Source organism: Sulfitobacter sp. (assembly GCF_036961165.1).
Lineage (GTDB): Bacteria > Pseudomonadota > Alphaproteobacteria > Rhodobacterales > Rhodobacteraceae > Sulfitobacter.
In genome coordinates, this window is record NZ_JBALVJ010000011.1 from 1 (window position 1) to 57,671 (window position 57,671).

The window sequence follows — 57,671 nt, forward strand, 5'->3', positions numbered from 1 at the left end:
GTTCGGGTTGGATACATCTTAGCACGCTGTCCAATTTTGCCGGACCACTTCACCTCATAGATAGGAAGACTACTTAAAGGGAGGGGAAGAATAAGCTGGTGTTCGTTAGCTTATACTCCGCAGAACAATATTGCAGGGGTCCACAATCGGGTTCGTAAATTCTATTTTCATTCCCTCAACGCATTGATGAAAATCAACTATACCAATACAAGCGGATCTATCCTGGGCACCAATATTCCCCAAAAATAAATGATAGATTGCAGTTAGAAAAATCTAACGCTGTCGCTCCACCCTCCAAAATACAGTACTCGATGATCAAGGAACGCCAGCATCAATGGCTCCAGGATTTGGCTTGATCTGTCAGCACGCCCAGCCCGCCGCCACTTACCAACCCGACGTAGCGTTTTGAAACACAACGATGGATTTTCGTGCCTGCTCCCCTCCATAGTTTGCGCAATCAACTGCAACCAATCGGGAGGAACGGCGCCATGGCCGAATTCGACATCATCATTTACGGCGCAACAGGTTTTACAGGCCGGCTTGTCGCGGAATACATGCACGCGAACTATCCAGACCGCCGGTGGGCCATGGCGGGTCGCAGCGCGTCCAAGCTCACCGCCGTGCGCGACAAAATGGGCCTGCCTGCGGACACACCTTTGATTGAGGCCGACGCCTCTGACCCCGCGTCTCTCGACGCAATGGTTGCCCGCGCCCGCCTTATCATCACCACCGTCGGACCCTACTTGTTGTATGGTGAACCACTGGTTGCGGCCTGCGCGAAATCCGGAACCGATTACGTTGATTTGTCGGGCGAGCCGCCGTTCATGTGGGACATGATCGAGAAATACAACGACACCGCCAAAGCAAGTGGTGCGCGGATTGTGCATTCATGTGGCTTTGACAGCATCCCTTTCGATATGGGCGTCTATTTCTTGCAGCAAGAGGCGCAGAAACGCTTTGGCGCGCCGCTGAAAGACGTCAAGGGCCGTGTGCGCAGCATGAAGGGCACATTCTCGGGAGGTACGGCGGCTTCCGGCAAGGAAACCATGAAGCTGGCGATGGGCGATCCGGATACGATGAAACGGCTCGTTTCCTCTTTTGCACTGACACCGGGGTTCGAGGGGCCGAAGCAGCCCTATGGCAACAAGGCCTATGAGGATGCGGATTTTGGCATGTGGGTCGCGCCTTTCGTGATGGCCTCCATCAACACCAAGAACGTACACCGCTCTAACATGCTGATGGGTCACCCTTACGGCACCGATTTCACCTATGAGGAAATGATGTTTACCGGAAGAGGCGAAAAAGGCGAAGCCATCGCCAATAGCATCGCCAAGTCCAATCCGATGGGCGACGACGACATCAAACTGGGTGAAGGCCCCTCGAAAGAGGAGCGCGATAACGGCAGCTATGATCTGATGTTCACTGGCACCTCAGCGGACGGAGAGCGCCTGACGGTGGGCGTGAAAGGCGATCGCGACCCCGGATATGGCTCAACATCGAAAATGCTGACCGAAGCCGCGATCTGCCTGATCGAAGAAGCCGCCAACGCACCCGGCGGTGTCCTTACTGCGGCCCCCGTCTTTGGCGCCGCCATCATAGATCGCCTAACCGCAAACGCCGGCCTGACATTCGAAGTCGAAGGGTAAAAAAAACAGCCCCGCAACGCAGAATCCACCGTTGCGGGGCTGTTAGAGAGTGTCGCACTCGAAACTTAGGGGATTATTTCCCAATCTACTCCGAGCCGATAGACATATCATCTAGCCGTTGCGCACCGTATCAATCATCAGCTGAACATTCTCAGGATCTGCTTCCGGCGTGATCCCGTGTCCAAGGTTGAAGATATGCGGACCTTTTGAGAAGGCCTGGACGATACGGCGCGTCTCTGAAACCAGAGCATCGCCACCGGTGACCATATGGGAAGATTTAAGGTTCCCTTGCACGCAGCCATCTGGCTGCACATGTTCGGCAGCCCATTCGGCAGTCACACCATCATCGATAGCGATGCAATCAGCGCCTATGGCAGCATGGGCACCGACATACCTCTCACCTGCGCCGCGCGGAAAGGCTATAACGGGCACTCCAGGGTGCATCTCTTTGAGCGCCGCCGTGATCCGCGCCATTGGTTTGATCGAATAATTCATGAAATCATCGCCCTGAAGCGAGACGGCCCAGCTATCGAAGATCTTTACGACTTCGGCGCCAGCTTCGATCTGTTTGGACATATAATGGATCGTGGCTTCGGTGATGCGGTCCATCAAACCGTCAAACACAGCTCGGTTCTCGGCTTTGAGCTTATGCGCCGGGCCTTGATCAGGTGTGCCCTGACCGGCAATCATATAAGTAGCGACGGTCCACGGAGCGCCAGCAAAGCCGATAAGCGTCGTTTCAGAAGGCAGGTCATTTGAGAGGATTTTCACCGTCTCATAGACCGGCGCGAGGTGATCATGGATGGCATCAGCCGGCACCAGCTTGTCCAGCTCTGCTTGGGTTGTGATGGTAGACAGGCGCGGCCCCTCACCAGTAACGAACCACAGATCAGCGCCAAGCGCTTGAGGAACAAGCAGAATATCAGCGAACAAAATTGCTGCGTCAAAGCCGTAGCGGCGGATTGGCTGCAAGGTAACCTCTGCCGCGAGATCGGGGTTGTAACATAGCTTCAGGAAATCACCGGCCTGCGCGCGGGTCGCACGGTATTCGGGTAGATACCGGCCGGCCTGACGCATCATCCAGATCGGCGGCGTGGGAAGAGTCTCTCCGGCAAGCGCGCGAAGTATTTTTTTCTGGGGGGCCATATGCTGCCTCTACGATTGAATTTTTGTTGCGGCCATCATGCGTTAAAGCGCGCAGGGGATACAAGAGTTGTCAGGTTTTGCTTACACCGATAGAGAGGGTTCATGACATTAAAATTGCCCACCCCCGCACAACCGCTGATGATCGGCACACGTGGATCGCCCCTTGCCTTGGCGCAAGCGCATGAAACGCGGGAGCGTTTGGCGAAAGCGTTTGATCTGCCGTTTGAGGCGTTCACAATTGTTGTGATCAAAACCACCGGTGACAAGATCATCGACCGTCCGCTCAAGGAGATCGGCGGAAAGGGGCTTTTTACCCGTGAAATTGAGGCAGACATGCTTTCGGGCAAGATCGACATCGCAGTGCATTCGATGAAGGACATGCCCACGCTCCAGCCCGAAGGGTTGATCCTTGACACCTACCTGCCGCGTGAGGACGTGCGCGATGCGTTCATTTCTACGACCGCGAAAAGGCTGGCAGATCTACCAGCAGGAACGGTCGTTGGCACCTCCAGCCTGCGGCGCCGCGCGCAATTAATGCTCAAACGGCCCGATCTTGAAGTGGTTGAGTTCAGGGGCAACCTGCAAACCCGCCTGATGAAGCTTAATCAGGGCGTTGCAGCGGCTACCTTCCTCGCGATGGCCGGCCTTAATCGCCTACGCATGGACGAGGTACCGGCGACTGCTATTGAAACGGACGTGATGCTGCCTGCTGTCGCACAAGGTGCCATCGGGATTGAGCGGCGCGTCGAAGACAGCAACGTCGCCGAAATGCTCGCTGCCATCCACGACACGCCAACTGGCCAGCGTCTGGCAGCTGAACGCGCGTTCCTGCTAGAGCTTGACGGCTCTTGCGAGACACCGATCGCAGGTTTGGCAGAACTGGACGGCGGCACCTTGCATCTGCGTGGAGAAGTCTTGCGACCTGATGGCTCAGAAGCGATTTCCGACGCCATGAACTGCCCCATCGAGGATGGTGCGCTGGCTGGTAAACAGATGGCGCAAAAGCTCCTGTCGCAAGCCGGCCCAAACTTTTTCGATTGGCGATAATCAACACCACCGGAGCTGGCGTTAGTAACCGGTCGGCATATGTGCCGCCTGATGCGGTGGTCCTTTTTGCTGTACCGGTAGTACCGGCACGGGAATCTCATGGAAGAAATAAAAATGGCGGCCCCGCTAAGGGCCGCCATTTTCAAAATTAGCGGGCCAAAAGGTTAGCCTTCTGGCTTCACCTCGGGGCCAACAGACACAAGATAGGTCCAGACGTCAGCCGCGTCGTCCGCTTTTTTCAGCTTGAACGACATCTTGGATTTCGCGCGCGCATCGTCATTGTACTCGGCAAGGAACCCCTTCGGGTCGGCAACATAGCTGATGAAAGCTTCTTCATCCCACGCCAATCCTGCTTCGCCAGCCTGTACGATAGAGTCGCCGTATTTGAAGTCTGCGGAACCGGCAACGCGGTTATAGATGCCGTAAAGGTTTGGACCTGTGCGGCCGCCTTTGGCGATGTCATTGCCGTCGGCATCCTGAATCATGTGGCACGCTTTGCACTTGTTGAATACCTTTTCGCCGGCCTCTGCATCACCTGATGCATGGCCGTCTGCAAAAACGGGCGCGCTGAACAGCGCCATACCCATTGCTGTTACTGCGAGTAATTTCACGGTAGTCCTCCTAGACGTTCAAGTTAGAACCTAGGCCGTACGCCTGTGACGTAAAGGTCTGGTGCCGAAAACTTCGCATAGTTTCAAAGTAAGGCCAAGGTATCGCACGGTCCCTGCGTCAAACTGAGCCAACCCGCCTACTGCAACGCGCAGATCGGCAAAATTTGCCTCGTCAGTGGTTCGAGCAGCTAACGCAACGATGTGCGGCCCTTGGCTCCTCCCAGATTTATCGCTAAGAATCCTGCACACCTGACGGAGCATGTCGCTGAGCCGTGAGATCGATCCATGCGTGACGGAGAGACGATGACCACTATCATGATTCCAGCATGGATTAACGGAACGCTACAGCCTGTCGAAAAGCTGGACGCGCATCTGCGCGGGCTGCGTCACAAGGCTGTCTCGGTCTTTGTGATGGCCAACGACGCGCTGTTGATCCAGCGTCGTGCATTGGGGAAATACCATACGCCGGGCCTTTGGGCGAACACCTGCTGCACCCATCCTGATTGGGAAGAACAGGACGCCGCATGCGCCGTGCGCCGTCTGGCCGAGGAATTGGGCATCACCGGTATCCATGTGCAGCACCGCGGCCAAGTCGAATACCGCGCTGATGTGGGCAACAGTTTGGTCGAACATGAACTGGTTGAGGTTTTCGTGGTGCAGACCACTACCAATCTGCCGGTCCACCCGAACCCGAGTGAGGTGATGGATACCCGCTGGATCACGCTGGAAGATCTGCGCATGGAGATCGCTGCCACGCCTGAAATTTTCACTCCATGGCTGCGAATCTACATGGAGCAACACAGCACGCTTATCTTCGGCGCGGAAACCTAGAGATACCAGCAGATAGAAGTGGGTGCGAAACCGCAGATATCCATTTACAGCGTCATGTCATGCTTATCGTATCAGGCCTATTCTACGCGGCGAGGCAACGTGCTTGACGGGCGCGGAGAAGCGGCCGGACAGCCATTTTCGCTGATAACTGCTGCAACTCAAATTCGGTCAGTCGTGATCTCAGGTCCTGACGTGCCTGCAACGAAACCGCGAGCATGGACTGATCACCCAAGAAAAGACTCTCTGACAGTAAGCCGCTGGTCTCGACGATATGGTGGCCGTCCAGAAGCAGATGAAAATAGGAAATCCCTTGGCTTGCGGTTTCCTGATATATTGTGACCCCATTCATCAACGCCTTTACGGGCAAAAGGACTTCTGGTTCGCCGAAATGAAGCTCGGCTCGCGCCCCAGAGATCAAGACCCTGTGGTTTGGTGATAAAACCACATCCTTTGCCGGCCGACCCGGCCCGAAGGCACCGCGTTTGACGCGCACAGGCCTTGTGTCAGCACAGCTTTGCAATTCCGAAGGGTCAACATCCGTACGGCCAAGCCATCTCAACGGCACGAAACCCGCGTCGATTGTGCGGATCAGATCGCCGACGCGCAAGGTTTCGATTGCCCGAACACCGTCGCTTGTTTCGATCTCGGTACCCTTGGCGAAGCAGATAACGATTGGCGGCGGATCGGCGGTGAAGTCCTTTTCGCCCCCGTCTTTGGCATAGACGGTTGCTGAATAAGTCTGACCGTCGGCGCCGATATAATCAAAGGTGAACTCATCCGGGTTATCCGGATCGACATACCGGTTGAAGGACCCTTGCAGGTTGATGATATCTGAAGGGTCGTAGTGGTGGATATCGATGCGAAGACCGTCCTCGCTAAAGGTCGATAGATCGATAGTTAGCTTGTCTGAATGGCTATCGTTGCGGAAAAATATCTTAATCTTACTCACGCCATCGGCAGGATCAGCCGCGATCGTAACCTCGCCACCGTTTGGGATGTCGATGAATATGTTGTCGTTCTCTACGACAACAGCGGTGGTCCCGCTTTCGGTAATTCCGACTTTTGCCATTTGCCTGCCATCATTTGCCTGCATCTCCGGCAGACTTTAACGGAAGCTTAACGTGCAGGCAGGCACAGGGCAAGACAACACGTCACCCGCCTGTCATGATGGGCGCTCAGTGGCGCGATCAAACCACAGGTAGAGTTTGTCACTCTTTTTCGGCAATGGCCGCAGGGCTAACCATGCAACCTCAAAAACGTCAAATCTTGGCCGCGCTAAATTGTGCCTGCCTGGCACTCAATGGGTGCTCAATGATCATGTCATCGCCCGTCACAGCTTCCATCAACGATGAAGCATCGAGCAGGCCAGCCACCAAGGCCTTCGTCAGGGGCCGCTGTTCTAAGGAAATCCTACTGAGGGCCAAGGGTTCAGCGCCCTGCTGCTGTGAAACGTAACGCCCAGCAAGCCACATATTAACATCGGTCGAACACGCCTTAGGCGCAGCGGGTGCCTTACGCTGCTCAAGCAGCCAAGCTGTCTGGTCCCCCTGATCCGCCGCCGAGTATTGGCGTAGGGCCTTCTTAGTCCCTTTGCCGAGGGGCGCTCCATTTGCGGGAAAGCGGATTCCAAAGCGCACGACCGATTTGCTGAACTCAATGAATAGCACTGACCGATCGGCCCAATCTATTTGCTCTCCGCCAAGGTCTATTTCCAACCAAAAGCGTTGGGGGGTTTTGCGCACCCGTGTGGCAGGAGTGATCATCGGGAGTGCGCGGTACTCTGCTGCACCATCCAACGCCAAGCGCTGAATCAGCGCACCTCCGACCCGATCCAGAGCTGAAGCCGCCCTTCTAATTGCGAGGTGGTCGGTAGACCGTAGAGCATCGCTGCCGCAATCTTCATCCGGCCAGAGATCGTAGATCATGCCTAGATCGGTATCGCATCCGACATCCCGAAATCTTGCGATAATCTGCTCTCCAGTCTGCATCGGTTCTCACGCTCATGATGATTTCAATAATATGAACAGGAGGGTGCACCGTGAATTTGACGTGAATTGGAACCAATAAAGACCTTTTGAAGAAGCCACCCTTCTACCGTGATGCTCAATTCGTGCAGCAAAGAATGGGTGTATGCGTTCAGCCCGTTGCTTGTCACAGCAACCCATTGTCCGAGAGTACGGAGCAGGTTCCAAGTTTTTGTCCAACCGCCTTCCGGCGAGTGTGCTTCCAACTACTGAAGCAGACTTTCCACAGGCAGCGGCGCAACATCAAGCACGCCTAGAGCGTCCAACCCCCCGATCACTGAATCGACCGCAATCGTGGCGAGGACAATTCCCATCACCCTGCTTATGACGCTGGCTCCGGTATTACCGATGACCCGATGGACATAGCTCGCAACCAAGAGCAGGCCCAAAGTCAGCAAAAGGACGATCAACAATAGACCTGCCGTGATAGCCTGATCTACGATGGATTCAGTGTGATTGTCAGTCAGGATAACAATGGCCAACATCGCACCGGGCGATGCGATGGACGGCATGGCAAGCGGGAACACAGCGCCTGCCAGATGGTCTCGCTCTGCCTCCTCAATCTCGCGCGAAGGCTTGGAGTCGCCGAAAATCATTGTCATAGCAAAAATAAACAGGATGACCCCACCCGCGATTTGGAATGATCCCAACCGCAGACCCAATGTTTCCAACAAGAACTGCCCACCAACAAGGAAGGCAAGCAGCACAACCGCTGATATGGCGACGGCATTGAACGCAAATCGACGGTGCAGCCGCTCAGGCACCGTTTGCACCGCAAACAGAAACACAGGGATCGTGCCGACCGGGTCGATCACAACCACGAGGATGATTAGCTCCTTCAAGAGGGCAGCCAGATCCATAATGCGCAGACTTTCTCGTTGATAGTTTAGCGGCAGCCACACCGGTTATTCCCGACGGCCCTCTGAAGAACGAATACTTAGTGAGTGGCTACCTTATAGAGTAGTCACATTTCGTTCAAAACCATCAATCACTGCTTAAACTTAGGTGTGGGCATCCAAATTGCCAATTTTTTTGATCCGACGCTCTAGGTGTCTTCGACCAGCCAAGATTACCTCGATACCACCCCAAAGGCATGCCTCAGGCCAGCCACCGTGCGTAGTCGCTGACCAAAAGATGAGTCGGCGCAACATCCTCTTCGATGTTTGCAAAACGACCGATAGGTTCGCGGAAGATGTTATCGGTCTCGTCATCATTCACCGTCGAGACTTCGCCAATCAGCACATCACCGCCTTCCCCCCAAAACGCGTGCCAGTCGCCGGGCATCAAGGTTACACTTTCACCGGGGAGGAGGCGCAGCTTTTCACTGGGGGAAAAATCGCGCTGGATACCGTCACAGAAAACTGTCCCGCCTTGGTCAGCGGCAAAGTTGCCGTGATTGTCCGAGCCATAAAGCTCAACCACCAAGGTCGCACCACCGCGGTTGATAATATCCTCGGCCTTGATCACATGGGTGTGCATCGGGCTAAGCTTCTCCTACCGCGAGATGAGAAGCTTTTCGGCATAACACATGCCCCCGCCGCGTTGCAGTTCCGCCAGACGGCCATTGCGTAGGGTGAACAGAAAAAGACCCATTGCGTCATAATCGTCGGCCCCGTAATCCGTGATGTCCCAACCGCAACGCGCGTTGATCACGTTGCGCGCCACATCCTTCCGCGAAGCGAACTCATCCGGCGTCCAATACGCGAACGGGGGTAGGACGAATCCGTGTTTGCGGATCAGATCATCAGCCTCGGCCATGATTGCGTTGATGGTTGAACGTTTAATGCGGCGATCTCCTGCGTACTGAGGGCTTTGATGGCTCGAGAAGCGATCCATGCAACAGGATCATGACCACAGTCGCGCCTAAGAAATTTTGAACTTCGCGCAACCAGACAAGGCTGCCAGATCATCCTGAATTATCCAGATTGGGGCATCATTTACAGTTTGAATGCTGAATGGCTGGCGAAGGACATCGATGCATACAGACGGCGCCATGGTCATAATCGCCCGCGCAACACTGCCTGCAAAATAGATGCCCGCTGACGGCATATAGGCCAGCGTCAAATCCCTAAGCAGATGACCCAACAGGTCCGCGTACTGATCGACCGCGGCTGTAAGCGCGGCCTCGGCCGGCGTTCCGTACGCAGAGACGATGGCTGCGCCCTCCAACGCCCGATCATGCGTTAGGCTGCTACAAAACGACACAAACCCGCGACCGGAAAAGAGAGCCTCAACCGTGCAAAACTGATCAGGCGCAAATCCGAGAGCCTGCAGCATGCCGGAAATACTGGTCGGCATGGACAGGTGTCCCGCTTCGACCGCAGGGCAAATCACAGTGCCTGCGTGCTCAAGAACCGGACTGACATTGAAACCGGTACCGATCCCGACGACCAGTGATTGCGAAGACCCGCCGGTCTTCGGTTTGCCCGCGCTCAGAACCCGCAGCTGATCTGACGAAAGATGCGGCACCGCGTGGCCCAGCGCCGAAAGGTCATTCAACAGATTGGCCGAAGCGACCCCGAAAGTATCGATTAGCCGTTCAGTCTCCACCTCCCAAGCGCGATTCGTCAGAGCTGCGCGAGTACCCTGAACGGGTCCCGCTACCGCGATGACCATTGCGTTCGGCCCGACAATCCAGTCGCGCGACAGATAGTCAGCAATGATCTCATAGAGACTACCCCACTCCGAGTTTGGGTAGGTGTGTATTGTGTTCGTTTGAATCACGCCTGACAGGCTAAGTGCCAAGCGTGAATTCGTTCCACCAATATCTGCTACCAGCCGCATATCTTAGTTCAACCTGAGGCCCGTTTCCGGAGAGAAATAGGACACTTTCCCAAGGTCAAAGGTTAGCTTTTGCGCAACGCCGGCCGTCGCGGTGGTTTCCGATGACAGGCGCGCGGTGACATGCTTACCACCAAGCTGCATCACCGCATACGTGTCTGCGCCCGCAGGCTCTACGATTTCGATAAGGCAATCGGCGGCCTGCATCTCGCCGTTTTGAGGACTTGCGTCAGCGATGTGTTCTGGACGCACACCGATGATGACGTCCTGTGGCAGATCACGGTTATTGGCGTCGGTCAGAATGATCGGCTCACCGTTCTGGCGGGTGATCTCGATGTGGACCTCTCCGCCCTTCGCACGCGTCTTGGCGGGGATCAGGTTCATCGCCGGACTTCCCATGAAATCGGCAACAAACAAGTTGGCAGGGCGGTTATAGATTTCTGCCGGAGTACCCATTTGCTGGATCACGCCGCCTTTCATAACCACGATCTTGGTCGCCAGTGTCATCGCTTCGATCTGGTCATGGGTAACATAAACCATCGACGCACCAAGCCGCTGGTGCAGTGCCTTAAGCTCGGTGCGCATTTCAACACGCAGCTTGGCGTCAAGGTTGGACAGCGGTTCGTCAAAAAGGAAAAGCTTGGGATCACGCACCAAAGCGCGCCCCATCGCCACACGTTGACGTTGACCACCCGATAGCTGACCCGGCTTACGCTTGAGCAGCGGCTCGATCTGCAATTGCTGCGCGACATAGGCCAGTTTCTCATCCTGCGTCGCCTGATCGACGCCGCGCACTTTCATGCCGAAGGTGATGTTCTTTGCCACCGTCATCGTCGGGTAAAGCGCGTAAGACTGGAAAACCATCGCAATGTCGCGGTCTTTCGGGCTGACGTTTGTCATGTTGCGCCCGTCGATGTGCAGATCACCACCTGTGATCGGCTCAAGCCCAGCGATACAGTTCAACAGCGTGGATTTGCCACATCCTGACGGCCCTACGAGCACAAGAAAATCACCCTGTTCAATCGAGATATTCACGTCTTTGAGGATCTCCGTAGAGCCGTAGCTTTTGTAGAGATTGTTTATTTCAAGGATCGGAGACATTTGAGTTATCCTTTCACGGAGCCGGCGGTCAGACCCCGGACGAAGTATTTACCAGCAACGACATAGACAAACAGTGTCGGAAGCGCTGCGATGATCGCTGCGGCCATATCGACGTTGTATTCCTTAACGCCTGTGGTCGAGTTGACGATGTTATTCAGGGCCACTGTGACAGGCTGTGTGCCCGCCTGGCTGAAGGACACACCAAACAGGAAGTCATTCCAGATTTGTGTGAACTGCCAGATGACCGTGACAACAATAATCGGAATAGAAAGCGGCAGGAAAATGGACCAGAAGATGCGGAAGAAACCGGCACCATCCACCTTGGCGGCTTTAGTCAATTCAGACGGAATCGTGACATAGTAGTTGCGGAAGAACAGCGTCGTGAAACCTAGCCCGTAGATCACGTGCACAAAGATCAGACCGGGGATCGTGCCCGCAATGCCCATCATGCCAAGGACCCGCGCCATCGGCAGCAAGACAACCTGAAACGGGATGAAGCAACCGAACAGCATCAGGGAGAAAATGATATTCGACCCCCGAAAGTTCCACTGTGAGATCACGTAGCCGTTCATCGCCCCCAGCAGGGTCGAGATCAGAACCCCGGGAATAGCGATCAGAACGGAGTTCCAGAAATAGGGTCGCATCCCCTCGCACTGGATACCGGTACAGGCACCGGACCATGCCGTGCGCCACGCATCAAAAGTAACTTCACGCGGCAGTGAAATCAGGTCACCTGTGCGGATTTCGTCAAGGCTCTTGAGTGAGGTCATGACCATCACGAAAAGCGGCATCAGGTAGAAGATCGCAAACACACCCAGCATAAGGTACAGCCCACAGCGGAGTGCACGCTTGCCAGCCTGACTTTGACCATTGCCTGTTGGTACTGAAAAATCAGCCATCGTTAGACCTCAATTCTGAATAGAGGTAGGGAACAACAATTGTGAAAACCACCATCATCATCACCATTGCAGAGCTTGCCGCCTGACCAATATCACCGCGCGAGAACGCCATCGCGTACATGTAGGTTGCAGGCAAATCAGTCGCATAACCCGGCCCACCGCCTGTCAGTGCAATCACCAGATCAAAGCTCTTGATCGCAAGGTGCGACAGCACGATGAACGCGGACAAGAATATCGGGGCCATCGAAGGGATGATAATCGCCGTATAGACGCGCCATGTGGGGATGCCGTCGACTTGGGCCGCTTTGATGATCTCTCCATCAACGGACCGCAAACCGGCGAGGAACAACGCCATCACAAAACCACTGCTTTGCCAGATCGCCGCGATAACAATCGCGTAGATCGCCATGTCGGGATTGATCAGCCAATCAAAGGTGAAGTTTTCGAAACCCCAGCCGCGGACCGTTGCTTCCAATCCCAGACCCGGGTTCAGAATCCACTTCCATGCGGTACCAGTGACGATCATCGAAAGCGCCATGGGATAAAGGTAAATCGTGCGCAGCGCGCCTTCGGTTCTGATGTTCTGGTCCAGCAGAATGGCAAGAACCAGCCCAAGGATCATCGCGATTACGATAAACAGGGTGCCGAATATAAAGAGGTTTCCGAACGCTGTGTCCCAGCGCGGCGATGCAAACAGGCGTTCATACTGGATGAAGCCTTCGATTTCGTATTTTGGCAGCAGGCGCGAACGCGTCAAAGAAACCCATGCTGTCCACGCGATGAAGCCATAGACGAAGATCAGAATTGCGATGAACGAAGGCGCCAGAACCATTTTGGGCATATTATCTTCAAGCCACTTGGTCATGGTATTAGTCCCTAATAGGAGGTTCTGCCCCCGTCACACAGACGGGAGCAGAGGTTAGCATTTACATGCTGTTGGCGACTGCTGTTGCCAACTGCTGAACTGCATCCTCGGAGGACATGTCAGAGTTAAAGTGTGCCGTCACAACATCTGTGATCGCACCGGCCTGCGCACCGCGCAGCGCCATGCCATGTGCATAGCTTGGCAGCAGTGATCCACTGGCAGAGCTTGCCGCCATGTCTTCTGACGACAGGGTCGCGCAGCTATCAAACTTATCAAGCGCAACGTCCGTACGGGCCGGAATAGAGCCTTTGTTCAGGTTGAAAACCTCTTGGAAGTTCTTACCAACAACAAGCTTCGCCAAAAGGTGCTGACCCTGCTTTTTGTCGTCACCATCCACGGCGAACATCGCAAAGCTGTCTACGTTGTAAAGAAAGCCTTCACCCGGTGTGGACATGCACAAAAAGTCTTCGCCTGGCACTTTACCCGCTGCCATAAACTCGCCCTTGGCCCAGTCACCCATGATCTGAAAGGCTGCTTCGCCGTTCATGACCATCGCTGTTGCAAGGTTCCAGTCACGACCGGAGAAGTTGGGATCAACATAGCCGCGCATCAAACGCATCTGGTCGAACACCTTAACCATCCCATCGGAAGTCAGCGTCTCTTTGTCGAGATCAACAAAAGCTTTGCGGAACCCGTCTGGGCCAAGAATGCCCAGCGCCACAGCTTCGAACACTGTTGCGTCCTGCCAAGACTGACCACCATGCGCGAGCGGGATGATCCCTGCCGCAGACAGCTTCTCGGCGGCTGCGTTGAACTCGTCCCAAGTTGTCGGCATTTCGATGCCATTGGCGTTCAGAACTTCGGCGTTTGCCCAGATCCAATCAACGCGGTGTACGTTTACAGGGGCAGCGCACCACGTGCCTTCGCACTTCATGTGGTTGGCAATCGATTCCGGCAGCACGTCCGCCCAACCGTTCGCTTCTGCTACAGCAGAGATGTCTGCCAATACGCCTTCGTCATACCACTCCTGAATGGCCGGACCTTTGAGCTGAACCGCTGTCGGCGCGTTGCCAGACAGAACACGTGCGCGCAGGGCTGTCATTGCGGCATCACCGCCGCCACCGGCTACGGGCATGTCTGTCCATGTACCGCCATTTTCTGCGAATTCTTTTTGCAGAACAGCTACAGACTTGGCTTCACCGCCGGATGTCCAATAGTGCAGAACTTCTACCTGTGGCTCTGCTTGAACTGCGCCGGCAACCAACAATGCGATGCCAGACACCGCGCCAGTTATATAAGATTTCATTTCGAATTCCTCCCAGAAAATGCCACTTTAGCGGCTTCGATCCGCAGAGATTGTAGAAGCTTTCACGACTAGGCAATCCGTCTTGGGCGGCTAGACCCGCGCCATAACGAATTAAATGACGTGACCGTTACAGGTTGTTACAAAGGCATCGAATTTGTTGCCTGTTGTTACGTAAGAAGCGTGAAGCGCGCCGCATCGGGAGATTTACAGGGAGGTATCTAGGTGGCGATTCCCAGAATACTTATTGTTGATGACGACAAAGACGTCCGCCAGATGATGACCCGGTTCTTCCAGCAAAATGGGGCCATCGCGCTGCCTGCAGCAACCGAAAGCGCGGTACGCGCGCATCTGGAGAACGGACGCGTCGATCTGATCTTGCTAGACGTCATGCTGGGGGACGAAAACGGTTTGGAAATTTGCAGCCGTCTGCGCAAAGAGCAGGACATACCGATCATCATGGTGTCCGCCCTATCCGCCGACCATCAGCGCATGGAAGGATACCTTGTTGGTGCAGACGACTATGTTGCCAAACCCTTCAACCCCGATCTGCTTTTAGCCAGAGTGAAGGCTGTTCTAGCCCGCGCACGCCGCTCGTCGTCGCTGATCCACCGCCGGAACACAAAGGTGTTCCACTTTGCAGGCTGGACCTATGACGCAAAACGCGAAGAGGTGATCTCCCCCGATCAAGTGCAAGTGGTCCTGTCGCGGCGTGAGACCGCCCTGCTTCAGGTCTTGGTCGCGAACCCGCATATTCCGCTGACCCGTGAAGAAATCGCTTCCGCTTTGGATGTGACGGGTGAAACCCCTCAAACCAGCGAGGCCGTCGGTAGGTCCATTGACGTCCTGATAGGACGACTGCGTGGAAAGATCGAAACAAACCCCAAAGATCCAAAACTTCTCAAGACCGAACGCGGCGTCGGTTATGTCCTCGCCACGGATGTCGAGGCATTAGAATCTTGACCAATCCTTTGCGGAGTTTGCGAGGTCTAACCAGTGTTTTGACTATCAGCGCCTTCATCGCTGGCGGCATTGTCGTCTGGCTATGGGTGCAGTCAAATTTTGACTGGCGCGAATACCAGAGCAGAGCCTACGTAACAGGAATTGGTGTTCATGGTGCGTTGAAGGACAATGCTATCCCGCCCAGAGGGGTCCGGTTCGAAGTTCTATCAGAGCAGGATCAGACTTTGGCCACAACCGGGGATTTTCAGCAGATCACTGGCGCGCCCCATGCCGCACAAGAGACCAACATTCCAATTTCCGCCGATACTGCAAATCCTCAAACAGACGCGCCTCTTACTCTGGTGATCTTGTCACCCGATCTGGTGTATCGCGTTGCCGATCTGTCTGTTGAGGAGGGCCAAACTGCCGCGATCAAGACTGGAAATGTCTTTCGCCTCCTCGCCTCCTATTGCAGTGATCCTCTCGTCCTCGCGCGCTTTGGCGAGGCGCCGTGGATGCGGATAGATGGCGCAAGCGTTTGGGGATGTGATGCGGCACCTTACGACAGACGGCTGCTAGCCGCGCTTTTAGCCGCTATCGTGATTGCAATATTGATGACTATCTCACTAAACCTGTCATCGGACTTCACCCTGTTCGCCACACAGTTGCGCAACCGGCGGCGGGTTGGCGGGCCTGCAAGCTATGACATTAAAGGTCCGCAAGAACTGCAAGACATCGTCGCTTCCGTTAACGCCTATCTAGAAACCGAGCGCGCGCAGCTTGAGGGGCGTGCCGCTGTACTGTCAGGCGTCAGCCACGATCTGGGCACACCGGCAACACGCCTCCGGCTGCGGGCAGCACTGATCAAAGACCAAGTTTTGCGCGGGAAACTGGAGGCTGACATCGACAGCATGACCGACATGATCGAAAGCGTTCTTACGTACACGCGCGCAGAAATGAACGTCGAAAATCCCCGCAAAATTTCTCTCACAGCGCTTTTAGGTGCGGTTGTTTCAAACTACGAAGACATGGGACATGCCGTATCCCTCCAGCCCGCAAAAGATGTGATCGTGAAAGGGGGGAGTTCCGTCTTTATGTCCCGTCAGGGCCAGACCGTGATGGTGGGCGAACGCGAGGTAACCATCATGGGACGCCCGATCTCGCTTGAGCGCGCTCTAACCAACCTGATCGACAACGCGCTCAAATACGGGCGCCGCGCGACGGTATCGCTGGAAACAGATGCCGAAACAGCAACCATTGTAGTCGAAGACGAAGGGGCCGATAATCTTGCTGTGGATATTGAAGCTCTGATGGCGCCCTTTCAACGTGGCGACAACACCAAGACAATCAAAGGCTATGGGTTAGGCTTGACAATCGTCGCCACCATCGCAAGCCTGCACGGAGGCTCGCTCATTTTCGAAGATACAACCAAGGGCGTAGCGGCCCGTCTACAAATCCGGCGTGGCTGACAGATCGTCACCGCCCCCGGATCGGAGGCGGTGATGGATAGACGCATAGCCCGATGAAAACATTATTCAGTGTTAACCTAGCACTTCTTCCACAGCAGCTTTTGCCACGCCAACCACTTCATCGGCTTGTTCCCGTGTCAGAGGGAAAGGCGGCGCGAACCCGATAATGTCGCCCTGCGGCATGGAACGGGCGATCACACCGCGGTCGAACATCGCAGCGACAATGCGAGGGCCGACCTTTTCTGCCCCATCAAAGAAAACACGGTCATCGCGGTCGCGCACCAATTCGACAGCGCAAAGCATGCCTTCGCCCCGCACGTCGCCGACGTGCACGTGATCGCCCAGCGCTTCTTTCATTGCTGCATTCAGATAGCCTCCAACAGCACCAGCGTTGCGCACCAGATCAAGACTATCGAGCAGCTTTAGGTTGGCCACGCCCGCAGCCGCCCCGATGGGATGTGCAGAGTAAGTCCATCCGTGGCCAATCGGGCCGAATTCGTCTGTCCCCCGTTCAAGAACCTCCCACATCCGGTCCGACACAATCGAGCCAGACAGCGGCGCATAAGCCGATGTCAGGCCTTTGGCGATGGTGATCAAGTCGGGTTTCATTCCGTAGTGCTCTGACCCCATCATAGTGCCCAAACGACCGAAGCCGGTCACGACTTCATCAGCGATCAACAGGATGTCATACTTGTCGAGCACCGCCTGGATCGCGGCCCAATATCCCTCGGGTGGAGGGACGATCCCGCCAGTGCCCAGAACAGGTTCTCCGATGAATGCGGCGATGGTATCCGGTCCCTCGCTCTGGATCAGCGCCTCCAGTTTAGCGGCGCAATCGGCGCTGAACGCGGCCTCAGTCATGTCACGGTCTTCGCGGCGGAAATAGTATGGCGCTTCGGTATGAACAACATGGCTGAGAGGTAGATCAAACTTTTTGTGAAACAGCTCCAACCCTGTGAGCGACCCTGTGACAAGACCCGAACCGTGATAACCACGCCAGCGCGATATGATCTTTTTCTTCTGCGGACGGCCAAGCACGTTGTTGTAGTACCACACTAGCTTAACGTTAGTCTCGTTCGCGTCCGATCCGCTCATCCCGTAGTAAACGTGGTTCAGCCCTTCCGGCGCGCGCTCTGCGATCATCCGCGACAGTGTAATCGAGGCCTCGGTCCCGTGACCTACGTAGGAATGATAATACGCCAGTTCATGCGCCTGCGCGGCGATGGCCTCGGCGATCTCGGTCTGGCCGTAGCCAACGTTCACGCAATAAAGGCCTGCAAAAGCGTCCAGATGGCTGCGCCCTTCACGGTCGGTGATGTGCACACCTTTGGCCGTCTGCATGATCCGATTTCCCATTTCGCAGCGGGCAAATTGCCCGAGATGGGTAGAGGGGTGAAAGAAATGATCGTGGTCCCATTGGCTTAGCACATCATTGGTCAGCGGCGTAGTCATCGCATTCTCCTCTTAGAGTCCTGCATCAGTGGTATGGGGTCTATGACCAAACTGCTACCCCGCTACACGACTTTTTATGTCGGAAAACGTCATGAGATGCCGCTCCCGTTGCTTGCCAAATGCGACAAAGCAAACCAGCCTTTCTACATCGCACAGCCCAGGTCGGAGACCGCCCATGCACGCCCCAGCGCCAAACTTCGTCACCGCCGAATACCACAACCGCATCGCCAAAACCCGCGGAGCGATGGCTGCCGCTGGGCTTGATGCGATCTTTGTGACCGACCCGTCGAACATGTCGTGGCTTACGGGCTATGATGGCTGGTCCTTTTACGTACATCAGGGTGTCCTGCTAACGCAGGAGGGTGATCCCGTCTGGTGGGGCCGCGCAATGGATGCCATCGGTGCGGGCCTGACCGTATTCATGGAGGATGCCGACAGCATTCTCGGATATGATGACACCTTTGTGCAAAATCCCGAAAAACACCCGATGCGAGAACTGGCAAAGCTGATGGCCGCGCACGGGTTGGAATGCGCCCGCATCGGGGTTGAGCTGGACAACTATTACTACACCGCCGCTGCCCATATGAGCCTAACAGCCGCCCTGCATCGCGCAACGCTCACGGATGCCACCGGCCTTGTGAACTGGCAGCGCGCCATCAAGTCAAAGCAAGAGATCGAATACATGCGCCGCGCAGCAAGGATCGTAGAGGCGATGCACGCGCGCATTCTTGACGTGGCCGAGGTGGGCATGCGCAAGAACGATTTGGTGGCAGAAATCTATGCCACGGGCATTCGCGGCGCTGATGGTCACTGGGGTGATTACCCCGCGATTGTGCCGATGGCGCCCTCTGGCATGGATGCCACCGCGCCGCACCTCACTTGGGACGACAAGCCGATGAAGACCGGCGAGGCGACTTTCTTTGAAATCGCGGGTGCGCATAACCGTTATCAATGCCCGCAATCGCGCACGCTGTTCTTGGGCAAAGCCCCGCAAAAATATCTGGATGCCGAGACCGCTGTACTGGACGCAATGGAGGCTGGATTGGAGCAGGCCAAGCCCGGCAATCAGGCCCAAGACATCGCCAACGCCTTTAACAAAACCCTCAATGATGCAGGCTTCGAAAAGGAAGGGCGCTGTGGCTATGCCATAGGGATCAGCTATCCGCCCGATTGGGGCGAGCGGACAATTTCCTTCCGTCGTGGTGATACGACCATTTTGAAACCGGGCATGACCTTCCACTTTATGCCCGCGCTTTGGCTTGATGACGGAGGGCTCGAAATAACCGAGCCGATCCTGATCACCGAGACAGGCCATGAATGCCTTTGCGCGACGCCCCGCAAGCTTTCGGTGAAGGCATGAGCAGCAGCCCCGTCAGCCCGACAATCCCGCTGGACGTTGACGGCGTTCATCACGGTTTTCTTAAGCTGCCGCACAGCCGCGACGACAGTGCTTGGGGGTCAGTGATGGTCCCGATCACCGTCATCGCAAACGGCGCTGGGCCGACTGCCCTACTGACGGGTGCGAACCATGGCGACGAATATGAGGGGCCGATTGCGCTGCAAGAGCTCGCGCTGACGCTCAAACCTGAAGACATCACTGGGCGCGTCATCATCCTACCCGAGATGAACCTGCCCGCTTTTGCTGCAGGCCTACGCTGCTCTCCCATTGATGGCGCGAATATGAACCGCAGTTTCCCCGGCCGCCCCGACGGTACGGTAACGCAAAAGCTGTGCCATTTCATCGCCACCCGTTTGGTGCCGCAAGCAGATATTGTGCTCGACTTCCACTCGGGAGGGCGCACGTTGGATTTTCTGCCTTTCGCCGCCGCACATATCTTAGAGGACAAGACGCAAGAAACGGCCTGTATGGCCGCCATGCAGGCATTTAATGCGCCCTACTCCGTCAGGATGCTGGAAATTGACAACGTAGGCATGTTCGACACCGAAGTGGAAAGTCAGGGCAAGGTCTTTGTCACGACCGAACTGGGCGGCGCGGGCAGCTCCACCCCCCGCACGGTTGCCATCGCCCGCAAGGGTATCCGCAATCTGCTGATCCACACAGGGATTATGACGGGCGAAATGTCGTTGGCCGCTACCCGTCAGCTCGACATGCCGGATGAGAGTTGTTTTCTATTTTCCGATCAGGCGGGGCTGATCGAATATCTGATTGAGTTGGGGGATCCGGTGGCGACAGGTCAACCTGTTGCGCGCATTTGGCCTGCCGACAGGACCGGCGTGGCGCCCGCTGAATGCTGCGCCTTGCGGGCCGGTATCCTCACCGCGCGGCATGTGCCCGGCCTTGTGAAAATGGGTGATTTTATCAGCCTGATCGCGGCAAAAGTTACCTAAGCACTCATTCACATTCGGTTGCACATCGCACACCCGTTCGTGAGATGGGAGCATGAGCACAAATACCTCCTTCCTTGATGAAACGAGCCTTCCCACTGCAAACGATCATCATACGATCTCGTCCTGTTCTGGTGATGCACTCCCGCACTTGCCAAGCTATCCGGTCTAGTGACTGGCAGACTGGCGTCGGGACCTCATACCGCTATAGTAAGCCTAATGAGACCTAACGGATCACCCTGATGCCCGCAGACGCCTTTGATCAAACCAAAGCAGCTCTTTTGACGCTGGGCGGACAGCGTGTCTGGTCGTTAATGGTCACATTGTTTGGCGATCTCGCGCAAGCGGAGGGCAGCTCAATCGACGGGCCTGTTCTGTCGGCTGTGATGACAGAGATGGATGTGCGCCCAGAAGCTGTGCGTGTGGCCCTTCACCGACTGCGCAATGACGGCTGGATCGTTTCACAAAAGCAGGGCCGGACACGGCGTCACGCGCTGACGCCGACCAGTCGGCAGGAAACCTTGCATGCCAGCGCGCGCATCTATGCCAGCCCAACCGCGCAGGAACTCGGCTGGCAGTTACTCATGCTCGAAGACACCGCCACGGCACACCGCGAGGAAATGGCAGAGCAAGGATTCGTACCTCTGCTACCGCGCGTTTATCTGGGTAGCAGCCTTTCGAAACCGCCAAAGAACGCACTGGTTCTTACCGGTGGAAATGCGCCCGGTTGGCTGCGCGAGCAAATCGGCGCCCAGATGCTGGAAGCCGAATACAGCGCTATGCTGCCTGTGCTGCAGCTTGCCAAAAGCTCTCTGAACAGCGGCGTTCTGGACGCACTGCAGACTACAGTTTTGCGGTGTCTCATTGTCCATAATTGGCGGCGGATCGTGCTGCGTCACCCGACATTACCCCGCACCCTTTTGCCGAATGACTGGCCTGGCCATAGCTGCCACATACTGGTCGACACACTCTTGAATCGCTTCCTGCAGCCGTTACCCGACGAGATCCTGCCAAGCTAAAAGCGGCGCGCTTTCCCCTTCTTCTTACTCCCTGTATAGATCGAGCCATGACAAACAAAGTTTACCAAAATGATCTTCCGGACGGGCTCGAGCTTGGACCGGTCGTAGCTATCGATTGTGAAACCATGGGCCTGCATCCGCACCGCGATAGGCTGTGTGTTGTCCAGCTGTCCGGTGGCGATGGTCATGCGCATCTGATCCAGATCGCTCGTGGTCAAACAGAAGCTCCCAATCTGTGTCGGCTGCTTGCTGATCCGGACGTGCTCAAGCTGTTCCACTTTGGTCGCTTCGATATTGCTGCGATGCTTAATGCCTTTGGCACGGTCGCAGCGCCTGTGTATTGCACCAAAATCGCGAGCCGATTGGTCCGCACCTATACGGACCGCCACGGGCTGGCCAAACTGCTACAAGAGCTTCTGAGCGTCGATATCTCTAAGCAACAGCAATCCAGCGACTGGGGTGCGCCCACTTTGACGAAGGCACAGATCGATTACGCCGCTTCCGATGTGCTCTATCTGCATAGGCTGCGCGACGTCCTGAACGGGATGCTGGAACGCGAGGGGCGTATGGAAATGGCACAGGCATGCTATGATTTCCTGCCAATGCGTGCGCAACTTGATCTGGCTGGCTGGCCGGACACGGATATTTTCGCGCATGCCTGATGTCTCAGCGCCAAGAATTAGACGCGACCGCTATTCGCGCATGGTGGCGTTGCTGAAGGTAGCGTTCCCGCTGGCTGCGCTTGCCTTGCTATCTACCTTGTTCTTGTTGTCCCGCGCGCTGGATACGGAAACGCCCATCCCCTTCGCCGACGTAGAAATTCAGGAGCGTCTGCGTGATCAGCAGATCACCGGACCCTTCTTTTCAGGCACCACCACCGACGGTGACCAAATGTCATTCTATGCCGAAAAATTGGTTACGCTTCCAGGCAGTGTCGGCGGCAACCGCGCAGAAGACGTGCTGGCCAAGATAGAAACCGACAAAGGTACCACATTTCAGTTACAGGGCGATGTGGCCGAACTGGATATCGGAGAAAACACCGCCGTGCTTACAGGTGACGTCTCCATGGTGAGCTCTTCAGGTTACCGGATAAACACTGCGCGCCTCACCGCACTGATATCCGAGCTTGATGTCACAGCCGATGGCGAGGTTCTGGCGTCAGGTCCGTTGGGTCAACTGACGGCGGGGAAAATGCGGGTGTTCAAGCCAAATCAGACCGATTCAACGCAAATGCTTTTCAGTGACGGGGTGAAGCTGGTATATACCCCCAACTGAGCAAGAAAGTGTTTCTATTTATGGGCCTTCGTTTACTGTTGATCGCGCTGTTTTCAGCTCTTTTTTCCATTCAGGCAGCAGCGCAGGGCGCCAGCGTCGCCTTTGGCACTATCGCACAAGACACCAGCCTGCCGGTTGAAGTGAGCTCGGACGAGCTGTCTGTTGACCAAGAAACGGGCACAGCGATCTTCACCGGAAACGTGGTGATTGGTCAGGGCGATATGCGCCTGACTGCACAGAGGGTGCTGGTTATTTATCGCGCCACACAGGATGGTATCGCCAAAATGGAAGCGACCGGCGGCGTTACGCTGGTTTCGGGCCCCGATGCCGCCGAAGCACAGCGCGCGGATTACAGCATTGACGAAGGCACCATCGTGATGCGCGGCAATGTGTTGCTTGCCCAAGGCGCCAGCGCGCTAAGCGCGGATACGATGACCATCCGACTCAAGGATGGCACGGCCAAGATGTCTGGCAATGTTCGGACACGGCTCCAAACAGGTGGCAACAATTGATGATCACACCTGACCTTTCGGTACAAGAGGGCAGCGCGGGCCTGCGGATTTCGCAGCTGCGCAAGTCCTATCGCAAGAAAATCGTCATCCGCGATTTTTCTATGGAACTCATGCGCGGTGAGGTCGTAGCCCTTTTGGGCCCAAACGGGTCCGGCAAAACCACCACATTCTATTCCATCGCTGGCCTTGTGACGGCTGAAGGCGGGTCAGTCACCATCGACGGTAAAGACGTGACCACCTTGCCGATGTATCGCCGCGCCCAGCTTGGCATTGGATACCTGCCACAGGAAATGAGCATTTTTCGCGGCCTATCGGTGCAGGACAACATCCTTGCTGTTCTCGACATCGTGGAGCGGAACCGACGCAAGAAAATGCGGCGTCTGGATGAATTGCTTAGCGAATTCTCCATCGAACACCTGCGTCGCGCCCCTGCGTTGGCCCTTTCGGGCGGTGAACGTCGCCGTGTAGAAATTGCCCGTTGCCTGGCAGCGAATCCAAAGTATCTGCTGCTGGATGAGCCTTTTGCAGGTGTTGATCCGATTTCGGTCGGGGATATCCGACATCTTGTTGCGGACCTGAAAAAACGCGGTATCGGCGTGCTGATTACCGACCATAACGTGCGAGAAACTCTGGAAATTGTGGACCGCGCCTACATCTTGCACGAAGGCCGCGTGCTGATGTCCGGAACCCCGGACGAAGTGGTAAAAGACGGCGATGTCCGCCGCGTGTACCTTGGCGACAATTTTAAGATTTCTTAAAGCACGTTAACGCCACTTCCCACCTGTTTTCATCTTAAATGATTGACTCGTAAGGGTCTCTGCCCGTCTAATCAAACTATGGCGAACTGGCTTTGCATGTATCGAAAGGCTGCGCCACCTTCGGGTGGGACGGGCTTCAACGTTCTAATGCCCGCCGCCATTCCCCGCATCTGATCACGCGAAGTAACACCCGTTTAGGGTGCGCCTTTTGGGGTCGGATTACACAATAAAGGAGACACTATGCGGTACCAAATCAGCGGAAAACAAATCGATATCGGCGACGCACTGCAGACTCATGTCAAAAATGAGCTGGGCGGGGCCGTCCAGAAATACGCCGAACGACCGACTGATGCCCTCGTTATTTTTTCCAAGTCGGCCCATGAGTTTGTTTGTGAAGCTACGGTACACCTTTCGACCGGCCTCACAGCCTCGGCCAAGGCCCATGCGACCGAGATTTACGCCGCCTTTGACGCATGCTGCGAAAAGATGGAAAAACAGCTAAGAAGGTACAAGCGACGGTTGAAAGATCATCATAAGGACCGTGCAGAGCCTGTTGAGCTTTTGGGCGCTTCCTCATATATACTTGCATCAGAGACAAACACCGAAGGGGACGAGCCCGAAAGCTTGCAACCCATGATTATCGCCGAGATGGAGACAAAAATTGCTACTTTGTCTGTTGGTGAAGCGGTCATGCAAATGGAGCTATCTGGCGCACCAGTTTTGGTGTTCAAGAAACAAGGCAAAGACGGGGTCAACGTGGTATACCGCCGCGAAGACGGCAACATAGGTTGGATTGACCCTGCATAGAGACTGAGCTATGGCGCGCGCTTAGGCGCGCGCTCACAGGGATACGCAGACAAATGAACTTTGCAAAACTTCTGACGCCGGAGGCAGTTAAAGTACTGTCATCGACCACCAGCAAAAAACGGCTCCTGACGGATCTTGCTGAGCTTGCGGAGTCCGTATATGGGCTGAATTCCCAAGCGGTTATCGAAGCTTTGCTCGCGCGCGAAGCGCTTGGCCCGACGGGTGTTGGCCACGGCATTGCTCTGCCGCACGCCCGCGTTGATGGAATAACGGATGTGACCGGTCTTTTCGTTCTGCTTGAAAAACCTGTGGATTTTGGATCGGTTGATCGCCAACCTGTCGACATTGCGTTTGCGCTGTTTGCGCCAGAGAACGCCGGTGTCGAGCATCTCAAGGCGCTTGCCCTCGTGTCGCGCACGCTGCGGGATGCAGGTATCTGTGCCAAGCTGCGGGCAAACCCCTCAGCTAACACCCTCTATACCATTTTGACCGAAGCTGAAGGCGTCAAAGCCGCCTAAGCTTTAACGCCAGCGTCCAAAACCAAACATCATGTAGTCGCGCTGATAAACATCGGCGCCCAGCGCTTCGATTTCGTCGTCATAGATGTCTTCCAGCATGTGGTTCCCGTGAAGCCCTGCAGGCTCAATCCGTTGAGCATCGCTGTAGCCCAGCGTAGCCGCCAATGTGCTTAGATCACGTGGCAACGCATCTTCACGCAGAATGATATCAGGCAGTGTGAATTCGCCGAATCCCTGAATAGCCTCGGCCTGAGTACACCACGCGGAGTCAACACGGACGGCGGTCTGACCCGCCAGATTGCCCTTGAGAAATTTTAGAAAAGCTATGAACGCGGCGCGGTGTGTGCTCGCGTCAATGCTACCCTCGTGCCCTTCTTCGGGCAGAGGCAGCTTGTACCGACGGACCAGAGTGCGGCGCAGTTGCAAATAGCTGCCCTTGTCTGAATTCATGATCCGGTGGCAGAAAACTTCATGCGCGCGCAGGATCGGATGGCGCAGCACAGTAAAGCTGCGATGGCCCTCATGCTTGCGCTTCCACTGGCGCAATTCTTCCTGGGTCATATTTGCACCCAAGGCGTTCTGCTTTTCACCATCAAGAGCAGCGAGCCAGCGGCGCACCTCTTGCTGGGGACCACCAGCGATGGGCATGAACAGTAAGGGTGCCTTCACACCTGTCACATAGCCCGGCACATTCGGGCCACGGCGCGGTTCAAAATTAGGGGTGCGGCTTAGATCGAAACGGTCCATCCGGGCCAGCGCCTGCTCCATCTGCGCATAGTTGCTAACTTTTTCGTGCAACGGGCTCGGATTTTGCTTTTTGAGGTTATTGTCCAGCTCTTCCAACATCTCCGGCACGCCGAGATAGGTCGCGATTCCGTTCATCACCTCAACGCTTTGCAGATCTTCGTAGGCGATATAAAACGCGGTCTGTCCGCTGGTTTGCAGACGATTCATTAGCAACAGTTGAAACGCCTGCAAAGCCTCAAGATGGGCCTCGAACTCGTCGAGCACAAACTCTGCCTTTGCAGTCCTGTGCGCCTTCATATCGGTCAACTTCCACTGCCCTGTGGCCTGCGCAATCTTCCAGCTCACATAGCTTTCGACCGGATTACGCGTGAGAATGATCTTCGCCACTTTGGGATCATCAAGAACAGTATCCAGAATGCGCGGGTCATGGTCGTGGAAGTAGCGAAACCCACCCATCGCAGCAGGATCATAGCGGATCGCGCGTAGCAAAGCTGTCGGTTCCGCATCGCGTGTAGCCTGATCCACGCCCATAATGTTGGTGCTGTTAGGGTAGCCGATGAAATGCGGGTTAAACGCCTCTCCGTGGCATTTTGTTCCCGCAAAAGCATTCAGGTTAGCTTCCAGAAAGTTGGAGCCAGTGCGCATTTCCGCAAATACAACGAAACTGTCGAAGCGTGAGGTCATTTATTTCACCAGATAAGGTTTACGAGGCGTTTCCGTGTTGGAAACGGGTCCACGTTCGACAGGAAAATCGCCCATCAAATAAGGGTGCATGCCTTGGTTTTTGAGGTTTTGAAGGAACTGGCCGAAGCCGTGCAAATCAACCATCTTCGGTGCTTCCGAAAGCCGCCTGATACGGGCCTGCCCGATCTCGTCCAAGATGCCCTGCAAAGGCTCCATCGGTGCCTCAATAAACTCGGCCATGGTCCAGATCCGCACACGGGCTTTGGTAAAGGGCGAACGCAATACATCCATATGCTCGCTCTCTATTTTTTGCATCGTTGCGGCAATGCGGCGGATGTCTGCGAAATCCATGTTGGATCGGAAAAGCGGCACAGACCACGCACCGGTAATCACGGAAATCTGCGCATTGGGATCTTTTGCCACGCGCCAGTTGATGTCCTGATTATCCAACGGCCCGAACTGGAAACACTGCCGCTCTCCACGAGTGTTCCAGATGAGGTTCGTCAGAAACGCCTTGGCGTTATAGTCGCGTTGCACGGCGTTGTCGCTTAGCGCGCCATTAAGCGTGGTGTGACCGTCTGCAAAATGTACACGGTCCGGGGAAAACAGATGCCCGTGCACACGCGCACCTGTCGCATTGTGCAACCATGGCTCAAAATTCTCGAAAAGCTCGGAAAACCCCTGAAACATAGAGTATTCAGCTGCCGTTACCCCGTTTTCCCAATCTTCGTTGGGGAACCGGCTTTGCATATAAAGACCCGAACGCCCGCGCGTCCTCCGTTCAACCGCTTTGGCAAAGATGCGGTCGATTTTACCCGGGTTAGGTTCTGTCTTTTTCATCGCACCTGCGGCATCCGTTAAGAACGCCTCGTATAGACGATCCGCATAAGGCCAAATTTTACGTGCAACGAAGCAATCAGACCGCCGCAGCAGTTGCAGGTGATCATCGTAGAAGATGTGCGGTTTGCCCTGAAAATCGAATTTGGACAGGGTTAGCGAGCGGCTTTCGACGTTTGTCGAATAAAGCCGCGACAGCGTCTGGAAATAGCTTTCATCCGGAATCCAGACATGGCGAAAGTACGCATCGTATTTCGCGCGCTCCGGGTCTTGTAGAATAGCAGACAACGTCTGCCGTGTGAGGCACCACCACTGAGACCCCATGTGCGGCACAACGCCATGCGGGATTCGCCGCTTAAGGTTTAATGCGCGTTGAATGTTCACTGTCTTATCGAACAGATACCGGTGCTGCTTCCAAGAAAAGGGGAAGCGCATGGTAAAGCGTTCTTCATCCAACCCGCCAACGGTCCACGGGACATCAGCTGTCGTCGCGCTCTCGATGAAATCGGTGCGCGGGCGATCGGCCAGATAATCAATCAGTTCATGGACGGGGCGCAGTGGCAGGCAAGAACCTGAGGCCAGATAGACGTGCCGCACATCCGGAAAACTGGCCAGCAGCAGCTCTGACGCAGCCTGAGACGCGGCGACGATACCCCATGTCCCCCATTCACAGCGATACCGCTTGCTGAACAGAACATTCGGCACATCAGCCAAGGCCGCTGCGAAGTTGTCATAGGTCTTCTTGGGAACATTGCGGTCTACATGGATCACGACGGGCACGTTTGCAGCCGCCCAGTGGCGGGCGATCTGCTCGGCACGGCCCAGCGCGGTATGCACCAGCATGGCAACACCCATCGACGCGCTCACGCCCAATTCCCCTTTGACATCAAGCCCAAGATCTCTAATTGGCGCCAGTTTATGTATCGTTCGCTCCACTTGCACCACAGCTGCGGGTTTTCTTTCACCCGTTCTGCATATGCCTTGTATTCGACTGAGCCTGCATAGTGCTCACCGCGTTCAAGCTCTTCAGCAGCTTTCGCGCCAAAGGTATCAATGAATTTTGCGTGCAGCAGAACACCACTGGCTTTTTCGCCGCCCCATTCGTCATAGACTTGGTTAAGGCCTCGCGGCAGCAGCATATGGGTTGAGCTGACGTAGACGTATTTCTTGTCCCACTTTACCAATGGGACCTTGTTGAGCGCAGGCGCCTTTGCAGGCTCTTCGGCAAAGAAGACACGCGCGCGTGGGCCGCCCTGTATCCACAGGTTGGTAAAGCCCGCATTGCGCGCCATTGTGTAATTGCCGCTATCGAACCACGACGCAATCTCGATCGGATCTTGACCTGATCGGTAGGGTTGTTCGTCCAATCGACCCTTTGGATACATATCCAACAACATTGCCGAGAATGACTTAATCGAGGACGCATCAAGCCAATCAGTTAGCGCCCGCAAAGGACGCGTATCGCAGAATGGATAAACCAGAAACTCATCTGGATCGACGGTAAGCACCCAATGCCCGTGGGCATACTTGCGCTGCAACCAGTTCAGCCAGTCCACGCCAAAGCGTGATCGACGGTAACTGGCGCGCGTGTGCCACACGGAGACATCAGGTTGGTTGCGTAGATAATCCAACGCGCCATCGTCGCTATCATTGTCCACAAAAATGAAATGGTTCACGCCCTGTTTGCGGTAGTAATCCAGAAAATGGGACAGGCGGATTTTTTCATTTCGCTGGGTGCAGAACAAAAGAATATCGTCGGGCCGAATCTGATCGGTCCGGTCCACAACGCTTTTCAACTCACGTCGCTTGCGAAATGCCCTAATGCGCCAACGCTTCCGCTGGAGCCTCAGGTGATATGATCGGATCGCACCCAAACACTGCCCTTTACTCTTGGTCTGTCAGACTTCCAGCACGCATATCAGGTATAACTTAATGCAATATTGAAATGCGCGGACCATGTAGGCGCTTCAAAATCACGAACCCTCAGCGTGATCCGAGCCTGTTTAGACCAGTCCACTATGCGTTCTTCCCATAATGTAGTGGCTGAATCATCTACATATTTGGCCTTATTTGCAAGGATTTCCCTAAATGTCGCCAGATTGCTGCACAAAACCGGTGTCCCAAGCGCAAGTGCCTCTACGGCAGGCAATCCGAAGCCTTCAGCATGACTTGGAAACAGCAGTGCATGCGCGCCATGAATCAACGCACTCAGCGCCCCATCTGACAGGCCCGTCACTTCATGCACCCGCGCATCCGGCCCCAACGCATCAAGCCGTCTAAAGACCGCCTCGTTGTTCCAGCCACGACTGCCACAAATCAGCAGCATCGGCGCGCCCGGCCCCAAATTTTCCCAGACATCAAGCAACAGCGCATGATTTTTGCGCGGCTCAATAGTGCCTACGGTGATGAAATAAGGTGTCGCGGGTGGGAGCCCTGAGGGCATGGCCGAGCAGTCAGGCGCCTGCGTTACTGTCCCTAAATGAGCAACAATCCCCTGAGGTACAGCGCCCCACTCCGCCATCACACGCTCTGTTCTTATCTGAGTGTCGGCCGAATTGTAGATAATCAAGTCGGCATGCCGCTGCACACGCCGCAACTTTTGGGCAAAGACTTCAACCGTACCATCGCGCTGGAACTGGGGGTAATCGATCGGGATAACATCATGCACAAACACCGCGACCTGCGCCTGCGGTACTATGCGCACAGCTGACAGAACCCGCTCAGACAGATTGCTGTGTCCAGTGTTGAGATAGGACGTCCCCGCGGGGAGATGACGCGCCAGCATCCGCGACAAGCCACGCGGCACGCATCGTGCAACAGCCAACTTGCGGACATCTGTAAGCGCACGTCGCGCAATATCCTTCATACCTCGCTGCAAGCGTGACAACAGATCAGGCGAAGAGAATTCGGCGGCACCAGTCAAACGTTGCTGAAAACCGATCAGCCCTGCATGATCAAGCAATACATACCCCAAAGGCGTCCGCGCCAAGCCCCAAACCGGAAGCGATCCCGCCGTCAGTTCTTTGAGATACGCAAGCTCTACGCGATCCACACCTGTCCAAACACGCCCGGCACGCCGCAGCAGGCGCGTTACATCCAGCAAGCGCGCTGGTGGGATCGGGTTATGCGGTGTCCTATCCAGTTTGCGGCCACCTTCGCTGGTCAATCGTCACGTTGGATGCCGCACGCGGCGTACTTATTATCGTTTCGTTTAAGCACGCCCGATACAGCTCAATCCAAGCCTGGAACGATGCTTTTGAGGTATTCTGCAAGGTCCTCACGCAGGTCGGGGCGCGCAAGACCGTATGAGACAGTAGCCTGCAAAAACCCTGACTTAGAGCCACAATCAAACCGCTGGCCAGCAAAGCGATAGCCATGAACCTTGCGTCCGTGGTCCAGATCTGCAGCAATCGCATCCGTCAACTGGATCTCGCCGCCGGCACCTTTCTTCATCTCATCAAGGTTCTTCAGAACCGTCGGAGACAGGATATAGCGACCAATCACAGCAAGATTGGAAGGCGAGTCTTCGGCCTTGGGCTTTTCGACCATACCCCTGACTTCAAGCAGATTACCTTCTTCGTTCACAACATCCAAAATCCCGTAGGACGATGTCTTATCCGGGTGAACCTCCATTGCAGCGACCATGTTTCCACCGGTCTCTTCATAAGCTTCAACCATCTGCTGCAAGCAGGGCTTTTCCGCCGCAATGACGTCATCCGGAAGAATTACCGCAAACGGCTGATCTCCAACCAGACGACGCGCGCACCAGACGGCATGACCAAGGCCCAGCGCCTTATGCTGCCGGATATAGGCAATCGCACCGCTGTCCATATTCGTCTGTTGCAGAACTTCCAAAAGGTCGTCCTTGCCCTTCCTGCGCAATTCCTCTTCGAGGTTCGGGGCCAAGTCGAAATAGTCCTCCAGCGCGCCTTTGCCGCGCGAGGTCACGAAGATAAACTCGGTAATGCCAGCAGCACGTGCTTCGTCGATCGCGTATTGGATCAACGGCCGGTCAACCAGCGTCATGATCTCTTTCGGGACCGATTTCGTTGCCGGGAGAAACCGTGTGCCCATGCCCGCAACCGGAAAAATTGCTGTGGTGACTTTGTTACCCATGAATTTTTAACTGCCTCATCTATTTTTTCACGCTGTTTAATGTACGAATGACGAGAGTTTCACGCAGCGCTGGATGCACAAAAAACCCGGAATTTTAACATTTGTTGCCAATTAGCGTCCAATCTAGACCTTAATATGACAGTTCCCTCAAATTACCAGCTAAGGGGTTAAAAATTGCAGGGGAATTAGGGTTCGCCCAGCCCACGCACGGCTGAAATCCGCGCACGTTCGCGATAACTCCGTCGCTGAAAGGTTGTGACGCGAAAAAGTGGCTCATCTCGGTTGGCGCGGCCAAACAGGCCGCCCCGCTGCACCCAGACCCCATTACGCGTAAACTGCACCCTGTGAAACAGCGCCGTGCGAGATAGCACCAGAATTGTTTCAATTGTGCCGGAAGCGACGCGTTTGGCAGCAGCTTCTATTGCCGCAGTGCCGCGCATCCCTTTCACCGAAGTGAACCTCGCCTCACGGCGGCGGAACTGTACGGGGCGGAACGGCTGCACCGCATGACGCGGTAGCTGCGCAGCGCCAAAGCTTCGTTGCTGCCCCTCTGCATATCCCGCTGCAAGCCGTTTCATGAGACGGCGCACATCACGCGGCTCAAGCCGACCGGCAACCATATGGCCCAACAACCGCCGCCGTTCGGCGCTGATTTGCACACGCCAATGTGCAGAACGTTCAAGCTTGGGGATATATTTTCGCTGAAAGACTGCCCAACTTGCACCAATCTCATACAAATCACGCGGTACGCGGTCCTGACGCCGCGTGGCAGAGGGCGCAAACCCGTGATGAACCTCCGCCAGTGGCACCAGCGCCGTTGCATGACCAGCCCGTGCCAAGCGCATGTTTACGTCCGTCTCATCCAGATAAAAGCGGAAGGCTGGGTCAAACCCGCCAATAGCCACCAACACATCGCGCCTAAATGCCATATTAGTGCCTTCGGTCTTGATCGCGCGCCCTTTTGGCGGAACCAATACCGTGGCCTGACACTGATCAATATCCACGTCGTGTGGCGCCCCTTGCGCATCCAGCGTTCGCGCCTTGTATTGAAAGCTGATGCCATTGCGCGCCCGCACAAACCCGCCCATTGCCGCGACGTCCAGACGCGCCGCAGGGGCAACCAGATGATGCAACCATTGCGGCTCGGGCACCGCATCATCATCCACGAACGCAACGATGTCGCCCGCCGCGTGAACCAGACCAAGGTTACGCGCGGCGGATATATTAGCCTCATCGAAAGCAATGCATTTGATGTCGGGCAGCTCGGCAGAACACTCAGCCACGGCCATCCCCTGGGGACAAGCAACCACAACCACTTCAAAACTGCGGTATTGCAACTGGGCAATAGCCATCAGGCACCGCCGCAACGCGTCAGGTCGTCCCCGACTGACGACAATGACACTTACCGTCTGGTCGCTCATCGCCTGCCTGCTTTCATCTGGCTGGTCTGCTCATGATTTTTTCAGATCGACACCCGGGGCGTATGCAATGAAAAACGGATTTGCATAGTCCGCCTTGCCGTAGGTCAGTGGGCTATGGTCCTCAAAGCGGATAACGTCCCCGCCTGCCCCTTTGAGCACGGCATGACCAGCAGCGGTATCCCACTCCATCGTGCGACCCACGCGCGGGTACAAATCCGCTTCGCCCGTGGCCACAAGACAGAACTTCAGAGAGGATCCCGCGCTCTTCATATCCTTAACCGCGTATTTGCCAATATAGTCATCGGTCGCCTGATCGCGGTGCGACTTGCTGGCCACCACCATCAACGCCGAATTATCTGGTTCAGAGACTCCTATCACAGTCGTCGGACCAACATTTTCTTTATCGAACGGGCCGGTTTCCTCAACCGACGTGCCAGCGGCGTCGGTAAAGAACATCCGGTTTTTGGCAGGCGCGTAAACCACTCCGCGCGTCGGGAGCCCCCCCTCGACAAGAGCGATGTTTACCGTGAAATCACCACGGCGGTGGATGAATTCCTTTGTCCCGTCCAATGGGTCCACGATCAGGAAGGTATCACCGCTGGTTTTGTGCGTGGCAGACTGCTCTTCGGTTACCAACATCACATCGGGAAATGCTGTGCGCAGCCCGTCTGAGATGATCTTGTCAGCCGCCTCATCCGCAGCCGTCACCGGGCTGTCATCTGATTTCGACTTAACATCGAAGTCATCCTGACCGTAGATTTCCATAATCTTGTCGCCAGCTTCCAGCGCAAGTGTACGCATCACACGTGTCAGTTTCTCGTAATCCATGCCCAACTCTCGCCATCCTTCGTTGATATAAAATATGAACACCTTATGATGCGCTTGTAACGGAACGGCAAGAATTCCGTGCAATCGTGGTCATATCCGCAAGGCAGTATCCAAATGTTCCAACCCGTACGCACCCACAGATCCACTCGGCATGTCGTCCTGACGATGCTGGAACTGATCTACCACTCCATCGTGCGATCTGTGCGCAAGGGTCATAACAACGCTTTCATGGCCATCGCGACGAATCTGCTACAGGCTGTGATCTTTGTGGGTGCGTTTTACGTGATGTTTTCGATACTGGGACTGCGCGGCGCAGCCCTGCGCGGGGATTTCCTGATCTACATCATGTCCGGCATTTTCCTTTACATGACCCATTCAAAGGCCCTGGGTGCTGTAGTCGGCTCTGAAGGGCCTGCCAGCCCGATGATGCAGCACGCCCCGATGAACACCATTGTTTCCATCGCTTCTGCCGCCCTTGGGGCGCTGTATATTCAGGTGCTATCGCTGGGAGTTATCTTGTTTGTTTACCACGTGGCATTCACGCCGCTAGAGATCGAACAACCGCTGGCGGCTTTTGCCATGCTGCTTTTGGCGTGGTTTACCGGAGCTGCGCTTGGTCTTGTGCTGCTTGCGGTCAAGCCTTGGTTCCCCACGGCAGTCGGCATCTTTTCGACCATATACCAGCGCGCCAACATGATCGCGTCTGGCAAAATGTTTGTCGCAAACACTCTGCCCAGTTTCATGCTGGCGATGTTTGACTGGAACCCGCTGTTTCACACGATTGATCAGGCACGCGGGTTTGCCTTCATCAACTACAACCCGCGCTACAGCGACCCCATGTATGCCTTCTGGGTGGGATTGATTTTGGTGATGGTTGGCCTGATGGGTGAGTTCTATACCCGACGGCATGCGTCAATCTCATGGAGCGCGCGACGCTAGAGCCCGCTTGGCAGTAGACGCAGAGGATGTCCCCCAGCGTCCATTAACTTTACGATATAACGTTGAACGCCGGTCCGTATGGGTAGCCCGTAATATTCTCGTTTCCGTCTTCGGTGATAACGAGGATATCATGTTCCCGATAGCCACCTGCACCAGCCTTACCTTCTGGTACGGTCAGCATCGGTTCCATCGAAATAACCATTCCGGCTTCCAGTACCGTGTCGATATCTTCACGCAGCTCCAGCCCCGCTTCGCGACCATAGTAATGGGACAAAATGCCAAACGAATGACCGTACCCGAAGGTGCGATAATGCAGCAGATCGCGTTCTGCAAAGAAGGTGTTGATCTGCTCTGACACTTCAGCACAATTCACACCCGGCTTTAGCAGGCTCATTCCCAGTTCATGCGCAGCAACATTTGCTTCCCAGACCTTCAAGCTAGCCGAATCCACAGTCTCTACGAACAGAGTCCGTTCAAGCGCGGTGTAATAGCCACTGATCATCGGGAACGTGTTCAAGCTCAAGATATCACCCGGCTCCAATACGCGGCTGGTCACAGGGTTGTGCGCGCCATCGGTATTGATGCCCGATTGAAACCAGACCCAGGTATCGCGGTATTCCGCGTCTGGGAACCGCTTTGCGATCTCCATCTCCATCGCGTCACGGCCCGCCATCGCCACGTCAATCTCTCGTGTGCCGACCCTGACCGCTTCCTTGACCGCGTAACCACCCACATCAGCAACTTGCGCGCAGGCACGGATAAGCTCGATTTCCGCGCCTGATTTATGCATCCGCTGGCGCATTGTCATCGGAGCGATATCCACGACGACCTTAGGGGACAAGAACGCCTCCAGCAACCCGAACTGCGCAAGCGTGACATGATCAGCCTCATAACCGATGATTTTGTTCGAACCAGTGACGGATTGGACAGCCCGCCAGTAGTTGTTCCGCTGCCAATCAGTGTAGGTGATGTTATCGCCGTAACTGCGCCGCCACGGTTGGGCTGCGTCGATACCCGCGCTCATGGTGACTGAATCTGTCTGCGTCACAACCAGCGCATAGGGACGACCAAAAGCGCAGTACAAGAAACCTGAATAGTACGCGACATTGTGCATTGAGGTGAAGACGCAGGCATCCACCCCCGTCTCACGCATGCCTGCTCGAAGGCGGGACAGGCGATCTTCATATTCTTGGGATTGAAATGGGAGAGTCTTCTCTCCCTGATGGAAGCGGTAGAATTCTGGACGATCCATAGCAATGGCTCCTTCGTCTGCATGCGTAACGCAACGAGAGAGCCGAACTCCCTCAACTGCGAAACAGCAAAGAAAAGTCCCGGCGTTCAGGAAGGTGAGTTTGGGGCTGCATCGAAATGCTGGCGACGCCATCGCCGACCCATGCACTTTCATGCATCGAAAAATCAAACCATGCAAATCATTTTGAAAGCAGACCTGCATGCAGCACTGCAGCTCTCAATTTGAGTTGCCTCATTCAACCATACGAAGCGTCAAGTTCAGTCGTCCACCTTTGGGCAGCAGCGTGCTGGATCCACTCCGTATCCGGTCCACCCCGTGATAAGCCAGCCGCGCAGCTCCTCCCATCACCACCACGTCGCCGGAGCGCAACCACATGCTTTCAGTCTTGCCTCCGCGCGTGACATTCCCCATGCGGAACAGCCCTTCATCACCCAGCGAGATTGACACCACTGGCCAACCCATATCCGTCTCATCACGGTCCTGATGCAGGCCCATCTTCGCCTGCGCATCATAGTAATTAATCAGACAGCACTGTGGCTGCCGTTCCACTCCTGTTACCTGCTGCCAAATCTCGAACACCTCAGCAGGGATCGCCGGCCATGGCCTACCTGACGGATGGTTTGGCACGTATCGGTACCCCTTCTTGTCGGAGTACCATCCATACGCACCTGCCGCTGTCATCCGCACTGACATCGGCTTGCCGTAAGGCGTATCCGGCCGGAAGAAGGGCGCATCGGCTACGACACCGCGCACAGCCCCCAAAATCGCGCGTTGCTGCGCGGGATCCAGAAATCCCGGATGGATTTCAAAGCCCTTAACCGACAATTTCACCGTGCTACCCTCAATTTATGTTCAATTTTTCAGGATTTATCCCTGAATCATCACTTCTTGGTGTCCGCCATGGTTGCAGCACCCCAACCCCCTCACTATATACCCACCGAACTGCTGGGAACGACCTGTTTCCAGCGTCAACCAGATCGGAGCCAAGGTGCCGTAACGGGCCTGCGCTTCGTGTAATCGCCTTGAGCTAAAAAAGGGATCGAAAACATGGCCAAAGTAATTGGTATTGACCTTGGAACTACAAACTCCTGCATCGCCATCATGGACGGTAGCCAGCCCCGCGTGATCGAAAACGCGGAAGGCGCACGCACAACGCCCTCCATCGTGGCTTTCACAGAAGACGAGCGCCTTGTTGGCCAGCCGGCAAAACGCCAGGCCGTCACAAACCCAGACAACACAATCTTCGGTGTTAAGCGTCTGATCGGTCGTCGCAACGACGATGCTGATCTTGCAAAAGACAAAAAGAACCTGCCTTTCAACGTTATTGATGGCGGCAACGGAGACGCATGGGTTGAGGCCCGTGGTGAAAAGTATTCACCATCGCAAATCTCTGCCTTCATCCTCGGTAAGATGAAAGAAACAGCTGAATCCTACCTCGGCGAAGAAGTTACTCAGGCTGTGATCACTGTGCCTGCGTATTTCAACGACGCCCAGCGTCAGGCCACAAAAGACGCCGGCAAAATCGCTGGCCTCGAAGTGTTGCGCATCATCAACGAACCAACTGCTGCTGCGTTGGCGTACGGTCTGGACAAAGAGAACACACAAACCATCGCGGTCTATGACCTTGGTGGCGGTACGTTCGACGTGACCATCCTTGAGATCGACGACGGCCTGTTCGAAGTGAAATCCACCAACGGTGACACGTTCCTTGGCGGTGAAGACTTTGACATGCGCATCGTTAACTACCTTGCTGACGAGTTCAAAAAAGAGCACGCCGTTGACCTGAAGAAAGACAAGATGGCCTTGCAGCGTCTGAAAGAAGCTGCAGAAAAAGCGAAGATCGAGCTTTCTTCGTCTTCCCAGACAGAGATCAACCAACCGTTTATCTCCATGGGTTCCACAGGACAGCCGCTTCACATGGTTATGAAACTGACCCGTGCCAAGCTGGAGTCGCTTGTTGGTGATTTGATCAAAGCTTCAATGAAGCCTTGCGCCGCTGCGCTTAAGGATGCGGGCCTGACGGCAGCTGACATCGACGAGGTTGTTCTTGTAGGTGGTATGACACGCATGCCACGCGTGATCGAAGAAGTGACAAAGTTCTTCGGCAAAGAGCCGCACAAAGGTGTTAACCCCGACGAAGTTGTTGCCCTTGGCGCTGCCATTCAGGCCGGTGTTCTTCAGGGTGACGTTAAAGACGTGGTTCTGCTGGACGTGACGCCTCTATCGCTTGGTATTGAAACGCTCGGCGGTGTATTCACCCGCTTGATCGACCGCAATACGACCATCCCGACGAAGAAATCACAAATCTTCTCGACTGCGGAAGACAACCAGAACGCCGTGACCATCCGCTGCTTCCAGGGTGAGCGTGAGATGGCTGCCGACAACAAGATCCTCGGCGCCTTCAACCTCGAAAGCATTCCGCCTGCCCCACGCGGCATGCCACAGATCGAAGTGACCTTTGATATTGATGCCAACGGTATCGTGTCTGTTGGTGCGCTGGATAAAGGCACGGGTAAAGAGCAGAAAATCACCATTCAGGCCTCCGGCGGTCTGTCTGATGCGGATATCGACAAAATGGTCAAAGATGCCGAAGAGAATGCGGAGGCGGACAAAGAACGCCGCTCGCTGATCGAAGCAAAAAACCAGGCGGAAAGCCTCATCCACTCGACCGAGAAGTCTGTGGAAGAGCACTCTGACAAGGTTGACCCAACGACGGTTGAAGCGATCGAACTGGCAATTGCTGCGTTGAAAGACGAACTGGAAACAGAAAACGCCGAAAAGATCAAATCCGGCATCCAGAACGTAACCGAAGCGGCAATGAAACTGGGCGAAGCCATCTATAAGAACGCACAAGATGCGTCTGAGGATGACATGGCTGCGGCGGCTGATGAAGCTGCTGGCGGCAAGTCTGGTGATGACGACATCGTCGATGCCGATTTCGAAGACCTCGACAACGACAAACGCGCGTAAATCCGCAGTTCGGAACTAATGACAGGGCCGGTCCGATCAGACGGGCCGGCCCTTCACGTTCCAGTAAAGGATACTACTGATGGCAAAACGTGACTACTATGAGGTCCTCGGCGTCGCTAAAGGCGCATCTGCTGACGAGATTAAAAAGGGCTACCGCACAAAAGCGAAAGAGCTCCATCCGGACCGAAACACAGACAAGCCAGAATCTGAAGCCCAGTTCAAAGAAGCGAACGAAGCTTATGAGGTTCTGAAGGACGCGGACAAAAAAGCAGCTTATGACCGCTACGGCCACGCCGCATTCGAAGGTGGCATGGGTGGCCGTGGCCAGCAGGGCGGCGGCTTTGGTGGCGGCCAAGGTGATTTCTCCTCTGCCTTCTCGGATGTTTTTGATGACCTGTTCGGCGATTTTATGGGCGGCCGTGGCCAGCAGGGCGGCGGACGCCGGGCTGCGCGCGGCTCCGACCTGCGCTTCAATATGCGCGTCTCCCTTGAGGATGCGTTTTCTGGCCTCCAGAAATCCATCAACGTCCCCACATCCGTAAGCTGCGGCTCATGTAGCGGCTCGGGCGCCGAAGGCGGTGCAGAGCCGACCACTTGCCCGACATGCTCTGGCATGGGAAAAGTTCGCGCGCAGCAAGGCTTTTTCACGGTTGAACGGACCTGTCCTACATGCTCCGGCCTTGGCCAGATCATCAAGAACCCGTGTAAAACCTGCCAGGGTGCTGGTCGTGTTGAAAAAGACAGGTCTCTTTCGGTCAACATTCCTGCGGGCGTGGAAACCGGCACGCGAATTCGCCTTGCAGGCGAAGGTGAGGCTGGAATGCGCGGCGGCCCATCGGGTGACCTCTATATCTTCATCGAAGTATTAGAGCATGAATTATTCGAACGCGACGGACCAAACCTGTTCTGCCGTGTCCCTGTGAGCATGAGCAGTGCCGCATTGGGTGGCAGCATTGAGGTTCCAACGATTGATGGCGGCCGCGGTCGTGTTCAGGTTCCCGCAGGCAGCCAATCAGGCCGCCAAATGCGTCTACGCAGCAAGGGTATGCCGCATCTGCGCGGTGGCGCAACCGGTGATATGATTATCGAGCTGGCTGTTGAAACGCCTGTGAACCTTACCAGCCGCCAAAAAGAATTGCTGCGCGAATTCGACGAGCTCTCAGAAGAGAACAACCCCGAAAGCAGCAGCTTCTTTTCTTCCGTCAAATCCTTCTGGGATTCGATGAAGGGCTAAGATACGATTTATAGGCGCGCCCATTGTAAGGCGCGCCTGTGTAAATCTGAGGCACCAAAAACTCTTGATCTTTGATCTTCTGTTAACACTTCTCTAACCAACAGTAGGCAATCCTGCCTTCATGTCGGTATTCAAAGAGCAGCCCCTACCCTTCCTCATGGATGAAGCCCTCGCCGCAGCGCCGGTGGGCAGCAAACAACCCTCCTCCTATAACTCCGATCACCGTCAACGCCTACGCGCCCGTTTCATGGCGGGGGGCGCTGCGGCGATGCCAGAGTATGAGTTGCTTGAGCTTGTCCTGTTCCGCGCCATTCCACGCCACGACGTAAAACCATTGGCGCGCGCACTCATGGACCGGTTTGGCGATTTTAACCGCGTCATCATGGCGTCAGAAGCCCGACTGCGGGATATCGACGGTGTGGGAGATGCAGTGATCATTGAGCTCAAGATCATTGAGGCAGCCGCTCATCGCATGGCGCGCTCAAAGGTCATGCAAACCCAGATCCTATCCAGCTGGGACGCACTTTTGGACTATTGTCACACCACAATGGCGCACCGCGAAACAGAACAGTTTCGCGTCCTCTACCTGGATCGAAAGAACGTCCTGATCGGGGATGAGGAACAGGCCAGGGGCACCGTGGATCACGTGCCTGTCTATCCACGTGAAGTAGCGAAGCGGGCGCTTGAGTTAAACGCCTCTGCGGTAATCCTAGTGCATAACCACCCCTCAGGTGCTTCTACACCCTCGCACTCGGATATCGACATGACAAAGCGCGTGAATGCCGCCTGTGACGCACTTGGGCTCACGCTGCATGACCATCTGATTATTGGAAAATCCCAAGAGCTCAGCTTTCGCTCTGAAGGGTATCTCTAGCTTAACGCACCCAGACCTCGACGCGCCGGTTTGCCTGCCGCCCCCATGAGCTGTCATTGCAGGCCATAGGCATTGCCTCGCCGAACGCATCTACTCCAAGCTCAACCCGCGCCAGATTTGCGGCTACGGCTGCTTCACTCACGGCGCGGCGCACCGCATCCGCCCGCCGTAGTGCGATATTGCGGTTCACCTCGGCCGCGCCGTCCCCATCGCTAAAGCCGACAAACAGCAGTTGGCGCGCATCATATTGCCCTACTTCCAGCGCCCGCGCCAACTGCTGCACGTTAGAGCGCGATTGCGCGTCAAGGCGGACCGAACCCGCCTCAAACCGGAATGACGTGCTTAGACGCGCCATAGGCGTCAGCGTTGCCGCCATACGTTGCAGTTCCCCCAAGTTGATTTCGGTCCCCGCATGAGCGATGGCATTGGCAAAGCGGTTGCCCTGCTGTTCAACCGCGATCTCTTCAGGGGTCTGGTCAACAAAGCCAGACCGCCGAATTACGATTTGTGCGGCTGGCCCACGGGTAAAGGCCAGAAACTCCCGCGCGAGCTGTGGCAACCGGCGTGCCGGAAAATACAGAAACATAGGCGCGGTCAGCGGATAATCTTCGGTCTTGATAGTCCTGCGCGACGCCTCCATGGAAAACCCACAAGAGCCGATCAACGCAAGCGCCTGCGTGTCGCCGCGATCCGCATAGCTGGTCAATCCCAATGAGAACGTGTCTTCTGCAACAGCCTGTGCCAAATCCGATAGCATGGCATGACGCGTGGCTTTCTGGGATAACTTAGTCAGGTTGGCAGGACGCAAGAGCTGATCGACTAGCGCCTGCCCCAAACCCGAAGCGTCGTCGGGTAGATGCAGATCAATCGGCACATCAGGCCCACCTAACGCTTCCCAATTCGTAATCTGCCCAGCCAGCACCAACGCAAGATCAGCGGGCGAAATCCCCCGCACCGGATTGGAGCCGGAGACCACGGGCACTATAGCATCCAAAGCCAGAACGCGGCTTCGGTTCGGTCCGGTCATATCACCTAGTCCCGCCTCGCGGGCGCGGCTGCGCTCATTGGGGCGAATTTCACGCAGAGACATAACAATGTCAGCCTCATCGGCCAGTAGATCAGCAAATCCTTCGTCCGTATTGCTCACACGGAAATAGAATCGCGCAGCCAATTTTTCGTCTTCGCTGCGCCGGATCAAGTAGGTGAAGGTTCCAGCGTCTTCGCCCTCTTCGCGCTCTGTAAGATATCCGTTCTTTTGCGCGAAGGCTTCGATGAGAGCGGGCATCACAACTGCACCCAACGTAGGTGCGCCAGATATCTGAAGCTCTGCCACATAGTCTTGCAAGTTCGGGCAAGCAGGCCCCTCACAAAGAACGCCGGACCCATCGATGGTCAATTCGCCGTATTCTGTCTGGATGCGGTAGAATTCGCCATCAAAGCCAAGCAACGTCCCGCTCAACTCAACCTTGCTGTCGCGAGAGGTGAGCGTGATGTCCTGTGCATGAGAAGACAGGGTAGAACCAAAAAGGAAAAGTGCGGCGAAGATCGCCGCACATATCACTCTGATCATGAGACCTCAGCGTTGCGTTATCTGGACGCAACCTTCAGGTCTTCGAAGAGATTATTCAACACAAGAAAGTTGCCAGTGGCGTCGCAGTCAGGGACAGAGAGTGTCAAATTCCGCGTTGTGATATCGATGTCACTACCCGTCTGTAGGGTTTTGGCTTCGATCTCCAAACCACAGTTCTTGGCAGTCACTTCGGTTTCGACACTCAAAGCAACATCACCCGTGTTTTTGGTGGCATTTTTCGGGAACGTATAAACCTCGGCTAACAGCCCATCCGGCACATCCGGATCGCCAAGTGAAGAGATATAGCCGCCCTGCCCGGTCACACCGTAAGTCATATCACGGGCAGCACCGGACCAGACGTGACCCTCGCTTCCATAATCGGCACCGAACTCACGTGCATGCAATTGAAAGCCGGTCTCGCCCTTCCACTGGAGAGCAACACGATCAAAGTCAGCCATTTCTTCAACAATAGTCTGCGCGACCGCACCTTCACCACTGGTGAACGCCACAACAAAGACGGCCTCCTTCGCAAGTGCCGGGACTGTGATCTTGAACGCGCCAGCTGCATCGGTCGTCTGATTGAACACAAGGCCACTGTGATGCACTGTCACACGCTCGGACGGCATGCAGGGGGCGTTCAGCGTCAAGTTCACCATCGCCGCTGCAACAGAGCGCGCGTTTGCCGTTATCTCACAGGTATTTCGCAATTCAGCCTCCTGAGCGGCCGAGCTTTGAGGTTGCTCTTGCACGGCTTCGGCCGGCACGTCAGGCAGTTTGCCTTCGTCTGGCGCTACAATCTCTTGCGCGGCGACAGGCGTCACACCTTCTTCTGCGATCGCTGTAGGCGAGGCTTTTGAGAACTCTGCCGAAGTCAGCGTGATCTCCACGACGTCCAGCACTGCAGCCTCTGAATTTGTGAGGGTCGCGCCGGTATAGTCGGCAGGTTGCGTTGCAGCAGACTGGGTGTTCTGCATGAAAAAGCCGATACCGACGGCACAGGCCAGCGTTCCAGCTGTCGTTACGATTTCCTTGTGGTACTTCATGGTATCGGTCCCTTGCTACGAAGTGGGTCAAGATTATCCATGATCGGGAAACAGGGCCGCAATGGGGCAGCCCTGCGCTGTAATTATGATAATTTTTGGTTAACGCACTTAAGAAAGGCGTCCGTGGCAGTGTTTGAACTTGTCGCCAGACCCACAGGGGCAAGGTTCGTTCCGGCCCGGATTGCCCCATGTTGTCGGGTTGTTTTCGTCAAACCCTTCAACGGCTTCAGTGGCTTTAGCCTCTGACGCGTCGGCTGCATCTTCAGCAGCTTCAGCCGCCGCTTGTTGCTGGGCAAGCATCTGCTGCATCATGCGCTGCTGATCCTTTTCGCTGGCGGGCTCTACACGGGCCAGACGCTTGGTTACATCCGCGCGCAGACTGTCCAGCATCCCTTCGAACAGCTGGAACGATTCGTTTTTATACTCATTCAGCGGATCGCGCTGTGCATAGCCACGGAAGCCAACGACGGAGCGTAAATGCTCAAGCATCAGAAGGTGATCGCGCCACTTGGCGTCAATCGTTTGCAGCAAGAAGTGCTTTTCGATGTTGCGCATGTTCTCAGGGCCAAACTTCTCGGCCTTGTTCGCCATCATGTTGTCAGTCGCCTCGACCAGACGTTCGCGGATGCCATCCTCATCCACACCATCTTCTTCGCACCATGCGATGACCGGCACGTCAATGCCCAACTCCTCAATCACAGCAGCGTAGAAGCCTTGTGTGTCCCACTGGTCCGCATAGGTGTTGCGGGGCATGTACTGGTCGACCAGATCATCAATCATCTGGTGACGCATATCTTCGGTAATTTCGTGCAGGTCCTGAGATTCCATGATGTCGCGGCGCTGACCAAAGATGACTTTGCGCTGCTCGTTCATCACGTCATCGAACTTCAACAGCTGCTTGCGCATGTCAAAGTTGCGGCCTTCAACCTTGGCCTGCGCCCGCTCCAGCGATTTGTTCACCCATGGGTGAATGATCGCTTCACCCTCTTTGAGGCCCAGCGATGTCAGAACTTTCTCAAGCCGTTCTGAGCCGAAAATCCGCATGAGATCGTCTTCGAGAGACAGGAAGAAAGCTGAGCGGCCCGGATCACCCTGACGGCCTGAACGACCACGCAACTGGTTATCAATCCGGCGGCTTTCATGCCGCTCGGACGCCAAAACATAGAGGCCGCCGGACTCCAGCACCTTTTTCTTCTCGTCTGCGTGTTCGGCTTCAATCCGCGTGCGGATCGCAACCGGATCAGCCTCGGGATCAACTTCCAATGCTTCAAGCACTTTCAACTCGACGTTGCCGCCCAACTGAATGTCCGTACCACGGCCCGCCATGTTGGTGGCAATGGTCACCGCGCCCAACTTACCCGCGTCACCAACGATCTGTGCTTCCTGTTCGTGCTGCCGCGCGTTCAGGACGTTATGCTTGATCCCTTCGGCTTCCAGCATCCGGCTTAGCATTTCGGATTTCTCGATTGAGGTGGTACCAACAAGACAAGGCTGTCCTTTGGCATGCGCCACTTTGACCTTTTCGATCATGGCTGCGTATTTCTCAGCCGCGGTGCGATAGACGGCGTCGTCTTCATCCACACGCGCAACCGGCACGTTTGTCGGAACTTCGACCACGCCCAAACCGTAGATTTCCATGAACTCATCCGCTTCGGTCAGCGCGGTACCCGTCATGCCAGCCAGCTTGTCATAAAGGCGGAAGTAGTTCTGGAATGTAACTGAGGCAAGGGTCACGTTCTCCGGCTTTATATCGACTTCCTCTTTCGCCTCAATCGCCTGATGCAGACCGTCGCCCAAACGGCGGCCAGCCATCATACGGCCCGTGAATTCATCGATTAGGACAATCTCGCCATCGCGCACGATGTAGTCTTTGTCTTTCTCGAACAGCTTGTGCGCCCGCAGACCCTGGTTGACGTGGTGCACAATCGACGTGCTTTCGGGATCATAGAGGGTAAAGCCTTCTTCCAGCAGCTCACGTGCGCGCAATTGCTCTTCGAGGAACTCGATACCGTCGTCGGTAAAGGTCACATTGCGGGTCTTTTCGTCCAGCTCATAATGCTCAGGCTGCAGCAGCGGGATGACCTTATCAATGGTCGTGTACATCTCGGAACGGTCGTCGGTCGGGCCGGAGATGATCAGTGGCGTACGCGCCTCGTCGATCAGAATGCTGTCGACTTCGTCCACAATCGCGAAGTTATGTTCTTTTTGATAGATATCGCTCAGCTCAGACTTCATGTTGTCGCGCAGATAGTCAAATCCCAGCTCGTTGTTGGTGGCGTAGGTGATATCGCAGGAATATGCCTCACGCTTGGCTTCGTCGGTCATGTTCGGGAACACAAAACCGGTCGTCAAACCCAGAGAACCGTACACCTTACCCATCCACTCAGCGTCACGCTTCACCAGATATTCGTTCACCGTAACGATATGCACACCCTTGTGCGTCAGCGCGTTCAGGTACGCGGCGAATGTTGCCGTCAGGGTTTTGCCCTCACCGGTCTTCTGCTCTGCCACGTTGCCTTGGTGCAAGAAGATGGCACCCATCAGCTGCGTGTCAAAGGCCCGCAAGCCCAAGGTGCGGCGCGCGCCCTCACGACAGTTCGCAAAAGCTTCGGGCAATAGTTCGTCTAGACTTTCGCCTTTCAAGGCTCGTGTGGCCAGTTCTTCTGTCTTGTCCTTGATGCCCTCATCGCTGAGCTTCTCGAACTCGGGCTCAAGCGCGTTGATCTTGTCAATCAGCGGACGAATGGCCTTGATCTTACGATCATTTCGCGTGCCAAAAACTTTTTTGGTGATTTTTCCGAGTCCCAGCATGCGATCTCCAGCCGAAGTTTAAAATCTATTGCGCGATCTGCTTGCCCCGCAAACACCCAGTCCATAAATAGAAGGGGAGAATGGTGGCTTTACGCCGCGCCCATCAGCGATGTAAGGGCCACCACATAGCGTGTCAATGTAACCAGCCCGATAGCACCGGAATGATAGGACGATCCATGCAAAAACCCCTCACTTTTCTTGCCCCACTGGCGTTTATCGCCGCACTAGCGCTGCCCGCAGCCGCACAAGAGACAGTCAAAGCAGACCCATCAGTTGTCGTAGCAACCGTGGGCGAGACCGAAATCACTGTCGGCCACATGATTGTGGCATGGGCGAGCCTGCCACAACAGTATCAGGACCTGCCAGATGATGTCCTGTTTGAGGGGATTCTGGATCAATTGGTCCAGCAGACTGCCTTGCAGCAACAATTCAGCGGAGATTTGCCGAAACGCGTCGAACTGCAGCTTGAAAACGAGCTCCGCTCGCTGACAGCTGGCGAAGCGATCAACGGCATCATGGACCAGCCACTGTCCGAAGAAGAGGTGCAAGCAGCCTATAACGAAGAATACAGCAATGTGGAGCAGGAGCAGGAATATAATGCTTCGCACATTCTGGTAGAAACCGAAGAAGCCGCCCTTGCTGTTGTTGAAGAGCTTGCTGGTGGCGCAGAATTCGCCGCTGTTGCCCGTGAAAACTCCACAGGTCCATCTGGCCCCAACGGCGGTCAGCTTGGCTGGTTCGGCAAGGGCGCGATGGTACCTGAGTTCGAAGAAGCAGTTGTCACACTTGAAGTTGGCGCAGTTTCGGCACCCGTCAAGACTCAGTTCGGCTGGCACATCATCACACTGAACGAGACTCGCATTCAGAAAGCGCCTGCGCTGGAAGATGTACGTAGCGAGATTGAAATGCAGATTCGCCAAGTCCGCGCGCAAGCAAAGATTGACGAAGTGACTGCGGCGGCGAATGTTGACCGTACCGGTGCCGAAGGCGTTGTCCCATCGGTTATCAAACAAGTCACAGTGCTGGAGTAAGCTTTACCATGGCAAAAATCACCGCCGTTTCGCCGCTGGCCCCTGCCAAATTTCCCGCTTTGCCGGTTATTGAGGGTGTCAAATTCGCGACCGTTGCGGCGGGCGTGAAGTATCAGGGTCGCACAGATGTTATGCTGGCGACCCTGACGCCGGGAACTGTCGTTGCTGGGGCGTTCACCCGCTCTGCAACACGCTCTGCGCCGGTTTTGGACTGTCAGACAAAGATGGGGCAAACGTCGTCCGACGGGGCCGCGATTTTAGTGAACTCCGGTAACTCAAATGCGTTTACTGGAAAAGGCGGCGTTGCGTCTGTTGAGGTTATCACCGCGGCGGTGGCAAAGGTGTGCGACATTCCTCAGACGCGTGTTTTCACCTCGTCCACAGGCGTCATCGGAGAGCCATTGCCCCACAATCGCATCACAGCTGTTTTGGAGACCCTTGCAGCTGACACCCAAGCTGACGGGATCGATGCCGCTGCCAAGGCGATCATGACCACCGACACCTTTCCCAAAGGCGCCGCTGCGACCGTCACTGTTGACGGTAAAACAGTCTCGATCGCAGGGATTGCGAAAGGATCCGGAATGATCGCGCCAGACATGGCGACGATGCTGGTCTACATATTTACCGACGCGAAGATTGAACAAGCCACTCTGCAAAAGCTCGTCTCGAAGTCTAATGAAGCGACCTTCAACTGCATTACCGTGGATAGCGACACCTCGACGTCTGACAGCCTGATTGTGGCCGCAACAGGCGCCAGCGGCGTTGCGGTAGACACCGATGAAGGTTTTGCAGAGGCGCTGCACGGCGTGATGATGGATCTGGCGCATCAAGTTGTACGTGATGGCGAGGGTGCGACCAAGTTCGTCGAAATTACGGTCACCGGCGCTGCCTCGGATTCCGATGCCAAGACGCACGCGATGTCGATTGCAAACTCTCCTCTGATCAAAACAGCCATCGCAGGCGAAGACCCCAACTGGGGCCGTGTCGTCATGGCGGTAGGTAAATCCGGTGCCGCTGCTGATCGGGATCTGCTGAGCATACGCTTTGGTGATGTTGAGGTGGCCAAAAACGGATGGCGCAGCGAAAGCTACTCTGAAGAACATGCCGCCGCGCACATGAAAGGCGAAAACATCGTCATTGGCGTGGATATCGGGATCGGTAACGGCGCAGCTACTGTCTGGACCTGTGATCTAACGCACGGCTATATCGCAATCAACGCTGATTACCGCTCATGAAGATGGTGCTCGTCTCGGCTGTCGCGTTGATTGATGTCGACGGTCGGGTTTTGCTGGCACAACGTCCGGAGGGTAAGTCCATGGCAGGGTTGTGGGAGTTTCCCGGCGGGAAGATTGAAGTGGGCGAGACTCCGGAGGCAGCACTGATTCGCGAGCTACATGAAGAGCTATGTATTAATACTTGGTCCTCCTGCCTCGCTCCGCTCACGTTTGCGAGCCACAGCTACGATGATTTCCATCTCATGATGCCGCTATTCGCCTGCAGAAAATGGGAAGGTGTACCGCAGGCCCGTGAAGGGCAGGTTCTCAAATGGGTTAAGCCCGACCAAATGCGCGATTATCCGATGCCGGCAGCGGACATCCCGCTCATTTCTATTTTGCGGGACTGGCTTTAGTACCTACTTCGCAGCCCCTCAACTTTATCCACCCACACCGCCAATTGTGCTGGAATTGAGAACAATATTGATTAGGGTGATCTGAGTTTAGAAACTGGGGGGAGTTTTATGCTGCGTACAATCACATTAGGAAGCTGTGTTTCGGTTCAGGGGACATTCGTTAGATCTACACCGGATGGGCGGATCGCCGTACAGGTCGATGACGTTATTTATTCTGGTATGAATGTCTCAAAAAAATAGACCTTTATCGGTACGAAATCAAAAAAGGGACGGTGTTTTACACCGTCCCTTTTTAATTTCTAGCCGCCGAAGTTCGCTGATTACAGCGAACGCTCGACTTCTTCGCGTGTGAAGATTTCGATCACATCGCCAGGGCGGACATCTTCGTAGTTCTCGAAGGCCATACCACATTCTTGACCGGACTGGACCTCAGACACTTCGTCTTTGAAGCGCTTGAGTGTCTTGAGCGTGCCTTCGTGGATAACCACGTTGTCGCGCAGCAGACGTACACCGGCAGAACGGCGTGCAACGCCTTCGGTAACAAGACAGCCTGCAACTTTGCCAATACCCGTGACCTTGAACACCTCTTTGATATTCGCATACCCAATGAAGTTCTCTTTGATCTCGTTGCTGAGTAGGCCGGATGCAGCCGCTTTCACATCGTCCACCAGATCGTAGATAACCGAGTAATAGCGAATCTCGACACCTTTCTGGTTGGCGGTGTTACGTGCAGATGCATTCGCGCGGACGTTAAAGCCCATAATCGGCGCACCGGAAGCTTCGGCCAGACCGACGTCTGTCTCGGTGATCGCACCAACACCGGAGTGCAGTACGCGTACGCGAACTTCGTCGTTGCCGATTTTCTCCATCGCCTGAACAATCGCTTCGGCAGAACCCTGCACGTCCGCTTTGATCAGGATGGGAAGCTCGGATACGCTCTCGTTCGCTTTGGCGTTCGCCATCAGCTGTTCCAGCGTCGTTGCAGCACCAGCAGCAGCGCGTTTGTCTTTGGCAGCTTTCGCACGGTATTCCGCGATCTCGCGTGCCTGCGCCTCGGTATCGGTCACGTTCAGCACATCACCCGCTTCGGGTGTGCCGTTCAGGCCCAGAACTTCTACAGGAACAGAAGGACCGGCTTCCTTGATGCGGTTACCCTGATCGTCGATCAGCGCACGGACCTTACCGTACTGCTCACCCACAACGAAGATATCGCCAGTACGAAGCGTACCGTTCTGGATCAGAACAGTCGCCACAGGGCCACGGCCCACATCCAGCTTCGCCTCGATCACGGCACCAACGGCGGCGCGATCTGGGTTGGCTTGCAGTTCCAGAATTTCCGCCTGCAGCGCAATCGCTTCGAGCAGTTCATCAAGGCCCTGACCAGTTACAGCAGAAACCTCGACGTCCTGAACATCACCGGACATCTTTTCAACGATCACCTCGTGCTGCAGCAGCGCTGCGCGCACACGGTCAGGGTCGGCGGCCGGTTTGTCGACCTTGTTGATCGCCACGATCATCGGCACTTTTGCCGCTTTAGCGTGGGCAATCGCCTCAATCGTCTGGGGCATTACGGCATCGTCCGCCGCAACCACCAGAACCACAATATCCGTCACCTGCGCACCGCGCGAACGCATGGAGGTAAACGCCGCGTGACCGGGTGTGTCGAGGAAGGTCAAAAGCTGACCGCCATCTGTCGTCACCTGATAGGCACCGATGTGCTGTGTAATGCCACCGGCCTCACCAGAAACGACCTTGGCGTTGCGGATTGCATCCAGCAGCGATGTCTTACCGTGGTCAACGTGGCCCATGATGGTGATGACAGGGGGGCGACCAATCAGATCGCCTGCCTCATCAACTTCCAGCTTGATCACGTCTTCAACGTCCGCATCAGAGACGCGAACAACGCGGTGGCCAAACTCTTCGATGATTACCTCCGCGGTATCGGCGTCAATCGTCTCGTTTTGCGTTATCATCAGGCCGCTGTTCATCAGCGCCTTAACAACGGCGCCAGTTTTCTCGGCCATACGGATTGCAAGCTCGGAAACCATGATCGCCGGTGGCAGTTGCACATCGCGGATGATCTTTTCGCGCTCGACGTTTCCACCCATTGCTTTCGCACGGGCACGGTCCTGCTTGCGCTTCATCTGTGCCATGGAGCGTTGGCGACCGCCTTCGCCCCCACGCATCGCCTGATTGACTGTCAGCTTGCCGGACCGGCGGCTGTCATCATCCTGACGGTTCTTTTTGTTGGTTTCCTCGCGGTCACGCTCTGTCTTGCGTGGCGTTGCAGCAGGAAGAGCCTTGTTCGGTGTCGCGCGGGTTTGCGCTGGCTCCGACGCACTTGGCGCAGCAGCTTGCTGTGCCGCAGCTGCGGCTGCGCGCTTGGTGCGCTCTTCTTCCTCGGCTTTCGCTTTGAGGCTTTCTTCGCGTTCGCGATCTTCGCGCTCTTTGGCATCAATCTCGGCGCGGCGACGCTCGCGGTCTTCTGCGCGTGCTTTTTCTTCCGCTTCGCGGGCTGCGGCCTCTTCGACCTCACGCGCTTTGGCGGCTTGTACAGCCTTCAAGCGGCGATCCATCTCTGAATCGGTGATGCCTGCGGGACGCCGCGAGGGATCGCCAACAGGGCCCACACCGGGGCCGGCTGGTTTTTGGCCACCAGGTTTTGGAACGATTACGCGCTTACGCTTTGTCTCCACCACGACGTTTTTAGTCCGCCCGTGGCTAAAGCTTTGCTTTACGTTGCTCGGACGCGATGGTGCGCCCCGCAAACCCAGTGTTTTTTTGCCATCACTATCGCTCATCTAGCTCGTCTATCCTTTCGGCTGGCCGCTGCCAGCCTCATTTTTGCGCACGCCGTTCAATCTATGAGCTTCCTCTACAACACGTAGAGTGAGTCCACCAGAGGCGAGCGCCCCATGTATCACAGTTTGGCGTCCGAATGCCAAACCCAATTCATCCGCTGTCAGGCAACCAATATAGTGCCCGTAGTGCGGCGTACTTAGTTTCGATTTGCCGCGTCCCGATCCATCCACAGCCTGAATCAGTACATGCGCCTCTTCCGTTTGCAGCCAGCTTTTGACCTTCTCATAGCCTGCCACGGCTTTACCCGCTTTACGCTGCATCGAGATCAGGTCCACCACGCGGCGGGCCAACTGCTTTTCTACGTCATCCACCAAACTATCCAGTGTTTTGACAGGTTGCTTTGCCGACCGCGAAAACAACCCCTTTTTCACAACTATTTCAAGCGCGGAACGATCCGCTGATACCCACATCCCGCGACCGGGCAACTTACCCAACACATCCGCCACTACCTGACCATCCGGCCCGACAACGAAGCGGATCATCTTGTACTTCGGCTGCACCTCGCCTGTGGCAAGACACTTGCGTTCTGCGCCGCTTTCGCGGTCTTTGGATGCGCCACCGCGTCCCATTCCGGTACCCCCGAGACCTGAGATCAGGCCTCGGCCTCCTCGTCAGCTTCACTTTCGGCGTCTGCTTCAAGTTCGGTTGGATCAACCCAGCCTAGCAAAACACGGGCTGTCATGATCAGATGCTGCGCGTCTTCCAATGACATGTCGAATGGCTCAAGCGTGCCTTCGTCCTTAATACGCTCACCATTGACTGTCGTCCAGCCACCAGCAATTTCCCAGTCCGCGCATGTCGCGAAGTCTTCAAGTGTTTTTACATCATCTTTTGCCAGCGCTTCAATCATTTGGGGTGTGAGACCCTCAAATTCAATAAGGCTGTCTTCAACGCCCAGCGCACGGGCAGCATCAAGGGCCGCCTTATTCTGCGCTTCAAGAACATCACGTGCGCGCGCCTGAAGCTCGCTTGCGGTATCCGCGTCCACACCATCGATAACAAGCAGCTCGTCGACTTCGACATAAGCGACTTCTTCGAGGTTGGTGAAGCCTTCGGAAACCAGCAGTTGAGCAAAAAATTCGTCCAGATCAAGGTTGTCCATAAACAGCTTGGTGCGCAGTTCAAACTCGGCCTGGCGGCGCTGGCTTTCCTGCTCTTCGGTCATGATATCGATGTCCAGACCGGTCAGCTGGCTTGCCAGACGTACGTTTTGACCACGGCGGCCGATCGCAAGGCTCAGCTGCTCTTCGGGAACAACCACTACGATCTTGCCCGCCTCTTCGTCCAGAACAACTTTGGTCACTTCAGCAGGCTGGAGCGCGTTCACAAGGAACGTCGGCTGATCATCGTTCCATGGAATGATGTCGATCTTTTCGCCCTGAAGCTCGTTCACAACGGCCTGAACACGGCTACCACGCATACCTACGCAGGCCCCGACAGGGTCGATGGAGTTGTCATAGCTGATCACAGCAATTTTCGCACGTGAACCGGGGTCACGGGCAACGGCTTTTATCTCGATGATGCCGTCATAGATTTCTGGGACTTCCATTTTGAAAAGCTCAGCCATGAATTCTGGCGCTGTACGGGACAAGAAAATCTGCGGACCGCGCTGCTCGCGGCGCACTTCTTTGATGTAGACGCGGATGCGGTCGTTCGGACGGTAGGATTCGCGGCCAATCTTCTCGTTGCGGCGCAGGATCGCTTCGCCGGCACCAACATCGACGATGACGTTGCCGTACTCTTCGCGCTTGACCAGACCGTTGATGATTGTACCTGCGCGGTCCTTGAATTCTTCGTACTGGCGATCACGCTCAGCTTCGCGAACCTTCTGGAGGATCACCTGCTTGGCAGATTGCGCAGCAATCCGGCCCATCTCAACCGGTGGGACTTCTTCGCTGAATTCCTGACCAACTTCAGGGTTAGCCATATACTCTTTGGCCTGCTCAACCGTAAATTCGGCCTGATAATTCTCAATCTCATCATCCGCGACGACCGTGCGCACACGGGTAAACGTGGCGCGACCTGTCTTGCGATCGATGTTAACACGAATGTCCATTTCCGCGCCGTAACGGGACTTAGCTGCGCGAGCGAGCGATTCTTCCATCGCTTCAATCACCAGAACCGGGTCGATCATCTTTTCGCGGGCCACCGCTTCGGCGGTTTGCAGCAGCTCCAGCTGGTTTGCGGATGTAATGGCCATTAGTTTTCTCCCTCATCAGACTCATCGGTCTGCAGTTCGTCAAATTGGGTCTCGTCGATTGCACCGGAAGCTTTACGCTGGCGCAGCATTTCTTTGATCAGCTCGTCCGTCAGCACTAGCTTTGCATCGGTCAGCCATTCGAATTTCAGGCCCACGGTGCCCTCTTCGATGTTGATCAGCACCTCGTCACCTTCAACACCGGCCAGCTCACCCTTAAAACGGCGGCGACCATCGATCAGGTCATCTGTTTCAATCTTGGCTTCATAGCCTTCAAAATTCGCAAAATCCTTAAGACGCGTCAGCGGGCGGTCGATCCCCGGCGAAGAGACCTCAAGCGCGTACTCATCTATAATCGGATCTTCCACATCCAGTACGGCACCCACGGCTGTGCTGATCTTGGCGCAATCATCCACTTCGATGCCGCCGTCAGGCCGATCTGCCATAACTTGCAGGGTCGCGTTCTTGCCAGACATGAGGCGCACACGCACCAGCTCAAACCCCAAGTCTTCGATGACCGGGGTAATGATCTCGGCGAGACGCCGGTCCATGGCAGCTTTTGCAATCAGGTCGTTGTTCATAATCTACTTGCCTCAAGGCACAAAAAAACGGGCTCGCGGCCCGTGTCAGAGGTTCGATGGGCGCTTGGTTTGGACCCAAGCACGCCGCTATTAAGTCGTCATATACGCCGAGGCGCCAAGAACATCAAGCCCCCCACCACCGCTGGGGTGCACGCAGATCATCGAACAGACCACGCCCCAATGCAATGGGCATCGCGACGCTACGTGAAACGGCATGCCCACGCCATTGGGTAACGTCCGCAAAACCTTTCAAAGTAGAGGCGTCCGCAATGTCTGCCCCGTCCACCAGATATTCTGCCAACGCTTGGGCGCGCACCGCCTCAGACGGGATCGAGACAAGTTCGACCTTGTCGAACCACCCCGCCTGCCCGTCTTTCCAATGATGCGCGACACGTTCGGCCAGTAACTGTTGGCCTGGTGCGAAATGGCGCATGGCGTAAAGCCCCGTGCCAATTCCGGCATTCGGTGCATGAGCAGGACGGATGGCGGTGGATGTCTGGCTGAGCGTGAAGGGCAGCGCTGGATTGGGCGCCTCTAGGGTGATTTGCACCCGCCCGCGCGCCAAAGCCTGAATCTCGCCCAGCGCTGAAAGGCTGTGGATCACATCAGCGGCGGTTAATGGCTTATCGTCATGAAATGACACGCCTGTTCGCAGATCGAACACCCAGACGCGGGCATCGGGTGAACTGGTCCAACCAGTCGCCAGTTCCCCGTGCAGCGTGCCGTCCGCAGCAATCTCTGTCAGGGTTTCATAAATCAGCCCTTGACGGGCCACTTGCATGAACAGGCCATCGCCCTGCGCCCAATCATCGCTACGCGCAGCGCCAGACAGTGCAAGCCGCAGCTTGCCCCCGCGTTGCGGGAGCGGCCCCGCGCTGACGCCTGCTGCGGCTAGAAAGGCGGCCGCAGCACCACTGGCAAATAGTGCGCGACGATCAAGGGGTTTGCGGCTCATACAGCGCCAATCCTATCCATCGCGCGGACCAGCTCCGCGCTGATCCCAGGTTCGCTCAGTGCGTGGCCCGCATTGCGCACCATCTTAAGCTCTGCTTTGGGCCATGCCTTGGCTATCTCGTATGCGCTGGTCGGCGGGCAGATCATGTCATACCGGCCCTGAACAATCACGCCCGGTATATGCGCGATGTGGTCCATCTGAGCCAAAATCTGACCGTCATACTCCAGAAAGCCGTTGTTGACGAAATAGTGATTCTCCAGCCGTGCAAAGGCACGGGCATACTCCCCCGGTCCCTCAATCATGTGCCCACCAGACGAGATTGAGGCCAGCGCATTTTCCCAGCCGGACCACGCACGTGCGTATCGGATCTGAAGCGACATGTCGTCGGAGAACAACCGCTGATGATAAGCTTTAATAAAGTCATCCCGCTCATCGTGCGGCACCAATGCGATAAACTTGTCCCAAACTTCGGGCCAGAATTTTCCCGCGCCGCCACCATAGAACCAGTCCAGCTCTGCCTGCGTCATCAAAAAGACGCCGCGCAGCACCAAATTGCGCACCGCAGCAGCATGAGTCTGCGCATAAATGAGCGACAGCGTCGCACCCCAGCTACCACCAAACACGACCCATTGGGCGATACCCAGCTCTTCACGAATCAGCTCGATATCAGCAACCAGATGCCACGTGGTGTTGTCCGTCACGCTCGCATGAGGGGTCGAACGACCACAGCCGCGCTGGTCAAAGAGGATAACGCGGAACTTTGCCGGATCAAAATAGCGCCGCATTGACGGGCTGCATCCGCCACCGGGGCCACCATGCAACACCACAACAGGAATACCGTCAGGGTTACCGCATTGCTCTACATAAACTGTATGCCCCTGCCCCACGGCCAGCATGCGCCGGTCAAACGGGTCAATTGGCGGATACAGGTATTGCACTGCGCGCTTTTGATCAGGGGTCTTATCCATTACCAGCCTATATAGTACGAAATCCGACATTGAATACAGGAGCGCCAAAATGCAAGCGCATCAAACCACCGTAGACCCAGCCGAGGTCGCAAAATTCGAAGCCATGGCCGCCGAATGGTGGGACACCGAGGGCAAGTTCAAGCCACTGCACATGCTCAACCCCTGCAGGCTTGATTATATCACCAGCCAGATCGCAGGTGAATTTGACCGTGATCTCAGCACACAGGAGCCGTTCAAAGGGCTGCGCATCCTCGATATCGGCTGCGGCGGCGGACTACTGGCCGAGCCGATGGCCCGTCTGGGTGCGACCATGATTGGCGCAGATGCCGCAGCAGGAAATATCCCCGTCGCGCAAACTCACGCGGAACAATCAGGCCTTGAGATCGACTATCGCCACACCACTGCCGAGGCGATGGCCGAAGCTGGTGAGCAATTCGATGTGGTTCTGAACATGGAAGTGGTCGAGCATGTTGCCTCCCCCATCAGCTACCTCACTGCTTGCCGCGAGTTACTGAAACCCGGCGGGCTGCACATCTGCTCGACCCTCAACCGCAATCCGAAATCTTATGTGGTGGCGATCATTGGGGCCGAACACATCATGCGATGGCTGCCGAAAGGCACGCATGAATGGTCCAAGTTCATCACGCCGGACGAACTGTATAAGTTGCTCGAAGAAGCGGGTTTGGAACCGGTCGACCGCAAGGGTTTTGTCTTTAATCCGCTGCTGTGGAGATGGAGCATCTCTGCAAAAGACCTCAGCGTGAACTAC

At 55.6% G+C, this 57,671-nt stretch carries 51 protein-coding genes and 1 pseudogene (1 of these 52 running past the window's edge); 22 read left to right on the forward strand and 30 right to left on the reverse strand.

Annotated elements, in window-relative coordinates; all coding sequences use genetic code 11:
* The first annotated feature begins 488 nt into the window (after positions 1-488).
* Positions 489-1,646 (forward strand): saccharopine dehydrogenase family protein, encoded by a 1,158-nt coding sequence (locus V7730_RS07430; protein WP_335746967.1) that lies wholly within the window; start codon positions 489-491, stop codon positions 1,644-1,646.
* A 111-nt stretch (positions 1,647-1,757) separates the two neighbouring features.
* On the opposite strand, the gene hemE is transcribed toward V7730_RS07430, so the two are convergent.
* Positions 1,758-2,792, reverse strand: a complete 1,035-nt coding sequence (gene hemE / locus V7730_RS07435; protein WP_335746968.1) for a uroporphyrinogen decarboxylase — start codon at positions 2,790-2,792, stop codon at positions 1,758-1,760.
* 102 nt (positions 2,793-2,894) lie between these two features.
* On the opposite strand from hemE, the gene hemC reads away from it, so the two are divergent.
* Positions 2,895-3,839 (forward strand): hydroxymethylbilane synthase, encoded by a 945-nt coding sequence (hemC, locus tag V7730_RS07440; RefSeq protein ID WP_335746969.1) that lies wholly within the window; start codon positions 2,895-2,897, stop codon positions 3,837-3,839.
* A gap of 164 nt (positions 3,840-4,003) precedes the next feature.
* Here hemC and V7730_RS07445 read toward each other — a convergent pair whose 3' ends face one another.
* Complete coding sequence (locus V7730_RS07445; protein ID WP_335747035.1) at positions 4,004-4,426, reverse strand: c-type cytochrome; 423 nt, start codon at positions 4,424-4,426, stop codon at positions 4,004-4,006.
* Positions 4,427-4,753: 327 nt separating this feature from the next.
* Between V7730_RS07445 and idi the strand changes: the two genes are divergently transcribed.
* Positions 4,754-5,281, forward strand: coding sequence for an isopentenyl-diphosphate Delta-isomerase (idi, locus tag V7730_RS07450; protein WP_335746970.1), 528 nt, complete (start codon positions 4,754-4,756; stop codon positions 5,279-5,281).
* An 82-nt stretch (positions 5,282-5,363) separates the two neighbouring features.
* Here idi and V7730_RS07455 read toward each other — a convergent pair whose 3' ends face one another.
* From V7730_RS07455 to V7730_RS07495, 9 genes and pseudogenes are all read right to left on the reverse strand, one after another.
* The gene (locus V7730_RS07455; protein ID WP_335746971.1) at positions 5,364-6,350 is read right to left on the reverse strand and encodes a Hint domain-containing protein; all 987 of its coding nucleotides are present in this window, start codon (positions 6,348-6,350) and stop codon (positions 5,364-5,366) included.
* Between the two features lie 190 nt (positions 6,351-6,540).
* Positions 6,541-7,269, reverse strand: a complete 729-nt coding sequence (locus V7730_RS07460) for a hypothetical protein (protein WP_335746972.1) — start codon at positions 7,267-7,269, stop codon at positions 6,541-6,543.
* 242 nt (positions 7,270-7,511) lie between these two features.
* Entirely contained in the window at positions 7,512-8,165 is a 654-nt protein-coding gene (locus V7730_RS07465; RefSeq protein WP_335746973.1) for a MarC family protein, read from the reverse strand.
* 238 nt (positions 8,166-8,403) lie between these two features.
* A pseudogene (locus V7730_RS07470) lies at positions 8,404-9,090 on the reverse strand (D-lyxose/D-mannose family sugar isomerase).
* A 78-nt stretch (positions 9,091-9,168) separates the two neighbouring features.
* Positions 9,169-10,089 (reverse strand): glucokinase, encoded by a 921-nt coding sequence (locus V7730_RS07475; protein ID WP_335746974.1) that lies wholly within the window; start codon positions 10,087-10,089, stop codon positions 9,169-9,171.
* A gap of 3 nt (positions 10,090-10,092) precedes the next feature.
* Positions 10,093-11,187, reverse strand: coding sequence for an ABC transporter ATP-binding protein (locus V7730_RS07480; protein WP_335746975.1), 1,095 nt, complete (start codon positions 11,185-11,187; stop codon positions 10,093-10,095).
* A gap of 5 nt (positions 11,188-11,192) precedes the next feature.
* Positions 11,193-12,086 carry a carbohydrate ABC transporter permease gene (locus tag V7730_RS07485; RefSeq protein ID WP_335746976.1) on the reverse strand — a complete coding sequence of 298 codons (894 nt, stop codon included), beginning with the start codon at positions 12,084-12,086 and terminating at the stop codon, positions 11,193-11,195.
* The gene (locus V7730_RS07490; protein WP_335746977.1) at positions 12,079-12,951 is read right to left on the reverse strand and encodes a carbohydrate ABC transporter permease; all 873 of its coding nucleotides are present in this window, start codon (positions 12,949-12,951) and stop codon (positions 12,079-12,081) included. Before V7730_RS07490 ends, V7730_RS07485 begins: the two co-directional genes overlap by 8 nt.
* 61 nt (positions 12,952-13,012) lie before the next feature.
* Positions 13,013-14,257 (reverse strand): ABC transporter substrate-binding protein, encoded by a 1,245-nt coding sequence (locus V7730_RS07495; protein WP_335746978.1) that lies wholly within the window; start codon positions 14,255-14,257, stop codon positions 13,013-13,015.
* A gap of 222 nt (positions 14,258-14,479) precedes the next feature.
* Here V7730_RS07495 and V7730_RS07500 point away from each other — a divergent pair, with 222 nt between their 5' ends.
* Both V7730_RS07500 and V7730_RS07505 read left to right on the forward strand, forming a co-directional pair.
* Positions 14,480-15,217 (forward strand): response regulator transcription factor, encoded by a 738-nt coding sequence (locus tag V7730_RS07500; protein ID WP_335746979.1) that lies wholly within the window; start codon positions 14,480-14,482, stop codon positions 15,215-15,217.
* Between the two features lie 38 nt (positions 15,218-15,255).
* Positions 15,256-16,665 (forward strand): sensor histidine kinase, encoded by a 1,410-nt coding sequence (locus tag V7730_RS07505; protein WP_335746980.1) that lies wholly within the window; start codon positions 15,256-15,258, stop codon positions 16,663-16,665.
* Positions 16,666-16,737: 72 nt separating this feature from the next.
* Here V7730_RS07505 and V7730_RS07510 read toward each other — a convergent pair whose 3' ends face one another.
* Positions 16,738-18,117 carry an aspartate aminotransferase family protein gene (locus V7730_RS07510; RefSeq protein WP_335746981.1) on the reverse strand — a complete coding sequence of 460 codons (1,380 nt, stop codon included), beginning with the start codon at positions 18,115-18,117 and terminating at the stop codon, positions 16,738-16,740.
* A 175-nt stretch (positions 18,118-18,292) separates the two neighbouring features.
* Between V7730_RS07510 and doeA the strand changes: the two genes are divergently transcribed.
* The 9 genes from doeA (at position 18,293) to V7730_RS07555 (ending at position 25,352) form a co-directional block, all read left to right on the forward strand.
* The gene (doeA, locus tag V7730_RS07515; protein ID WP_335746982.1) at positions 18,293-19,477 is read left to right on the forward strand and encodes an ectoine hydrolase DoeA; all 1,185 of its coding nucleotides are present in this window, start codon (positions 18,293-18,295) and stop codon (positions 19,475-19,477) included.
* A complete protein-coding gene (doeB, locus tag V7730_RS07520) occupies positions 19,474-20,466 on the forward strand; it encodes a N(2)-acetyl-L-2,4-diaminobutanoate deacetylase DoeB (protein ID WP_335746983.1) in 993 nt (330 codons plus the stop codon). The genes doeA and doeB overlap by 4 nt, the downstream gene beginning before the upstream one ends.
* A 239-nt stretch (positions 20,467-20,705) precedes the next feature.
* On the forward strand, positions 20,706-21,482 hold the full coding sequence (locus tag V7730_RS07525; RefSeq protein ID WP_335746984.1) for a PaaX family transcriptional regulator C-terminal domain-containing protein: 777 nt from the start codon (positions 20,706-20,708) through the stop codon (positions 21,480-21,482).
* A 47-nt stretch (positions 21,483-21,529) separates the two neighbouring features.
* The gene (locus V7730_RS07530) at positions 21,530-22,144 is read left to right on the forward strand and encodes a ribonuclease D (RefSeq protein WP_335746985.1); all 615 of its coding nucleotides are present in this window, start codon (positions 21,530-21,532) and stop codon (positions 22,142-22,144) included.
* Positions 22,137-22,757 carry an LPS export ABC transporter periplasmic protein LptC gene (gene lptC, locus V7730_RS07535; RefSeq protein WP_335746986.1) on the forward strand — a complete coding sequence of 207 codons (621 nt, stop codon included), beginning with the start codon at positions 22,137-22,139 and terminating at the stop codon, positions 22,755-22,757. Before V7730_RS07530 ends, lptC begins: the two co-directional genes overlap by 8 nt.
* Positions 22,758-22,777: 20 nt before the next feature.
* Entirely contained in the window at positions 22,778-23,269 is a 492-nt protein-coding gene (gene lptA, locus V7730_RS07540; RefSeq protein WP_335746987.1) for a lipopolysaccharide transport periplasmic protein LptA, read from the forward strand.
* Positions 23,269-24,027 (forward strand): LPS export ABC transporter ATP-binding protein, encoded by a 759-nt coding sequence (lptB, locus tag V7730_RS07545; RefSeq protein ID WP_335746988.1) that lies wholly within the window; start codon positions 23,269-23,271, stop codon positions 24,025-24,027. Before lptA ends, lptB begins: the two co-directional genes overlap by 1 nt.
* Positions 24,028-24,267: 240 nt before the next feature.
* Positions 24,268-24,834 (forward strand): ribosome hibernation-promoting factor, HPF/YfiA family, encoded by a 567-nt coding sequence (hpf, locus tag V7730_RS07550; RefSeq protein ID WP_335746989.1) that lies wholly within the window; start codon positions 24,268-24,270, stop codon positions 24,832-24,834.
* Positions 24,835-24,887: 53 nt separating this feature from the next.
* Positions 24,888-25,352 carry a PTS sugar transporter subunit IIA gene (locus V7730_RS07555; protein WP_335746990.1) on the forward strand — a complete coding sequence of 155 codons (465 nt, stop codon included), beginning with the start codon at positions 24,888-24,890 and terminating at the stop codon, positions 25,350-25,352.
* Positions 25,353-25,355: 3 nt separating this feature from the next.
* On the opposite strand, the gene V7730_RS07560 is transcribed toward V7730_RS07555, so the two are convergent.
* The 7 genes from V7730_RS07560 to cysQ all read right to left on the reverse strand — a co-directional run bounded on the left by V7730_RS07560 (position 25,356) and on the right by cysQ (position 33,985).
* Positions 25,356-26,783 carry a nodulation protein NodH gene (locus V7730_RS07560; protein WP_335746991.1) on the reverse strand — a complete coding sequence of 476 codons (1,428 nt, stop codon included), beginning with the start codon at positions 26,781-26,783 and terminating at the stop codon, positions 25,356-25,358.
* A complete protein-coding gene (locus V7730_RS07565; RefSeq protein ID WP_443070195.1) occupies positions 26,784-28,475 on the reverse strand; it encodes a DUF5927 domain-containing protein in 1,692 nt (563 codons plus the stop codon).
* 8 nt (positions 28,476-28,483) lie between these two features.
* Positions 28,484-29,470 carry a glycosyltransferase family 2 protein gene (locus V7730_RS07570; protein WP_335747037.1) on the reverse strand — a complete coding sequence of 329 codons (987 nt, stop codon included), beginning with the start codon at positions 29,468-29,470 and terminating at the stop codon, positions 28,484-28,486.
* A gap of 68 nt (positions 29,471-29,538) precedes the next feature.
* Positions 29,539-30,786: a glycosyltransferase family 4 protein gene (locus tag V7730_RS07575; RefSeq protein ID WP_335746992.1), complete on the reverse strand. Its 1,248-nt coding sequence runs from the start codon at positions 30,784-30,786 to the stop codon at positions 29,539-29,541.
* 65 nt (positions 30,787-30,851) lie between these two features.
* Positions 30,852-31,736, reverse strand: coding sequence for a UTP--glucose-1-phosphate uridylyltransferase GalU (gene galU, locus V7730_RS07580; protein ID WP_335746993.1), 885 nt, complete (start codon positions 31,734-31,736; stop codon positions 30,852-30,854).
* 185 nt (positions 31,737-31,921) lie between these two features.
* Complete coding sequence (locus tag V7730_RS07585) at positions 31,922-33,157, reverse strand: glycosyltransferase family 2 protein (RefSeq protein ID WP_335746994.1); 1,236 nt, start codon at positions 33,155-33,157, stop codon at positions 31,922-31,924.
* A 30-nt stretch (positions 33,158-33,187) separates the two neighbouring features.
* The gene (cysQ, locus tag V7730_RS07590; protein WP_335746995.1) at positions 33,188-33,985 is read right to left on the reverse strand and encodes a 3'(2'),5'-bisphosphate nucleotidase CysQ; all 798 of its coding nucleotides are present in this window, start codon (positions 33,983-33,985) and stop codon (positions 33,188-33,190) included.
* Positions 33,986-34,099: 114 nt separating this feature from the next.
* Here cysQ and V7730_RS07595 point away from each other — a divergent pair, with 114 nt between their 5' ends.
* Positions 34,100-34,924, forward strand: coding sequence for an ABC transporter permease (locus V7730_RS07595; protein WP_335746996.1), 825 nt, complete (start codon positions 34,100-34,102; stop codon positions 34,922-34,924).
* Positions 34,925-34,973: 49 nt separating this feature from the next.
* On the opposite strand, the gene V7730_RS07600 is transcribed toward V7730_RS07595, so the two are convergent.
* Both V7730_RS07600 and V7730_RS07605 read right to left on the reverse strand, forming a co-directional pair.
* Entirely contained in the window at positions 34,974-36,176 is a 1,203-nt protein-coding gene (locus V7730_RS07600; RefSeq protein WP_335746997.1) for an aminopeptidase P family protein, read from the reverse strand.
* Positions 36,177-36,407: 231 nt separating this feature from the next.
* A complete protein-coding gene (locus V7730_RS07605; protein ID WP_335746998.1) occupies positions 36,408-37,007 on the reverse strand; it encodes an alpha-ketoglutarate-dependent dioxygenase AlkB family protein in 600 nt (199 codons plus the stop codon).
* Between the two features lie 216 nt (positions 37,008-37,223).
* Here V7730_RS07605 and dnaK point away from each other — a divergent pair, with 216 nt between their 5' ends.
* The 3 genes from dnaK to radC all read left to right on the forward strand — a co-directional run bounded on the left by dnaK (position 37,224) and on the right by radC (position 41,254).
* Positions 37,224-39,146, forward strand: coding sequence for a molecular chaperone DnaK (dnaK, locus tag V7730_RS07610; RefSeq protein WP_335746999.1), 1,923 nt, complete (start codon positions 37,224-37,226; stop codon positions 39,144-39,146).
* A gap of 79 nt (positions 39,147-39,225) precedes the next feature.
* Positions 39,226-40,380: a molecular chaperone DnaJ gene (dnaJ, locus tag V7730_RS07615; protein WP_335747000.1), complete on the forward strand. Its 1,155-nt coding sequence runs from the start codon at positions 39,226-39,228 to the stop codon at positions 40,378-40,380.
* Between the two features lie 121 nt (positions 40,381-40,501).
* Positions 40,502-41,254 carry a RadC family protein gene (radC, locus tag V7730_RS07620; RefSeq protein WP_443070194.1) on the forward strand — a complete coding sequence of 251 codons (753 nt, stop codon included), beginning with the start codon at positions 40,502-40,504 and terminating at the stop codon, positions 41,252-41,254.
* A 1-nt stretch (position 41,255) separates the two neighbouring features.
* Here radC and V7730_RS07625 read toward each other — a convergent pair whose 3' ends face one another.
* From V7730_RS07625 to secA, 3 genes are all read right to left on the reverse strand, one after another.
* Positions 41,256-42,824 (reverse strand): phosphate ABC transporter substrate-binding/OmpA family protein, encoded by a 1,569-nt coding sequence (locus V7730_RS07625; RefSeq protein ID WP_335747001.1) that lies wholly within the window; start codon positions 42,822-42,824, stop codon positions 41,256-41,258.
* A gap of 17 nt (positions 42,825-42,841) precedes the next feature.
* A complete protein-coding gene (locus V7730_RS07630) occupies positions 42,842-43,867 on the reverse strand; it encodes a hypothetical protein (protein ID WP_335747002.1) in 1,026 nt (341 codons plus the stop codon).
* A 108-nt stretch (positions 43,868-43,975) separates the two neighbouring features.
* Complete coding sequence (gene secA, locus V7730_RS07635) at positions 43,976-46,678, reverse strand: preprotein translocase subunit SecA (RefSeq protein ID WP_335747003.1); 2,703 nt, start codon at positions 46,676-46,678, stop codon at positions 43,976-43,978.
* A 176-nt stretch (positions 46,679-46,854) separates the two neighbouring features.
* Here secA and V7730_RS07640 point away from each other — a divergent pair, with 176 nt between their 5' ends.
* Genes V7730_RS07640 through V7730_RS07650 form a run of 3 tightly spaced genes read left to right on the forward strand, consistent with a single transcriptional unit; the run spans position 46,855 to position 49,339 of the window.
* Positions 46,855-47,709, forward strand: a complete 855-nt coding sequence (locus tag V7730_RS07640; RefSeq protein ID WP_335747004.1) for a peptidylprolyl isomerase — start codon at positions 46,855-46,857, stop codon at positions 47,707-47,709.
* Between the two features lie 8 nt (positions 47,710-47,717).
* Entirely contained in the window at positions 47,718-48,944 is a 1,227-nt protein-coding gene (gene argJ, locus V7730_RS07645) for a bifunctional glutamate N-acetyltransferase/amino-acid acetyltransferase ArgJ (protein WP_335747005.1), read from the forward strand.
* A complete protein-coding gene (locus V7730_RS07650; RefSeq protein ID WP_335747006.1) occupies positions 48,941-49,339 on the forward strand; it encodes a (deoxy)nucleoside triphosphate pyrophosphohydrolase in 399 nt (132 codons plus the stop codon). Before argJ ends, V7730_RS07650 begins: the two co-directional genes overlap by 4 nt.
* A gap of 320 nt (positions 49,340-49,659) precedes the next feature.
* Here V7730_RS07650 and infB read toward each other — a convergent pair whose 3' ends face one another.
* The 6 genes from infB to pip all read right to left on the reverse strand — a co-directional run bounded on the left by infB (position 49,660) and on the right by pip (position 56,902).
* Positions 49,660-52,140, reverse strand: coding sequence for a translation initiation factor IF-2 (gene infB, locus V7730_RS07655; RefSeq protein ID WP_335747007.1), 2,481 nt, complete (start codon positions 52,138-52,140; stop codon positions 49,660-49,662).
* A 9-nt stretch (positions 52,141-52,149) separates the two neighbouring features.
* The gene (locus V7730_RS07660) at positions 52,150-52,770 is read right to left on the reverse strand and encodes an RNA-binding protein (RefSeq protein ID WP_335747008.1); all 621 of its coding nucleotides are present in this window, start codon (positions 52,768-52,770) and stop codon (positions 52,150-52,152) included.
* Between the two features lie 23 nt (positions 52,771-52,793).
* Positions 52,794-54,401, reverse strand: a complete 1,608-nt coding sequence (gene nusA, locus V7730_RS07665; RefSeq protein ID WP_335747009.1) for a transcription termination factor NusA — start codon at positions 54,399-54,401, stop codon at positions 52,794-52,796.
* Positions 54,401-54,979, reverse strand: coding sequence for a ribosome maturation factor RimP (rimP, locus tag V7730_RS07670; protein ID WP_335747010.1), 579 nt, complete (start codon positions 54,977-54,979; stop codon positions 54,401-54,403). Before rimP ends, nusA begins: the two co-directional genes overlap by 1 nt.
* Positions 54,980-55,103: 124 nt before the next feature.
* Positions 55,104-55,934 (reverse strand): ABC transporter substrate-binding protein, encoded by an 831-nt coding sequence (locus V7730_RS07675; RefSeq protein ID WP_335747011.1) that lies wholly within the window; start codon positions 55,932-55,934, stop codon positions 55,104-55,106.
* Complete coding sequence (pip, locus tag V7730_RS07680) at positions 55,931-56,902, reverse strand: prolyl aminopeptidase (protein WP_335747012.1); 972 nt, start codon at positions 56,900-56,902, stop codon at positions 55,931-55,933. The genes V7730_RS07675 and pip overlap by 4 nt, the downstream gene beginning before the upstream one ends.
* Positions 56,903-56,951: 49 nt before the next feature.
* Here pip and ubiG point away from each other — a divergent pair, with 49 nt between their 5' ends.
* Positions 56,952-57,671 carry the 5' portion of a bifunctional 2-polyprenyl-6-hydroxyphenol methylase/3-demethylubiquinol 3-O-methyltransferase UbiG gene (gene ubiG / locus V7730_RS07685; protein ID WP_335747013.1) on the forward strand. The gene runs 30 nt beyond the window's last position, so 720 of the gene's 750 nt are visible here — the first part of the coding sequence; its start codon is at positions 56,952-56,954; its stop codon lies beyond the right edge, outside the window.

What these genes read in the sequence shown, in the direction of transcription:
- V7730_RS07430 (WP_335746967.1), top strand. Translation starts at nt 489, where the DNA reads ATGGCCGAATTCGACATCATCATTTACGGCGCAACAGGTTTTACAGGC.
- hemE (WP_335746968.1), bottom strand. Translation starts at nt 2,792, where the DNA reads ATGGCCCCCCAGAAAAAAATACTTCGCGCGCTTGCCGGAGAGACTCTT.
- hemC (WP_335746969.1), top strand. Translation starts at nt 2,895, where the DNA reads ATGACATTAAAATTGCCCACCCCCGCACAACCGCTGATGATCGGCACA.
- V7730_RS07445 (WP_335747035.1), bottom strand. Translation starts at nt 4,426, where the DNA reads ATGGGTATGGCGCTGTTCAGCGCGCCCGTTTTTGCAGACGGCCATGCA.
- idi (WP_335746970.1), top strand. Translation starts at nt 4,754, where the DNA reads ATGACCACTATCATGATTCCAGCATGGATTAACGGAACGCTACAGCCT.
- V7730_RS07455 (WP_335746971.1), bottom strand. Translation starts at nt 6,350, where the DNA reads ATGGCAAAAGTCGGAATTACCGAAAGCGGGACCACCGCTGTTGTCGTA.
- V7730_RS07460 (WP_335746972.1), bottom strand. Translation starts at nt 7,269, where the DNA reads ATGCAGACTGGAGAGCAGATTATCGCAAGATTTCGGGATGTCGGATGC.
- V7730_RS07465 (WP_335746973.1), bottom strand. Translation starts at nt 8,165, where the DNA reads ATGGATCTGGCTGCCCTCTTGAAGGAGCTAATCATCCTCGTGGTTGTG.
- V7730_RS07475 (WP_335746974.1), bottom strand. Translation starts at nt 10,089, where the DNA reads ATGCGGCTGGTAGCAGATATTGGTGGAACGAATTCACGCTTGGCACTT.
- V7730_RS07480 (WP_335746975.1), bottom strand. Translation starts at nt 11,187, where the DNA reads ATGTCTCCGATCCTTGAAATAAACAATCTCTACAAAAGCTACGGCTCT.
- V7730_RS07485 (WP_335746976.1), bottom strand. Translation starts at nt 12,086, where the DNA reads ATGGCTGATTTTTCAGTACCAACAGGCAATGGTCAAAGTCAGGCTGGC.
- V7730_RS07490 (WP_335746977.1), bottom strand. Translation starts at nt 12,951, where the DNA reads ATGACCAAGTGGCTTGAAGATAATATGCCCAAAATGGTTCTGGCGCCT.
- V7730_RS07495 (WP_335746978.1), bottom strand. Translation starts at nt 14,257, where the DNA reads ATGAAATCTTATATAACTGGCGCGGTGTCTGGCATCGCATTGTTGGTT.
- V7730_RS07510 (WP_335746981.1), bottom strand. Translation starts at nt 18,117, where the DNA reads ATGACTACGCCGCTGACCAATGATGTGCTAAGCCAATGGGACCACGAT.
- doeA (WP_335746982.1), top strand. Translation starts at nt 18,293, where the DNA reads ATGCACGCCCCAGCGCCAAACTTCGTCACCGCCGAATACCACAACCGC.
- doeB (WP_335746983.1), top strand. Translation starts at nt 19,474, where the DNA reads ATGAGCAGCAGCCCCGTCAGCCCGACAATCCCGCTGGACGTTGACGGC.
- V7730_RS07525 (WP_335746984.1), top strand. Translation starts at nt 20,706, where the DNA reads ATGCCCGCAGACGCCTTTGATCAAACCAAAGCAGCTCTTTTGACGCTG.
- V7730_RS07530 (WP_335746985.1), top strand. Translation starts at nt 21,530, where the DNA reads ATGACAAACAAAGTTTACCAAAATGATCTTCCGGACGGGCTCGAGCTT.
- lptC (WP_335746986.1), top strand. Translation starts at nt 22,137, where the DNA reads ATGCCTGATGTCTCAGCGCCAAGAATTAGACGCGACCGCTATTCGCGC.
- lptA (WP_335746987.1), top strand. Translation starts at nt 22,778, where the DNA reads ATGGGCCTTCGTTTACTGTTGATCGCGCTGTTTTCAGCTCTTTTTTCC.
- lptB (WP_335746988.1), top strand. Translation starts at nt 23,269, where the DNA reads ATGATCACACCTGACCTTTCGGTACAAGAGGGCAGCGCGGGCCTGCGG.
- hpf (WP_335746989.1), top strand. Translation starts at nt 24,268, where the DNA reads ATGCGGTACCAAATCAGCGGAAAACAAATCGATATCGGCGACGCACTG.
- V7730_RS07555 (WP_335746990.1), top strand. Translation starts at nt 24,888, where the DNA reads ATGAACTTTGCAAAACTTCTGACGCCGGAGGCAGTTAAAGTACTGTCA.
- V7730_RS07560 (WP_335746991.1), bottom strand. Translation starts at nt 26,783, where the DNA reads ATGACCTCACGCTTCGACAGTTTCGTTGTATTTGCGGAAATGCGCACT.
- V7730_RS07565 (WP_443070195.1), bottom strand. Translation starts at nt 28,475, where the DNA reads ATGGGTGTTGCCATGCTGGTGCATACCGCGCTGGGCCGTGCCGAGCAG.
- galU (WP_335746993.1), bottom strand. Translation starts at nt 31,736, where the DNA reads ATGGGTAACAAAGTCACCACAGCAATTTTTCCGGTTGCGGGCATGGGC.
- V7730_RS07585 (WP_335746994.1), bottom strand. Translation starts at nt 33,157, where the DNA reads ATGAGCGACCAGACGGTAAGTGTCATTGTCGTCAGTCGGGGACGACCT.
- cysQ (WP_335746995.1), bottom strand. Translation starts at nt 33,985, where the DNA reads ATGGATTACGAGAAACTGACACGTGTGATGCGTACACTTGCGCTGGAA.
- V7730_RS07595 (WP_335746996.1), top strand. Translation starts at nt 34,100, where the DNA reads ATGTTCCAACCCGTACGCACCCACAGATCCACTCGGCATGTCGTCCTG.
- V7730_RS07600 (WP_335746997.1), bottom strand. Translation starts at nt 36,176, where the DNA reads ATGGATCGTCCAGAATTCTACCGCTTCCATCAGGGAGAGAAGACTCTC.
- dnaK (WP_335746999.1), top strand. Translation starts at nt 37,224, where the DNA reads ATGGCCAAAGTAATTGGTATTGACCTTGGAACTACAAACTCCTGCATC.
- dnaJ (WP_335747000.1), top strand. Translation starts at nt 39,226, where the DNA reads ATGGCAAAACGTGACTACTATGAGGTCCTCGGCGTCGCTAAAGGCGCA.
- radC (WP_443070194.1), top strand. Translation starts at nt 40,502, where the DNA reads ATGTCGGTATTCAAAGAGCAGCCCCTACCCTTCCTCATGGATGAAGCC.
- V7730_RS07625 (WP_335747001.1), bottom strand. Translation starts at nt 42,824, where the DNA reads ATGATCAGAGTGATATGTGCGGCGATCTTCGCCGCACTTTTCCTTTTT.
- V7730_RS07630 (WP_335747002.1), bottom strand. Translation starts at nt 43,867, where the DNA reads ATGAAGTACCACAAGGAAATCGTAACGACAGCTGGAACGCTGGCCTGT.
- secA (WP_335747003.1), bottom strand. Translation starts at nt 46,678, where the DNA reads ATGCTGGGACTCGGAAAAATCACCAAAAAAGTTTTTGGCACGCGAAAT.
- V7730_RS07640 (WP_335747004.1), top strand. Translation starts at nt 46,855, where the DNA reads ATGCAAAAACCCCTCACTTTTCTTGCCCCACTGGCGTTTATCGCCGCA.
- argJ (WP_335747005.1), top strand. Translation starts at nt 47,718, where the DNA reads ATGGCAAAAATCACCGCCGTTTCGCCGCTGGCCCCTGCCAAATTTCCC.
- V7730_RS07650 (WP_335747006.1), top strand. Translation starts at nt 48,941, where the DNA reads ATGAAGATGGTGCTCGTCTCGGCTGTCGCGTTGATTGATGTCGACGGT.
- infB (WP_335747007.1), bottom strand. Translation starts at nt 52,140, where the DNA reads ATGAGCGATAGTGATGGCAAAAAAACACTGGGTTTGCGGGGCGCACCA.
- V7730_RS07660 (WP_335747008.1), bottom strand. Translation starts at nt 52,770, where the DNA reads ATGGGACGCGGTGGCGCATCCAAAGACCGCGAAAGCGGCGCAGAACGC.
- nusA (WP_335747009.1), bottom strand. Translation starts at nt 54,401, where the DNA reads ATGGCCATTACATCCGCAAACCAGCTGGAGCTGCTGCAAACCGCCGAA.
- rimP (WP_335747010.1), bottom strand. Translation starts at nt 54,979, where the DNA reads ATGAACAACGACCTGATTGCAAAAGCTGCCATGGACCGGCGTCTCGCC.
- V7730_RS07675 (WP_335747011.1), bottom strand. Translation starts at nt 55,934, where the DNA reads ATGAGCCGCAAACCCCTTGATCGTCGCGCACTATTTGCCAGTGGTGCT.
- pip (WP_335747012.1), bottom strand. Translation starts at nt 56,902, where the DNA reads ATGGATAAGACCCCTGATCAAAAGCGCGCAGTGCAATACCTGTATCCG.